This window comes from Pseudomonas sp. 1 R 17 (assembly GCF_900067035.1).
In the GTDB taxonomy this organism is placed as follows: Bacteria; Pseudomonadota; Gammaproteobacteria; order Pseudomonadales; family Pseudomonadaceae; genus Aquipseudomonas; species Aquipseudomonas marginalis.
Genome location: NZ_FKLB01000053.1, coordinates 1 through 53,674, shown reverse-complemented (window position 1 = coordinate 53,674; position 53,674 = coordinate 1). Strand labels below are relative to the sequence as shown.

The window sequence follows — 53,674 nt, the reverse complement described above, 5'->3', positions numbered from 1 at the left end:
GGGAAGCCGGTTCCGAGCAGCAACACCTGGCCCATATCGAAAAAGAATTGCGTAAATACGTCGGCAAGGAACTGGACGAGAGCATCGCCCAGCGCTTCCTGGCGCGCCTGACCTATGTCCACGTCGACTTCATGAAAGCCGATGACTACGTGGCCCTGGCGGAAAAGGCCGGCACCGAACAACGCCTGATTGCCTACTTCGCCACGCCTGCGGCGGTGTACGGTGCGATCTGCGAGAACCTGTCCAAGGTCGGCCTGGCGGAAAACACCCGCGTCGTGCTGGAGAAACCCATCGGTTCGGACCTGGAATCCTCGCGCAAGGTCAACGACGCCGTGGCGCAGTTCTTCCCGGAAAACCGCACCTACCGTATCGACCACTACCTGGGCAAAGAGACCGTCCAGAACCTGATCGCCCTGCGTTTCGCCAACAGTCTGTTCGAAACCCAGTGGAACCAGAACTACATCTCCCACGTGGAAATCACCGTGGCCGAGCAGGTCGGTATCGAAGGCCGTTGGGGCTATTTCGACAAGGCCGGCCAGCTGCGCGACATGATCCAGAACCACCTGCTGCAACTGCTTTGCCTGATCGCCATGGACCCGCCGGCCGACCTGTCCGCCGACAGCATCCGTGACGAGAAGGTCAAGGTGCTCAAGGCCCTGGCGCCGATCAGCCCGGATGGCCTTACCACTCAAGTGGTGCGTGGCCAGTACATCGCCGGCTACAGCGCCGGCAAGCCGGTGCCCGGTTACCTGGAAGAAGAGAACTCCAACACCCAGAGCGACACCGAAACCTTCGTCGCCCTGCGCGCCGATATTCGTAACTGGCGTTGGGCCGGGGTGCCGTTCTACCTGCGCACCGGCAAGCGCATGCCGCAGAAGCTGTCGCAGATCGTCATCCATTTCAAGGAACCGTCCCACTACATCTTCGCCCCCGAACAGCGCCTGCAGATCAGCAACAAGCTGATCATCCGCCTGCAGCCGGACGAAGGTATTTCCCTGCGCGTGATGACCAAGGAGCAGGGCCTGGACAAGGGCATGCAACTGCGCAGCGGGCCACTGCAATTGAATTTTTCCGACACCTATCGCAGCGCGCGCATCCCCGATGCCTACGAGCGTTTGCTGCTGGAAGTGATGCGCGGCAATCAGAACCTGTTTGTTCGCAAAGATGAAATCGAAGCCGCGTGGAAGTGGTGTGACCAGTTGATCGCCGGGTGGAAAAAATCCGGTGATGCGCCCAAGCCGTATGCGGCGGGGTCCTGGGGGCCGATGAGCTCGATTGCACTGATCACGCGGGATGGGAGGTCTTGGTATGGCGATATCTGAATTGAAACTGCCTCGGGGCGTGACTGCCCACGAGTACCGCACGCCTGTGCTGCTGGCGGACGGCCTGGCCAACGACGTGGCCGAACAACTGCGCGCGGCCATCAGTGCCCGTGGCGAAGCGACCCTGGTGGTGTCCGGTGGCCGCAGCCCCGTGGCGTTTTTCCAGAACCTGGCCAAGCAAGGCCTGGACTGGTCCAAGGTCACCATCACCCTGGCCGATGAGCGCTGGGTGCCGGTGGAACACGCCGACAGCAATGCCGGCCTGTTGAAGCAGCACCTGTTGCAAGGCCCGGCGGCCAAGGCCAGGTTCCTCAGCCTGTACAGCGCCGCCGCCAACCTTGAAGACGCTGCCGAGCAGGCCGATCGCCTGCTGGCCGAGTTGCCGGCCATTGATGTGCTGGTGCTGGGCATGGGCGATGACGGCCACACCGCATCGCTGTTTCCCAACAGCCCGAACCTCGCCGCTGCACTGCAGGCCGACGGTACCCGCCGTTGCTGGCCGATGCTGGCGCCGACCGTGCCGCACCAGCGCCTGACCATGAGTCGCGCATTGCTGGCCACGGCCCACTACACCGCGCTGTCGATTTCCGGCAGTTCGAAATTGACCACCTTGAGCGCCGCGCTGGCCAGTGACGACGTCGCTGCCATGCCGATTCGCGCGTTTTTGCAACCTACTTTAGAGATTTACTGGTGCCCATGAGCCAAGGATCAGCCGCTATGAAAAGCCCTCAACCGACCGTGTCCATGGCGGATAAAGTTGCCCTGATCGACAGCCTCTGCGCCAAGGCGCGGATCCTGCCGGTGATCACCATTGCCCGCGAGCAGGACATCCTGCCGCTGGCCGATGCCCTGGCAGCCGGTGGTTTGACCGCATTGGAAGTGACCTTGCGTTCCGAGTTCGGCCTCAAGGCCATTCAGGTGCTGCGTGAGCAGCGGCCTGAACTGTGCACCGGCGCCGGCACCGTACTCGACCGCCACATGCTTGAAGCGGCGGAAGTCGCCGGTTCGCAATTTATCGTCACCCCCGGCATCACCCGTGACCTGCTGGAAGCCTCGGTGCACAGCCCGATCCCGCTGCTGCCAGGCATCAGCAACGCCTCCGGCATCATGGAAGGCTACGGCCTGGGCTACCGTCGCTTCAAGCTGTTCCCGGCCGAAGTCAGCGGTGGTGTCGCCGCGATCAAGGCCTTGGGCGGCCCGTTCGGCGAAGTGAAATTCTGCCCGACCGGCGGCGTCGGCCCGGCCAATATCAAAAGCTACATGGCGTTGAAAAACGTGATGTGCGTGGGCGGCAGCTGGATGCTTGACCCGGAGTGGGTCAAGAACGGCGACTGGGCCCGCATCCAGGAAGTCACCGCGCAGGCGCTGGCGCTGCTGGATTGATCTGATTCATCGAATCGTTGTTGCTGTGCTTAACGGCATTTTTGCGGTGCACTTGGTCGGTGTACCGCTTTTTTTTGCCGGTAAAAACCTGAGGCCCACTTTTAATCTCTGCTTAGCTCGGTAATGGCATTGACCAGGACATTGATGTCCTCCGCCGACGTCACCAACCCCGGTGTCACGCGGATACAGGTACCAAACGCCGCACCGGTGCGCGTAGTAGTGAACAGCCCATAGTCCTTGAGCATGCGATCCACCATCACCTGCTGATCCCACCCGCTGAACTTGAACGCCGTAATCCCGCAATACAGCCGTGGATCATCCGGCGTCAGCACCTCGATCCCCGGCAACGGTCGCACCTGTCTCACCCATAAATCCCGCAGGTAATTGATCCGCGCGCCCTTGGCCGCCGCGCCACCCAGCGCGCGATGTTCTTGCAGTACCAGCGGCAAGGTCATCAGTGCCGGAAAGTTCGGCGTGCTGTACGACGTACGTGCCCGCACGTCGGTGGCGGGGTAGTGGAACTCGCCCATGTCCGGATCAATATCTGCCAGGCGTTCGGGGGCGATATAGAGGAACCCCAGGGTCAGCGGCGCGCCGATCCATTTGTGCAGGTTGAAGCCGGCGAACGCAATGCCCAGTTCGGCGAGGTTGAACTCGATCTGGCCCAGTGCATGGGCGCCGTCGAGGATCACGTCGATGGCATGCTCACGCGCGGCCTTGGCGATGGCCTCTACGGGCATCACCAGGCCGGTGCGGTGGGTCACATGGGTCAGTGCCATGAGCTTCAGGCGCGGGTATTGGGCGAACGCATCGCGATAGGTCTGCAACAGGCTGTCGAAACTGGCCGGGTGGGTGTGGGACAGTTCTATCACCTCCACACCGCGAACCCCCGCCAACCAGCGCATCGCACCTTTGACCGTGTCGTACTCCAGGTCGCTGATCAGCACCTGATCGCCGGGTTGCAGGCGGTTGTAGTTGCGGATCAGCGACTGCAAGGCTTCGGTGGCGTTGCGGGTAAAGGCGACTGCCTCGGGGTCGACGTCGATCAGGCCCGCCAGTTGGCGACGGAGCTCGACGTTTTCACCTTGCTCGAAGCGCTGGCGCACATACAGCGAGTTGCAGCGGTTGATAAACGCCACATGCTCCAGGTACTGCGCCTGCACTTCGCGGCTCATACGCCCGAAGTAGCCGTTCTCCAGGTTGATCGGGCCGGGCTCCAGCGCATAGCGCTGGGCGATGGCCTGCCAGTGAGGTTCGTTGTCAGCATTCCTTGGCATGGCGAGTCTCTTAATGGCGGGGGGCGGGTTTGCCGTGTTTAACGCGCAGCGGTTCCAACAATTCAGACAAGCCGTTGTGGTCGATTTCCTGCATCAATGCCAGCAACCCACCCAGTTCGCCGTGGGGAAAGCCTTCGCGGGCGAACCAGTTCAGGTAGGGACCCGGCAGGTCGGCGATGATCCGGCCCTTGTATTTGCCGAAGGGCATTTCGCGGGTGATCAGCAGTTCGAGTTTTTCGGGATTCATGGGCTTCGTGTTGAGTGAGGCGAGGTCTTCGAAAATACAGGCATTCTGCATGAAGGCCAAATGACAGATCATGCAAATAACGTACATACAGATGGTTCAAATATTTTTAAGTGATTGAAAATAAACATAAAAGTAATTTTTCAAAACCTGGCACGAGCGCTGCAATCATTAAGGCAACCCTTCTTCACCTGCCTAAGGAATTGAAAAATGACTGACATCAACAAAGAATCGATCTCCGTACTGAACGACCTGATCGAGACCAGTATCGACGGCCAGAAAGGCTTCAAGGAATGCGCAGAAGACATCAAGCATCCGGAACTCAAGGCGCTGTTTGCCAAGCGCTCCGCTGACTGCGCTACCGCCGCCGCCGAATTGAAGACCGCCGTGCGTGCCCTGGGCGGTGATCCGGAAGACTCCGGCAGCGTAGCCGGCGCCCTGCACCGTGGCTGGGTCGACGTGAAGTCGATGGTGACCGGTAAGGACGAAGAGGCTGTGCTGAACGAAGCCGAGCGCGGCGAAGATCACGCACTGAAGGCTTATAAAGAAGCCATCGAGAAGATCAACAAGCACAACCTGCTGGGCATTCGTGATCTGGTTGAGCGTCAGTACCACGGCGTGCAACGCAATCACGACCAGGTAAAAGCCCTGCGTAACCAGGCTCGCGCTCAGTCGTAAGCGCTCCTAAGCGCTGCTGTGTAAGACATGTGGGAGGGGGCTTGCTCCCGATAGCGGTGGGTCAGTCGATATTTCAATGACTGACACACCGCCATCGGGGGCAGCCCCCTCCCACATTTGCAGGGTGTTGGCCTTGAAAACCGTACTCAGCCGATGCTGATCGGCGGCAACTCGGTCAAGGTCACGACCTGCTGCTTGCGTGGTGCAAGAATTTCCGCCTCGCCATCCACGACCAGCTCATCGCGCTGGTTGAACACACGGGTGGCAATGCGTACGCGAAACTTCGGCAGCTTCTCGAGGATTTCCAGGCGCACGGTCAGGGTATCGCCGATTTTCACCGGCTTCTGGAAGCTCATCTGCTGGCCGATATAGATAGTGCCCGGCCCGGGCAGCTCACACGCAACGGCCGCGCTGATCAGGGCGCCGCTGAACATACCGTGGGCGATACGCTCCTTGAACATGGTCGCCTTGGCGTATTCGGCATCCAGGTGTACCGGGTTGTGGTCGCCGGACATGGCGGCAAACAGCTGGATATCACGCTCTTCGACGGTCTTGCTGTAGCTGGCGGTCTGGCCGACTTCAAGGGCTTCGTACGGGGTGTTGGTTACCTGGGTCATCTAAAGGTGCATCCTGTGGCTAATCGGTAATTTAACTATCTGATTTTAAACGTAAATTTATTCGCAGTGGGCCGGCCTGCGCAAGGTCAGGGCCTGGTCGAGCCACGTCAGCACATCGGCGGTGACTTCGTCGCGATTGGTTTCGTTGAACACTTCGTGACGCGCCTGCGGGTAGATATTCAGTTGCAGGTGCTGGCTGCCGGCCTCACGCAGGGCATGGGCCAGGCTTTTGAGACGCTTGCCCTCACTGACCGGATCACATTCGCCGCCCATCACCAGGATCGGCAGGCCCGGATCGATCTGGGCGAGATTGGACGCTTTGCTGATTTGCTGCAAGCCGCCGAGCAGATCGATCCATAGTTGGTTGGTACAGCGGAAGCCGCAGAGTGGATCGTTGATGTATTTGTCGACTTCGTTCGGGTCACGGCTGAGCCAGTCGAACGCGGTGCGAGTGGGCTTGAATGCCTTGTTGAACGAGCCGAACGACAGGAACTCGATCAACGCACTGCGCCCGCGCACACCCTGGCGCAGGCGTTCGGCGCGAGCGATCAGCCGTGCGGCGCGGTACAGCGCCACGGGCTGGAAATTCGAACCGCTGAGAATCGCTCCATGCAGGCTGGCGCTGTGGTGCAGCAGGTAGGCCTGGGCGATATAGCTGCCCATGCTGTGGCCCAGCAAAATGATCGGCAGCCCCGGCTGCTGCTGGCCGATGTGCTGGTTGAGGCTGGCCAGGTCGCCGACCACTTTGTTCCAGCCATCCTTTTCGGCATACAGGCCCAGCGTACCTTCGTCGGCGGTGCGGCCGTGGCCACGCTGGTCCGGCGCATACACGCCATAGCCTGCACTGCACAAGGCTTCGGCCAGCCGCGCATAGCGCCCGCTGTGCTCCGCCATGCCGTGGGACAGCATGACCACCGCCTTGGCCGGGCCGTCGGGCATCCAATGATTGACGTACAGGCGGCTGCGGTCATTCGCGGTCAGCCAGAAGGTGCTGTGGTTCATGGGGTTCCCTTTCTCAAGGTCTGCTCAAGGTCTGCTCGACGTTGTTGCAGTGTATAGCTCATCTGTCAGGCGACGGGGTATCTGCCTGCGCATCAGGGACAAGATTCATACAATCAATGACGCAATTTGCTGTATTTGCCTGTTTGGCCATAGCTGCTAACGTCCCCCAAGCTCCGCTTTCTATAAAAGCGGCCAGACACCTTCAGGTAAGGGGACAAGAATAATGCAACCTGATTTCTGGAATGACAAACGCGCGGCGGGCGTTCCCAATGACATCGACCTGTCGGCCTACAAGTCGGTAATCGAAGTCTTCGAGCGCTCGTGCAAGGCCTTTGCCGACCGTCCGGCATTCAGCAACATGGGCGTCACCCTGACCTACGCCGAGCTTGAGCGCCAGAGTGCGGCGTTCGCCGGCTACCTGCAGCAGCACACCGACCTCAAGCCCGGCGAGCGCATCGCCGTGCAGATGCCCAACGTGCTGCACTACCCGATCGCCGTGTTCGGCGCACTGCGCGCCGGGCTGATCGTGGTCAACACCAACCCGCTCTACACCCCGCGCGAGATGCGCCACCAGTTCAAGGACGCCGGCGTGCGTGCCCTGGTCTACCTCAACCTGTTCGGTTCGCGGGTGCAGGACGTGTGCACCGACACCGAGATCGACTACCTGATCGAAGCCAGGATGGGCGACTTCATGCCCGCTGCCAGAGGCTGGCTGGTCAACACCGTGGTCGACAAGGTCAAGAAGATGGTCCCGGCCTACCACCTGCCGCGTGCGGTGTCGTTCAAGCGCGCCCTGCGCATGGGCGCGGGCCTCGGCGTGACGCGCCATCCGGTGAACCTGGACGATATTGCCGTGCTGCAATACACCGGCGGCACCACCGGCCTGGCCAAGGGCGCGATGCTCACCCATGGCAACCTGGTGGCGAACATGCAACAGGCGCGCGCGTGCATGTCCCAGGTGGGCGACGACGGCCACCCGCTGATCAAGGAAGGGCAGGAGGTGATGATCGCGCCGCTGCCGCTGTACCATATCTATGCCTTCACCGCGAACTGCATGTGCATGATGGTCTCGGGTAACCACAACGTACTGATCACCAACCCCAGGGACATCGGTGGGTTTATCAAGGAGCTGAAAAAGTGGCGCTTTACCGGGCTGCTGGGGCTCAACACGCTGTTTGTGGCGTTGATGGACCACCCGGAGTTCAAGAACCTGGATTTCTCCCACCTCAAGCTCACCAACTCCGGCGGTACGGCCCTGATCAAGGCTACGGCCGAACGCTGGGAGCAGATCACCGGCTGCTCGATCGGCGAGGGCTATGGCCTGACGGAAACTTCGCCGGTGGCCAGCACCAACCCCTACGGCAAGAAATCACGCCTGGGGACCGTGGGCATCCCGGTGCCCGCCACGGCGATGAAGGTAATTGATGACGAAGGCACCGAGCTGCCCCTGGGCGAGCGCGGTGAGTTGTGCATCAAGGGCCCGCAGGTGATGAAGGGCTACTGGCAGCAACCGGCGGCCACTGCTGAGGCCCTGGACGCCGAAGGCTGGCTGAAGACCGGTGACATCGCGGTGATCGACGAAGATGGGTTTGTGCGCATTGTCGACCGCAAGAAGGATTTGATCATCGTCTCGGGTTTCAATGTATACCCCAACGAAATCGAGGACGTGGTGATGGCCCATCCGGCCGTGGCCAACTGCGCGGTGATCGGCGTGCCGGACGAGCGCACGGGGGAGGCGGTGAAGCTGTTCGTGGTGGCGCGTGCAGAAGGGGTGAGCCTTGAGGAGTTGAAGGCGTACTGCAAGACCAACTTCACGGGTTACAAGGTGCCCAAGCACATTGTGTTGCGCGACTCGTTACCGATGACGCCGGTAGGGAAGATCCTGCGCAGGGAACTACGCGACATCGCCTGATGTGAGATGCGGTAAAAATGTGGGAGGGGCGGTGCGACGATTCGACTTGCCCCCTCCCACATTTGTCGTGCGTCGTCCTGAAGGCCTTATTCCAGAGCCTTTCATCAAGGTATTTCACTTCTGTTTAAAGTGTGACCAAATATTGTAGGACAGTCGTGATTATGACTGCGGGGCCCTCTTTAGGCTCTAGTCGGCCCTTGGCAAAGCTGCTACTCTCGGCGCGCTTTGTGACGTCTAGGCCTGCTTGAAAGCGCCAGATTCACCAAAAAAAACATACACCAATAATAATCGCATCAAATGCGATGATGAATTCGCGTCGCTGAGGAGTGGGCTTCCATGCACGAAGACTTTTGGAAGGATAAGTACCCCGCCGGGATTGCTGCAGAAATCAATCCAGACGAGTATCCGAATATTCAGGCGGTATTGAAGCAGTCCTGCCAGCGCTTCGCCAACAAACCGGCCTTCAGCAACCTGGGCAAGACGATCACCTACGGTGAATTGTACGAACTGTCCGGCGCCTTCGCCGCGTACCTGCAACAGCATACCGACTTGAAGCCCGGCGATCGCATTGCCGTGCAGTTGCCCAATGTCCTGCAATACCCGGTCGCCGTGTTCGGTGCCATCCGTGCCGGCCTGATCGTGGTCAACACCAACCCGCTGTACACCGCGCGGGAAATGGAACACCAATTCAATGATTCCGGCGCCAAGGCGCTGGTCTGCCTGGCCAACATGGCCCACCTGGCGGAAAAGGTCGTGCCCAAGACCGCCGTCAAGCATGTGATCGTCACCGAAGTCGCCGACCTGTTGCCGCCGCTCAAGCGCCTGCTGATCAACAGCGTCATCAAGTACGTGAAGAAAATGGTCCCGGCCTATCACTTGCCCAAGGCGATCAAGTTCAACGACGTACTCGCCAAGGGCCAGGGGCAAGCGGTCAACGAAGTCTGCCCGGCCAGCGGCGATGTGGCCGTATTGCAATACACCGGTGGCACCACCGGCGTGGCCAAGGGCGCGATGCTCACCCACCGCAACCTGGTCGCCAACATGTTGCAATGCAAGGCGCTGATGGGCTCCAACCTCAATGAAGGTTGCGAGATCCTGATCACGCCGCTGCCGCTGTACCACATCTATGCATTCACCTTTCATTGCATGGCGATGATGCTGATCGGCAACCACAACATCCTGATCAGCAACCCGCGCGACCTGCCGGCGATGGTCAAGGAACTGTCGAAGTGGAAGTTCAGCGGCTTTGTCGGCCTGAACACTCTGTTCGTGGCGCTGTGCAACAACGAAGCCTTCCGCAAGCTGGACTTCTCCGCGCTGAAAGTCACCCTGTCGGGCGGCATGGCCCTGCAACTGGCGGCGGCCGAGCGTTGGAAAGCCGTGACCGGTTGCGGCATCTGCGAAGGCTACGGCATGACCGAAACCAGCCCGGTGGCCACGGTGAACCCGATCCAGCATATCCAGATCGGTACCATCGGCATTCCGGTGCCGTCGACCCTGTGCAAGGTCATCACCGACGACGGCGTCGAGCTGGCCCTGGGTGAAGTCGGCGAACTGTGCGTCAAGGGCCCGCAGGTGATGAAGGGCTACTGGCAGCGCGAAGACGCCACCGCCGAGATGCTCGACAGCGAAGGCTGGCTGAAGACCGGCGACATCGCGATCATCCAGCCGGATGGCTACATGCGCATCGTCGATCGCAAGAAAGACATGATCCTGGTCTCCGGTTTCAACGTGTATCCCAACGAGCTGGAAGACGTGCTGGCGGGCCTGCCGGGCGTGCTGCAGTGCGCGGCCATCGGTGTGCCGGATGAAAAGTCCGGCGAACACATCAAGCTCTTCATCGTGGTCAAGCCGGGCGCCACCCTGACCAAGGAGCAGGTCATGGAGCATATGCGCGCCAATGTCACCGGCTACAAAGTGCCAAAGGCCGTGGAGTTCCGCGATGCGTTGCCGACCACCAACGTGGGCAAGATCCTGCGCCGCGAATTGCGCGATGAAGAGTTGAAGAAACTCGGTCTTAAAAAGTAATCCGATCCAAATGTGGGAGGGGCTTGTCCCCTCCCACATTTTTTTGACCGCGTTCTTACACGGCGAACTGCGCGAAGCTGACACCCGCACCCGCCGGCCGCACATCCTTCAAGAACGAATCCTTATCCGCGCTCAGCTCCAGGGTAATCTCCGGCTTGCGCTTGCCTGCGTTGCGCACCACCAGTCCCTCGAGCTTTTCACGCAGGAACACGGTCGGCACCTTCAGGTGCAGCAGCTGGTCGGTCTCGGCGTTGTGCATCAACAGGTGAATCCACTCGTACTGGCCGACGGCAATACGCCCCACCGGCAGATCGAACCACCAGATGTTGCGTTTGCGGTCCAGGTCGGTGAAGTGGCAGTTATTGACGCCGAGTACGGCACCGCCCAGTTCCTGGTTTCTGCGGGCGATGGCCTGTGCTTTATTGAGTTTCATAACCTTCCTACGGGATCTGTTATTCAGCGTTGGAGCCTGAATGTGCCGGGCATTCTCGTGGGTTGGCTGCAAAACATAAAGCCAAACCTGTCGTTGGCGATGAAATGTTCACCGAAAAATAATTGAAACTCTGCCGAACGGCCTTGGGTCAATCTCTACGTAATGACCAAAACCCTTTGATTGTTCTTTCGGAGAAATACCATGGGCAGCACAGCGGATAAGGCAAAAGGTTTGAAAGACGAAGCCGTCGGTAACATCAAGCAAGGCGTCGGCAAAGTCACCGGCAACGACAAACTGCGCGCTGAAGGCGTCGTGCAGGAAAAGAAAGGCCAGGTTGAAAAAGCCGTGGGCGACACCAAGGACGCGGTGAAAAAAGCGACCAAGTAAGACTGCCATCGTGCAGCCCGACGGCCATCCACGGATGGCCGTTTTTATGTCACATGCAGTGATTAAAGTTTCGAAATTGTTTCAAGGTCGCCAAATAGGCTACCTTGATGTAGAAAACGGCCCCTGAGTCGCCCACGACCCCCTTTTTGCGGCGAAAGGAGACGCTATGATTTTTCCGGTTCTCGATGGTCTCAAGCTCCACACAGTGCTGGTGCGCACCGTCAAGGAATTCGTCGATGACGAGATGTCCACCTACGCCTCGGCACTGGCCTACCAGATGCTGTTTTCGTTATTTCCCTTCCTGCTGTTCCTTATCGCCCTGATCGGTTTCCTGCACCTGCCGGACTTTTTCACCTGGCTGCGCCTGCAATCGGAGCTGGTGTTGCCGCCCCAGGCCCTGGAGCAGGTCAACCCGGTGATCGACCAGTTGCAGCAATCCAAGGGTGGCCTGCTCTCGGTGGGTATCGTGATTGCCCTCTGGACCGCCTCCGCTGGCGTGCGCCTGATGATGAGCGCCATGAACGCCGCGTACGACGTCGTGGAAGGCCGGCCGATCTGGAAGCGTTTCCCGCTGTCGGTTTTCTACACCATCGGCATCGCCGGCATGCTGCTGGCCGCCGCCGCGCTGATGGTGCTCGGCCCACAGGTGATGGAATGGCTGGCCGGCCAGATCGGCATGCAGGAATTCGTGGTGACCTTGTGGACCATCGTGCGATGGCCGCTGATCGTGATCCTGCTGATGTTTGCCGTGGCCCTCATGTATTACGTGATGCCGGACGTCGAGCAGAAGTTTCGCTTTATTACCCCGGGTTCGGTGCTCGCGGTGGTGGTGTGGATCGTCGCCTCCCTCGGTTTTGGCTACTACGTCAAAACCTTCGCCGACTACAACGCCATGTATGGCAGCATCGGTGCGATCATCGTGTTGCTCCTGTACTTCTACATTTCCGCCGCCGTGCTGTTGCTGGGGGCGGAGATGAATGCCGTGATCGAGCACATGTCGGCCGAAGGCAAGGAGCCAGGCGCAAAGGATTTCGATGAGCCCGCGCCCGCGCACGAAAAACAACATGTCTCCGGCCTCGGCCGCGACCACTCCAAACCCACTACCGATGAAGTCTGATCGATGATCCGTGAAATCCTGAAAATGGGCGATGAACGCCTGCTGCGTATCGCCCCGCCGGTACCGCCGGAAATGTTCGACAGCCCCGAGCTGTGGCAATTGATCGACGACATGTTCCAGACCATGGAGCACGTGGGCGGCGTCGGCCTGGCCGCGCCGCAGATTGGCGTCGACCTGCAACTGGTGATCTTTGGGTTCGAAGCCAGCGAGCGCTACCCGGATGCCCCGCCGGTGCCGCAGACCATCCTGATCAACCCGTTGATCACGCCGCTCAGCCCGGTGCGGGAAGAAGGCTATGAAGGCTGCCTGTCGGTGCCCGGACTGCGTGGTGCGGTGGACCGTTACCAGCAGATTCGCTACGAGGGGTTTGATCCGAAGGGCGAGCCGATCGTACGTTTTGCCGATGGCTTCCACGCGCGGGTGGTGCAGCATGAATGCGATCACCTGATCGGCCGGCTGTACCCCTCGCGCATTACCGACTTCAGCAAGTTCGGCTTTATTGAAGTGATGTTTCCCGACATGGACCCAACCGCTGACGAGTAATCGCCGACCCGTTGAGAACAAAATGTGGGCGGGACCAGGTTATTTGGCCGGTTTGACGAACCGCAACGTCATCCGGTCTGACTCGCCAATCGCCACATATTTTGCCTTGTCCTGCTCCCCCAATTTCAACGTCGGCGGCAACGTCCACACGCCGGCGGGATAATCCTTGGTGTCCTTCGGGTTGGCGTTGACCTCGCTCTGGCCTGCCAGCTTGAACCCCGCGTCGGTGGCCAGTTTCACCACCTGGGCGGTGGTCAGGTAACCGCTGTCCTTGATCGCCTCCAGCTCGGCCCCGTCCTTGGCCCGGTGATCTTCCACACCCAGCACGCCACCCGGTTTCAACACCGTGTAGAACGCGTGGAACGTGGCCTCGGCGGTATCGGCCAGCACCCAGTTATGCACATTGCGGAACGTCAGCACGGCGTCCGCCGAAGCAGGTTTGCCGAACACCGGTGCCTTGGGGGCGAACTCGACCACGTCTGCCTTGGCATAGCGCGTAGGGTCGGCGGCGAATTTGTTTTTCAGGTTCTCTTCGGACGTGCGTGCATAGGCGCTGCTGCTCGGCGCTTGTACGGCGGCGATGTAATGCCCGTGCTCCTTGAGCAACGGTGCCAGCAGTTCGCTGTACCAACCGCCCCCTGGGGTAATTTCGATCACGGTCTGCCTGGCGCGCAGGCCAAAGAATTCCAAGGTCTGCTGCGGGTGGCGATAGCCGTCGCGGGCGCTGTTGGCCGGGTCGCGCCAGTTGCCGGCCAACACGCTGGCGTATTGCTGGGCGCTGATCGGTGCGTCGGCGGCCTGGCTGAACGTGGGAACGAGGAGGGCGGTAAGGGACAGCGCTGCAAAGGTCGCTTTCATGATCATCCGAAAAGTGGGCCACTGTGTCGCCGAGGCTAGCATGGGGCCCATGCGGGGCGATCACACATTATCCGAGGACGACCTCACTAAACGATCTAAGCCCATCGCGATCATCGGTTTGTTACGTTTGTAGCGCACCAGTCGCTCGCTGAGGGATTGCGGCAATAGCGTGTCCTGGGTGAAACCCATGCGCTGATACAAACCCTCCAGGTCCGGATGGCACAACAACCACAGCGTGCCTTGCACCTCGGCCGCCGCCGCGGCTATCAATCGCCCCGCCAACCCCTGGCCGCGATACGCCGGGTCGACAAACACGCCGGTCAACCACTGTCCGCCGATCACGGGTGTCAGGCACAGACCGGCGACAATCTCGCTGTCGCGCGCTACCCACAAACGCCCGCCCTTGAGTGCCTTCATCGGTGAGTCATGACGGCGATAAAACTTGTTCAGCAGCGGCCATAGCGGCTCAGCCAGGGGGGCGATGTGCAGTTCGGGCATGGTGTTTGGGCAACATAATCAAGGGCCGGGGATTATAAGCGCCTTCTGTGCGGCAATAGGTGGTATACCCAGTGTTACATCCCCTGTAAGTGGAGCATGCATCATGGCCAAAGGTATGGATTCAAAGAAAGCCGCGAAGAAGAAACCGGCAAAGACCGCCGACGAAAAACGCGCCGACAAGAAAGCCAAGAAAACCGAGACAGGCCTGTTCGGTCACTGAGTTAATGATCATTCCCACGCACCCGCGTGGGAATGCCGCCAGGGACGCTCGGCGTCCCACCTGTGACTTAGATCGCCGCCAGGGTTTCCTTCACTGCCTGCGCCTGCGGGTCAGTGGTCTTCGCCGCTACCTGCTGCTCTTGCTGCTGCTTCAAACGTTCGGCCACTTGCTTGGAAATGGCGTCCTGCTTTTCCTGTGACATGTTCTGCACATCCGCCTCGGTCAACCCTTGTTCCTTGAGCAATTGCTCACGGATACGCTCGGCCGGGGTTTTGCTCATGTAATCGGTGAAGTCTGTGCGGGCGGAGCTGGTGGCGGGGACATCCGTCGTCACCGTGGTGGCCGCTGTGCTGGCCTGCAACTGCACGCGGGTCTTGGCGAAAGCTTCGTCGATGCGATCGCCCGCCTTGTCCAGATCCTTCTGCGCGGCCGGCAGGGTCACGCTTTGCTGCGCCGCTTGCAGGGCGCCGCTGTACAGCGTGCTGGCGGCGGCGTTGGCAGGGTCCATGTCGGGACGCGTGATCTTTTGAAGGGTCGACACGGCTTGGGGGTTGTTGTTAACCAGCATGATCGGTCACCTGGGAAAATGTTCGGTGCCATAGCGGGAGCAAATAACATGCCGGGTCCGATAACCCCGGTTTGACTGGATTTGGCCTGGCCGCCGCGGCAAACATTGTCCCGCAGGCGGCCAACCGTTGCCGTCAATGGGCGATATTTTCCAAGGCCAGGTTGCGCGTACGCGGGCCGAACCAACTGATGGTGATCATCACGATCAGCATGCTGCTGGCAATAAACGCCAACACACCGGGTGTGCCCAGGTGTTCGAGGATAAAACCGATCAACAGGCTGCTGAACACCGTCGACAAGCGGCTGAACGAATAGCAGAACCCCACCGCCCGCGCGCGGATATTGGTCGGGAACAGCTCGCTCTGGTAGGAGTGGTAACTGAAGCTCAGCCAGGCGTTGCAGAAGGTGATCATCACCCCGCAGATTACCAGCCCCACCGCCGTGGTTTGCAGGGCGAACAGGCTGCCGAAGATCACCGCACCCATGGCGGAGCCGACGATCTGCCATTTGTTTTCGAAGCGGTTGGCCACCTTCACAAACAGCAACGGCCCCAGCGGGTAGGCGAGGGTGATGATAAAGGCGTACAGCAAGCTGTGGGTCACGCTGACACCCTGGCCCGAAAGCAGCGCCGGCAACCAGTTGCCGAAACCAAAGAAGCCGATGGCCTGGAACACATGGAACACAATCAGCATCAACGCGCGGCGGCGGTATGGCGGTTGCCAGATGTCGGCAAAACGGCCGCTGCCTTGCACGCTGACGGTTTCGGGTTCGGGTTCATCCAGGGGTTTGCCATGGTCTTTCCGGCAGCGTGCCTCCAGGGTGTCCATGATCCTGCCGGCTTCTTCGAAGCGGCCTTTCTGCGCCAGCCAGCGCGGTGATTCCGGCAGGCGCTTGCGCAGTTGCCAGATAAACAGCGCAAACACCGCACTGCTCAGCACCACCCAGCGCCAGCCCGACACCCCGAACGGCGCCTGGGGCACCAGCCACCATGACATCAATGCCACGGCCGGCACCGACAGGAACTGGATGAAAAACGCAAAGGCGAACGCCGAACTGCGCATGCGCTTGGGCACCAGTTCCGATAGGTAGGCGTCGATGGTCACCAGCTCGATGCCCAGGCCGATGCCCACCAGGAAACGCATGCCGATGATGCCCAGCGCGGACGTCTGAATGCCCATCAACACCGTAGCGACGGTGTACCAGATCAAGGCAAAGGTGAAGATCGCCCGGCGCCCGAAGCGGTCGGCGATGGGGCTGAGCAGGCTGGCGCCGAGGAACAGGCCGAGGAAGGTCGCCGAGGCGAACGCCGCCTGGTCGGAGAAGCCAAACACGCCCTCGCTGCCGGTGTGGAAAATCCCGTCACTGATCAGGCCGGGGCTGATGTAGGCGGTCTGGAACAAGTCATACAGCTCGAAAAAACCGCCGATCGACAGCAGCGCCACCAGGCGCCAGACCGTGGCGACGGCGGGCAGGCGGTCGATACGCGCGCTGATATGGGCGGCGCGGATCGGGTCGATGCCGTCTGTAGCAGGGAGTGCAGGCATGGCGGGAAAAACTCAGTCAGTGATGGGGATATCGAAGGTCTGAAATGCATCGTCCAGCGGATGGTAACCCAACACCCGTGTGGTTTCGCTCAGGTCCAGGCGCTTGAAGCGGTTATTGGAAATGCCATGGGCGATCAGGTGTTTCACGCCCTCGGCCTCCACTGCACGCTGCAGCAGCTGCACGGCATCCCGCGGGCTGAGCCAGGCGCTGAGGTCGCGGGCGTTGTTCAGGTCGTGGGTTTCAACGAATTCGAACGCGCCGATGCGCAGGGCAATCGTCGACAGCGGGGTTTTCGCCGCGTAGTAGCCACACAGCGCTTCGCCGTAGCATTTGCTCACGCCATACAGGTTGGCCGGCATCACCTGCATGCCTGGGCTGATCTGCCGGTCTACAGGGTAGCCTTCGATGGTTTGCGCGCTGCTGGCGAACACCAGGCGCTGTACACCCGCCGCCACGGCGGCTTCGAACAGGTAGGTGGTGGCGAGGATATTGTTCGGCAGCAATTCGTCGAACGTGGCGCTGGCGTAGGGGATGCCCGACAGGTGCACGATCACATCGATGCCTTCGAGCAAGCTGGCGAGGCTGGCTTTGTCGCTGAGGTCGGCGTGCACGAAGCGGTGTTCGCCCAGGTCGAAATCAGGCGCGATGCGGTCGGTGAGGGTGAAACGGTAGCGGTCTCTCGAGGCTTCGAAAAACGTCTTGCCGATTCTGCCGCAGGCGCCGGTGAGCAGTACGTTGAGTCCTTTCACGGGCATGTCCTTAGTTATGCCCGTCGAGGGCGAATAGCTGGAAGCCCTGGTGCTGGCCGAGGCGCTGGTAGTAGGCGGCAATGGCGGCGTAGGCCGGGCGCGCCATGGGCGTCATCTGCCAGCGGTGCACCGAGAGGCCGATCAGGATGTCGGCGAGGGTGAATTCATCGCCGGCAACAAAGGCCCCGGTTTTGCTCAGTTGTTGCTCGAGGATGCCCATCTTGTCGTTCCATCGTTGCACGGCGGCTTCAATCTGCGCCGCGTCCAGGCCGTCCGGGTTATTGCGTACCAGGGCGGTGAAGGCATCGCCCCAGGCACGGTTGAGCTCGACGGCCTGCCAGTCGATCCACTGCTCGACCCGGGCCCGTGGGGCGGGCTCGATGGGCAGCAGGTCGTGGCGCTGGTAAAGCCCCACCAGGTAGCGGCAGATGGTATTGGACTCCCACAGCACGCCGTGGTCGTCGATCAGCACGGGTATCTGGGCATTGGGGTTCAGGGCGAGGAATTCGGCGGACTGGGTGGGCTGGAAGCCGATGCCCCAGTCTTCGCGCACGTAGTCGATGCCCAGTTCCTGGCAGGTCCAGAGCACTTTGCGCACGTTGATGGAGGACGTGCGACCCAGGATTTTCAGTGAATGTGCCATGGTGCTTTCCTTGCGATGGAGAACAGCCAATCTAGCAGGAGGGAGAAGCTACGGCGATGCCTCCGAGCGGGCGGGGTTAAAATGTGGGACTACGTGCTCTCGCGAACCTGCAACTCAAACCCCATATCCACCACTGGCTTGGCGATCCTGTTGCCCGCCATGATCGTCAACAAATGCTCCGCCGCCCGCCGCCCGATCGCTTCCCTGGGGGTACTGATGCTGCTCAGGCGCGGCACCATGAAGGACGACGCCGGCAAGTCGTTGAAACCCAGCACCGCGACACGTTCTGGCACTTTGATGCCATGGCGCATGGCTTCCAGCAGCGCGCCCTGTGCCAGGTCGTCGTTGCCGAAGAAGATCGCATCCACATCCGGATGGGCGGCCAGCAGTTGCAGGAACAGTTCGCCGCCCAGGCCCACCGAGGAAGGGCGTGGTGTCAGCAGTTCCAGCGCCGGGTCGTACAGGCCCGCCTGTTGCAGCGCACGGCGAAAGCCTTCGCCACGCAGCAGGGTGCGTTGGTCCAGTTGCGCGCCGATATACGCCAGGCGCTTGCGCCCACGGGAGATCAAATGTGCGGCCGCGGTTTCACCCGCCGCCAGCTGCGAGAAGCCCACGCAGTTCACGCCGGCATTGGGGTCCAGGTCCATCATGTACACACACGGCACATTGCTGGCCTCGACCATCCGTCGGGCGCTTTCGGTGCGATCGAAGCCGGTCAGCAGCAACCCGCGTGGCTGATAGGCCATGTAGTTGCGCAGCAGGTTTTCCTCTTCGTCGCGCGAATAGTGGGAGTTGCCGATCAGCACTTCAAAGCCCTTGGGCCGCAGCACCTGGTGGATGGCTTCGAGGGTTTCGATAAACAGCAGGTTGGACAACGACGGCACCAGGACTACCACCGAATGGCTCTGGGCCGAAGCCAGGGCACGGGCGGCGGGGTTGACCACGTAGTTGAGTTCGGCAGCGGCGTGCTGGACTTTTTCCACCAGTTCGATGGCCACGGTGCTGATGCCGCGCAACGCGCGGGAGGCGGTAATCGGGCTGACGCCGGCCAGGCGGGCAACTTCGTTGAGGGTAGGGCGACCGGTGGTGCGGGTATTTTTATCGTTCTTGGAGGTCATCAGGCGGCTTGCCAAACAAAAATCGAGGCACTAAGGTAGCGCTGTCTCCAAAAGGCTGCAAATTATTGAACTATGGGTTGCCTGATCCGGTTCAAATGATTGGAGCGGATGCACGCGTCACTCCATAAAAATGACAAGACGGCGCGGGAAAAGCCTGTTTTTGCACTCGCCTCACGGCGTGCAAAGGTAGCGCTATCTGCGTCTTGAGGTGTTTCATGAGTCAACCTGTTACCGCCCTGGTCATCATGGGTGTTGCCGGCTGTGGCAAAACCAGCGTCAGCGAGGCCCTGTGCCGCCTGAACGGTGCCACCGCCATTGAAGGCGACAGCTTTCACCCCGCCGCGAACATCGAAAAGATGAGCGCCGGCCACCCCCTCAACGACGACGACCGCGCCGGTTGGCTCGACATCCTGTGCGATGAACTGCGCCGTTCGCTCAAAGCCGGTGAACATCCGGTACTCACCTGCTCCGCGCTGAAAAAGAAATACCGCGACCACCTGCGCGAAGCCGCGCCGGGCCTGGGTTTTGTATTCCTGGAGTTGACCCGCGAAGTCGCCGCCGACCGCGTGTCCCATCGCCCCGGCCATTTCATGCCGGCCAGCCTCATCGACAGCCAGTTCGCCACCCTTGAATCGCCCAAGGGCGAGCCGCTGACCCTGGCCCTCAACGCCAGCGAAGACAGTGTCGAGGAGTTGGCCAGGCAGACCAACGCCTGGTGGCTGACACACGGTTTTGAACCATCCAACTGATTTTTTGCCGGAAAAGATAGCGCTATCCCCGGCAGGAAATTCAACACCCGCTTTAATAACAACAACAAACAGGAGAGACCCCCCATGTTTGGCATGTCCCACGAGTCGTACCTGCTGTTAGATGCAGTCGTTACCATCATCGGGCTGATCGTCTTGATCACCCGCTTCAAGGTTCACCCATTTATTGCGCTGATCATCGCGGCCGGCTTCCTTGGCCTGACCTCGGGCATGCCGGTGGACAAGATCATCAAGGCGTTCCAGGACGGTTTCGGCGGGGTGCTTGGCTTTGTCGGCATCATCCTCGCGCTGGGCACCATGCTCGGCAAGATGATGGCCGAATCCGGCGGTGCCGATCAGATCGCCCAGACCCTGATCCGCGCCTTTGGCAAGGACAAGGTCCAGTGGGCCATGATGTTCGCCGCATTCCTGGTGGGCATTCCGTTGTTCTTCGAGATCGGCTTTGTACTGCTGATCCCGCTGGTGTTTATCGTTGCGCGCCGCACCGGCGTGTCGCTGATCAAGATCGGCATCCCGCTGCTCGCCGGCCTCTCGGCAGTCCACGGCCTGGTGCCGCCGCACCCGGGCCCGCTGCTGGCCATCGGTGTGTTTGGCGCCGACATCGGCAAGACCATCCTGTACGGCCTGATCGTCGCGCTGCCGACGGCCATCATCGCTGGCCCGATCTTCGGTACGTTTATCGCCAAGTACATTCCGGGCAACCCGTCCCAGGAACTGGTCGATCAACTGGCCCGCGAGCCTGAGAACAAAAACCTGCCGAGCTTCAGTATCACCCTGGTCACCGTGCTGCTGCCGGTGTTCCTGATGCTGCTCAAAACCTTCGCCGACATCGCCTTTGCCGAAGGCAACGTGGTGCGCAACTGGATGGACATGATCGGTCACCCGATCACCGCCTTGCTGCTGGCGTTGCTGCTGTCGCTGTACACCTTTGGCAGCCGCCAGGGCATCCATTCCAAGCAGATCCTCAAGCTGCTCGACGCCAGCCTTGCGCCGACCGCCGCGATCATCCTGATCATCGGTGCCGGTGGTGGCTTCAAGCAGATGCTGGTGACCAGCGGCGTGGGTGACGTGATCGGCCACATGGCGGTAAACGCACAGATCAACCCGATCCTGCTGGCGTGGCTGGTGGCGGCGGTGATTCGTGTGGCGACCGGTTCGGCCACCGTGGCGACCATTACCGGCGCGGGCATCGTAGTGCCGGTGGTGGGGATGATTCCCGGAGTTAACCGTGAGCTGCTGGTGTTGGCGACGGGGGCGGGTTCGTTGATCCTGTCGCACGTCAACGATGCGGGGTTCTGGCTGGTGAAGCAGTACTTCAACATGACCGTGGCCGAGACCTTCAAGACCTGGACGGCGATGGAAACCATCCTGTCCGTTGTGGCACTGATCTTTATCATGTTGCTGTCGTTGGTGGTCTAACAGACACGCTACAAGACAAGGGTGAAAACCCAATCAACTGTGGGAGGGGGCAAGCCCCTCCCACAGTTTGACCACATTTGTTCAGGTGGATCGGGTCAGGCTTTAGCGACCAGCCCATCCGCCCGGAACATCCCGCGAATCCCGCGCACCGCCTGGCGAATCCGGTCCTGGTTCTCGATCAGCGCGAAGCGCACATGATCATCCCCATACTCGCCAAACCCAATCCCCGGCGACACACAGACCTTCGCTTCCAGCAGCAGCTTCTTGGCGAATTCCAGTGAACCCATGGCGGCATACGCCTCGGGAATCTTCGCCCAGACGTACATCGACGCCTTGGGGTTCTCCACCATCCAGCCCAGCTCATGCAGGCCCTTGACCAGCACATTGCGGCGCTGGCGGTACTGCTCGGCGATATCCTTCACGCACTGTTGGTCGCCTTCCAGTGCGGCGATCGCCGCCACTTGCAGCGGGGTGAAGGTGCCATAGTCGTGGTAGCTCTTGATCCGCGCCAGGGCATTGACCAGTTCCGGGTTGCCCACCATGAAACCGATGCGCCAGCCGGCCATGTTGTAGCTCTTGGACAGGGTGAAAAACTCCACCGCAATGTCCTTGGCGCCCGGCACCTGCATGATCGACGGGGCTTTCCAGCCGTCGTAGACGATGTCGGCGTAGGCCAGGTCATGCACCACCAGCACGTCGTACTGCTTGGCCAGGGCGATCACCCGTTCGAAGAAATCCAGCTCCACGCACTGCGCGGTCGGGTTGGACGGGAAGCCGAGGATCATCATCTTCGGCTTGGGGATCGACCCACGGATCGCCCGTTCCAGCTCGGCGAAGAAGTCCACGCCAGGCACCAGCGGCACCGAACGCACCTGGGCGCCGGCAATCACGGCACCGTAGATATGAATCGGATAACTCGGGTTGGGCACCAGCACCGTGTCGCCCTGGTCCAGGGTGGCCAGCATCAGATGCGCCAGGCCTTCCTTGGAACCGATGGTCACGATGGCTTCGGTCTCGGGGTCGATGTCGACTGCGTAGCGATCCTTGTACCAGCGCGAAATTGCCCGGCGCAGACGTGGAATGCCTTTGGAGGTGGAATAGCCGTGGGTGTCTTCACGCTGGGCGACGGTAACCATCTTCTCCACGATATGGGGAGGCGTGGCGCCGTCGGGGTTACCCATGCTCAAGTCGATGATGTCTTCGCCGCGCCGACGCGCAGCCATCTTCAGCTCGGCAGTGATATTGAAAACGTAAGGGGGGAGTCGATCTATGCGCGCAAAGCGGCGCGGCGAACCAAGGTCTGCCATTGTTGCCTCGAGAGTACGTAAGCGCCCGGAACCGTCCGAGCGACGTCGGCCACTGCGGTGGCCTGCGGGGCAGACAATACGGTCGATGATGGCCAGTTGTCCAGATGTGTCGGGAAATTTTCTGCATGGAGTACTGCAAGGATATGCCCCTATACTCGATACGGGTTTGTTCCCTCATAAGAAGGAGACTGTTCAGATGGACCAGCAGACAAAACAACCGTTAGAGCCACGCATGGAAGACGGCAAGGCCCTGGTGATCGCCGGGGTGCAAGGGCGTTATTCGAAGGCTACCGTGGGGGATATCCCCAAGTTGTGGAGTGTGTTCGACGAAAGCGTAAAACACATCAAGAAACGCGTCGGCGGAGTGACCTACGGCGTTTGCCATAACCCCAGCCACGGTGAATTCGATTACATGGCCGGAGTGGAAGTACCGTCCAAAAGCGATGTGCCGAGCAACTTCGAGTGCGTCGAACTGCCTGCGCACCACTACGCCGTGTTCCCGCACTATGGCCCGGTGCAGGCACTGGAGCAGACCTACGAGCGCATCATGTTCGAGTGGTTGCCGCACTCGGGCTACAAGGTGGCGGGGGCGGATTTCGAGCGCTATAGCGCGGATTTTGATGGGCGCAAGGGGACGGGGACGGTGGAGGTCTGGTTGCCCGTGGAACACAAGTAACCCACTGGCTGAACGCTTGTCTCGCCGCAACCACAGGACGTTCAGCCACCAAAGCTGAGTTGATAGCCCTGCGCAGATTGACGTATGGCTTTCGCTACATCAGGGGCCAACCGGCAGTAATCGTCTTCGCGCTTGAGCACGGCTTCCAGGGTTTGAAGGAGTGCCTGAATGCGCGCTTCGGGATTTTCAATTTCGCAGGTTCTTGCAAATTCCAGGATGCCCAGGCGTGCAGCAAACAATGATTTGTTGCCGGACAGGTCAAGTGCCAGTGAGTCCTCAGGGAGATAGGCGGTGGTGTTCACAATGTCGTATACCGGTGCCAGCCGGGTATCCGATTTCAGCGGGTCGCTATAGAGCACGCCGAAGTTCTTCAAGTGAGCGTCGCCATTACCCACTATGCAGCTCAGTGCCACGCTGTCGAACAATTGATCGAGCGAGCTGCGTTGATGTTCTGGGGCGCAGAACACGCGTACGGCCTTGGCGATCGCTGCGTAACTCTTGGTGTACTTCTGCTCCGCAGAGAGACCCATCAAGGTGGTCATGTCTTCGAAACCCAGCGGGTTGAGCTGCTCGTCCCGATCAAAGCGCCGCATGATGAACAGCTTATGATTCTGCGACAGGTAAAAAGGTGGCACCGGCAAGCCTGCATCCCGGGCGATGGACATGCACAGGTACTCATTGATGGCCAACCCCGGAAACTCATCGCGCCCGCTTTTGATAATCAGGTCGTTGGTTTTCGACGTGAATTTCTGCGCGGATGCCTGCGGTTTTTCCGGCACCAGTACTTTGGGCTGCACGCCAGAAATACCTGCTCGCAGGATGTAGCGATCCACCAGTTCCAGGAACAGATCCTCCGCGCCGTCCCAGGCGAGAATTTCGTTGAGGTTTTCTCCGCTGGAGGGAGGGCTGTTGCGCAGGATCAGGTCGTTTACTTGATCCGAAGACACGAACACCCTACCAATCGGTGCACTGCTGCCCGAGAGTGCCAGCAACAACATCGGATCGACCTTGACCGTCTTGGCGAGGCGATTGCGCAATTGCTCCAGAACGTAGCCTTCCGGCAGGTTCATCTGGAAGATGGGGTGAAGTTCTCGGCGGCGATATTCTTCGGCGCGAACGGGCATCGTCAGGCTGACTGCGGTTTGTGCCCGCAGGTTTTCGCCGTAGCGGAACAAATAGTCGTTGGCACTCATCAACACGCTGCCGCTTTTACCTTGAGGGGTATGAACGCGTAAATGGGGGCTAATCATTGAACAAGTCCTCCAGTTCCTCCAGGGTCGGCATGGTCACAGGCACTAATTTGAATTCGCTGCCCAAGGCGGCGATCACTCGGGCATAGGCATTCATTGAGACCGAGAGGCTGCCTTGTTCGACTTCTATCAGCTTCTGCCGGGTAACCCCTGCAAGTTTCGCCAGATCCGCTTGTTTATAGCCACGGTTAAGTCGCATGGCGCGAATTTGGCTGCCCAGTCGCTGAGTGATAACCGAAGTATCCATGTCATATATTCATTACTTTTTAATTGGAAGTTATGTATACGTTACATTTAAAGTAAGTCAAGACCGCTTCGACCCAACACCCACCTCAACCTCCGCTCATACCCACCCCGCCCCTTATACGCCTCCCCGCTGTCCACCCATCCTGCGCCCAGATACAACCCCATCGCCGCCACATTGTGCGTGTCCACCGACAACTCCAGCGCCTTGATCTGCGGCCACGCCTGCAATGCCGCCGCCGGCAAGGCTTGCAAACAGGCCTTGCCGAATCCACGCCCTTGCTGCTGCCGATCCACCTGCAACGCATGCAGCGTTGCGCTGTGTTCATCGGCCCAGTGGGGCAGGCAGGGCGGGCGTTTAAGCAGGAGGAAGGCTACCGGACTGTCGTCGGCCAGCAGGGCAAAGCCTTTGACGCCGGGGCTGGGCTTGGCCAGGAGCGAATTGAGGGCGCAATACATGTCGCCGCAAAACGGCAGCTGTTCAGGGTGAACTTCGATGGCGCTGACATGCTGTTGTTGCACGGTATTCAGCGTTTCGTAGGCGACAAGGCGGGTTTGCATCGGCGTGTCCGAACAGCGGCAAGGAAGGGCGCAGTCTATCGGGTTTGTGCTGGACGACATTATTTTTCAACGGGCTGTCGATTTGCCCGAGGGCCGTTCGACTAAGGGTGTCTTCCGTGATTTTCCAACCCGAAGGAGTATCGCCATGAGTACCGCTATCAACACCCTGATCGAGCAATGGAAGCAAGCCGTGCTTTCCCGGAATATCGATAAGATTGTCAGCTATTACGCCGACGATATCGTCTCGTTCGACGCCGTGACCGCCCTGCAGTTCAAAGGCAAGGCGGCCTACCGTGCGCACTGGGAGACCTGCATGGAGCACTGCCCCGGCCCGGGCATTTTCGAGTTCCACGAACTGCGTATCGTCGAGTCCCAGGACAGCGCATTCGCCCACTGGCTCGCCCACTGCGGCGGCGCCGGGCCGGACGGTAAAGTGAAGGCCTGCTGGATGCGGGTGACCGCCGGCTACCAACGCTTCAACGGTGACTGGAAGGTGGTGCATGAGCACTGGTCGGCGCCGTTCGACATGGCAAGTGGCACGGCATTGTTCGACCTGAAACCTTGAGCGCCGCGAACTATAGTCAATAGTCCGAAGACGGAGACGCACATGAAATACCTCTGCCTGATCTACAGCAAGGAGCAGGTGCTGCACACCTCGCCGGACAGCCCCGCAGACCCGGAGTGTCTTGCCTATGCGCAGTCCATCCAAAAAAGTGGCCGTATGCTCGCCGCCGAGCCGCTGGAGTCGGTAACCACCGCCACCACGGTGCGCATGCGCAATGGCAAGGTGTCGATCACCGACGGGCCGTTTGCCGAAACCAAGGAACAGCTCGCCGGGTTCTACCTGATCGAGGCGCGCGACTTGAATGAAGCGATCCAGGTGGCCGGTGGCATTCCGGCCGCCCGGGTCGGCAGTGTGGAAGTGCGCCCCGTTCGCCAATTGAATCTCTGAGCACAACAACCATAAGACTTGAGGAGGTTTAGCCATGCCTACGCAACCTGCCGAATTTGAACTGTCCATCAGCCGCGTGATCGATGCGCCGCGCAGCCGGGTGTTCCGCGCCTGGACCGAACCCGCGTTGTTGCAACAATGGTGGGGCCCCCATGGCATGACCACCCCCGAGTGCGAAATGAACCTGTGGGTCGGAGGGCTGTTTCGCACCCTGATGCGCGCGCCGGATGGCAGCGAGTACCCGACCCAAGGCGTGTTCCTGGAGATTGTCGCCCCTCGGCGCCTGGTGTTTACCGACGCCTATACGCCGGGCTGGATCCCTTCGGGCAAACCGTTCATGACCGCCGAAGTGACGCTGCAGGAAGTCGAGGGTAGCAAGACCCTCTACACCGCTCGCGCCATGCACTGGAGCGCCGAAGACAAGCAGGCCCACGAAGCCATGGGCTTTCACGACGGCTGGGGTCAGAGCCTGGACCGCCTGGTGACGCTGGTGACCCAGGGCATGCGCGATTGACGCCTCCCATCGAGGCGATCTACCGCAGTGAGTCCCGGCGCGTCCTCGCCACCCTGATCCGCCTGCTGGGGGATTTCGACCTCGCCGAAGAAGCCTTGCACGAGGCGTTCTTCGTCGCGGTCGAGCGCTGGCCGCAAGAGGGCGTGCCGGACAACCCACGGGCCTGGCTGGTGTCGACCGGACGCTTCAAGGCCATCGACCGTTTACGCCGACAGGCCCGCTTTACCCCGTTATTGCAGGCGCAGGCCGACGCCCTGGAAGCCGCTGACTGGAGCGTTGAGGACGTGGAAGACGACCGCCTGCGCCTGATCTTCACCTGCTGCCACCCAGCGTTGGCGGCCGACGCCCAGGCGGCGCTGACCTTGCGTGAGATCTGCGACCTCACCACCGAAGAAATCGCCCGCGCCTTTCTGGCCACCCCGACCACCATCGCCCAACGCATCGTGCGGGCCAAGGGCAAGATTCGCGAGGCCAAAATCCCTTATCAAGTGCCGTCACTTGCCGAGCTGCCCGAGCGCCTGGACAGCGTGCTGCGCGTGATTTACCTGGTGTTCAACGAAGGCTATTCGGCGTCCATGGGCGCGGACCTCACGCGCGAGGACCTGACCCGCGAAGCGATTCGCCTCGGCCGCCTGCTGCTGGAGTTGCTGCCGGAGCCGGAAGTGATGGGCCTGCTGGCGCTGATGCTGTTGCACGAGTCCCGCCGCGCGGCGCGCACCTCGGCCAGCGGCGAGTTGGTGTTGTTGGATGAGCAGGATCGTTCGCGGTGGGATGGGGGCTTGATGGCTGAAGGTTGCGCGCTGGTGGAACGGGCACTGACGCAGCGGGGTTTTGGCCCGTATTGCCTGCAGGCGGCGATTGCGGCGGTACATGCCGAGGCACCCAGCGCCGGGGAAACGGATTGGCTGCAGATTATCGGGCTCTACGATGTGTTGCTCAGTGCCGCGCCGTCGCCGGTGATCGAGTTGAACCGCGCCGTGGCGGTGGCCATGGGCGAAGGGCCGCTGGCAGGGTTGCAGTTGGTGGAAGGCATTCTGGCGCGCGGGGAGTTGCTGGATTACCACCTGGCGCATTCGGCGCGGGGCGAGTTTTGCCGGCAGTTGGGGCGGGTGGAAGAGGCCCGGGCAGCCTACGAAAAAGCCTTGTCGCTGACCCAGCAGATCCCGGAAAAACGCTTCCTCAAACACCGCCTGGCCGAACTCAATCTCCCCAAGCAATGAAGATCAAAAATGTGGGAGGGGGCTTGCCCCCGATGAGCATGGGTATCTACACAACTTCCAGTGAATACGGAATCTATGGCAATTAGGCTTCTGTGGTGAGCGGGCTTGCCCCGCGCTGGGTTGCGAAGCAGCCCCAAAACCTTCACCTCGATTGATTCTGGCACTCTGCGGTGACCTTATTGGGGCCGCTTCGCAGCCCAGCGCGGGGCAAGCCCGCTCACCACAGAGTTATGTGTCAGCCTTTAAGAGTTGTGTAGATACCTATGCCCCGATAGCAGGGTGTCAGTCGCTGCATTAGGTGACTGACCGACCGTCATCGGGGGCCCCACACATTAATCTCAATTGTCTGAAAAAAATCACTCCAACATCTTCCCCAGCAACCAACTCCCTGCCGGCCCCGGCGGATGATGCCGTGACCACAGTGCATCCACCGCCACCGAGCGCGGCCAACCGCGTGCCTTGAGTTCGACCAACTGCCCCCCACCAAAGCGCTCCACCAGCCAGCGCGGAATCGGTGCCCAGCCAAACCCCAACTGGGCCATCTCCAACAGCATCAGGTAACTGGGGGCCGACCACACACGGCCATTGGCGCGGGTTTCGTTCGGGTTGATGATGCTGGCCAGACGCAATTCGCGGTGCTGTTGCAGGGTGTGCGCGGTGAGGGTACCGACGCCCGCCAGCGGATGTCTGGGTGACACGAACAGGGCAATTTCCGTGCGCTCGTCCACGGGGGCGCGGGTCAGGTCTGGCGGATACTCTTCCTGGTGTTCAATAAACGCAATCTGCGCGCGGCCGCTTTGGACCAGGGCGATCAGGTCTTCGCACTCGGCGATCAGGCATTCCAGCTCCAGGTCCGGGTAGCGCTGTTCAAAGGCGCTGAGGGCGACTTCGAAACGGTCGGACTGGTAGGTATCGGACATGGCGACACTCAGCTTCGGCTCCAACCCCTGGGCCAACTGGCTCGCCGCCAATTCCAGCCGGCTGCTGGCCTCCAGCACCTGCTCGGCGCGTTGCAGCAACACATGGCCCGCCGGCGTCAGCGTCGGCTTGCGGCTGCTGCGATCGAACAGCACCACATCCAGGTCAATCTCCAGGCTCGCCACGGCCGCGCTGACGGTGGACTGGCTCTTGCCGAGCTTGCGCGCTGCCGCCGAAAACGAGCCTTGGGTGGCCGCCTGCACAAACGCCTGCAGCACTTCGTTAGAAGCCATGACTATCGCCTTGATCGATGGTTATTGGTTATGAAGTATCGAGTCAAAGGCTAATGATGACAACCATCGTCACTCACGGAGCCGGCTCATGAACCCTACCAAGTCGATTACTGAACGCGTTTGCCAGGCCATTGGTTTCGAAGCCCTGGCATTGTTGATCTGCACCCCGTTGCTGGCGTGGATCATGGACAAGCCTGCCTTGGAGATGGGCATGGTCACCCTGGCGATCAGCCTGTTGGCGCTGGCCTGGAACGTGATTTTCAACGGCCTGTTCGACCGCCTCAAGGCGCGCCTGCAACTGGCCAGCAACGGCTGGACCCGCGTGCTGCATGCCTTGATGTTTGAAGGTGGGTTGATCCTGGTGTGTGTGCCGCTGATTGCCGCCTGGCTGAACATCAGCTTGGTGCAGGCGTTTATCCTCGACATAGGCGTACTGCTGTTTTTCCTGCCGTACACCTATGTGTATCACTGGGGGTATGACGTACTGCGTGACAAGCTCCTACAGAAACATGCCGCCCGACGCCTCGATACGTTGGCCGGTGATCCAGGCACTACCGTCGGCGAGCAGGCTGGCAATCGCGCCGCCGATATCGTCCGGTAACCCGGCGCGGCCCAAGGCGGTATTGCTGGCGACCATGGCGTTGAGGTTGGCGTTGTCGCGCACGGCACCACCGCCGAAGTCGGTTTCAATGGCGCCGGGGGCCAGGATGTTGACGCTGATGCCACGGCCGCCCAGCTCTTTGGCCTGGTAGCGGGTCAGCACTTCCATCGCGCCTTTCATGGCGGCGTAAGCGGCGTAGCCGGGCAGGCTGAAGCGCGCCAGGCCACTGGAAATATTGACGATGCGCCCGCCGTCGCGGATCAACGGCAACAGCTGTTGGGTCAGGAAAAACGGACCCTTGAATTGGATCGCCACCAATTGATCGAACTGCGCTTCGGTGGTCTCGGCGAAGCTGGCGTGAATGCCGATACCGGCGTTGTTGATCAGAAAATCGAAGCGGTCCTGTGCGAAAACGTCCTTGAGTACGCCAGCAACCTCACCGACGAAATCAGCGAACGTCGCGCTCTGGCTCACGTCCAGTTTCAGCATCGCGGCACGGCCGCCCAGTTGTTCGATCTGTGCGACCAATGCCTGCGCTTCATCGGCCTTGCTGTGGTAAGTGCCAATGATGTCGACGCCTTGTGCCGCCAGGTGCAGGGCGGTGTTTTTGCCCAGGCCACGGCTGGCCCCGGTGATCACTGCGATTTTACGGGTCATGGTGATGTCCTCGGTGATTGAGTGTGGGAAGCAGTGTATTTGTCCGGTCGTAACGTGATAAACAGCGCTATGCCGGAATCACTGGCCGAATAAGGCGAACAATCCCCATGAATAAACTGGAGCTGTTGCGCACCTTCGTGCGCGTCACCGAGCTGTCGAGTTTCACCGGCGCCGGCGAGAGCCTGGGCCTGCCGCGCTCCACGGTGTCGGAACATGTGCAGGCGCTGGAAGAACTGCTCGGCGCCCGCCTGTTACAGCGCACCACGCGCAAGGTGCAGGCCACCCAGGATGGCCGCGTGCTGTATGAGCGCAGCAAGGATTTGCTCGCGCACATGGAGGAGTTGGAGGGGCTGTTTCGCCAGGACGAAGCGCAACTGGCCGGGCGGATTCGGGTGGACATGCCCAACATGATGGCGCGGGACTTGATCCTGCCGCGTCTGCCGCAATTCATGGACGCGCATCCGCTGATCGAACTGGAGATCAGCACCACCGACCGCCAGGTCGACCTGCTCGCCGAAGGCTTCGATTGCGTGCTGCGCGTGGGCGCGCAGCCGGACCAGAGCGTGGTGGCGCGGCTGCTGTGCAGCATGCCGATGATCAACTGCGCGAGTGCCACCTACCTGCAACGCTACGGCGTGCCCCGGACACTGGCCGACCTGGCCGACCATCACCTGGTGCATTACGTGCGGCCGTTGGGTTCACGTTCGGCGGGGTTTGAATACGTGCAGGGCAACAAGGTGCTGCGCGTCCCCATGGCCGGTCGGGTCACGGTCAACAGCACCGATGGCTACAAGTCGGCCTGCCTGGGCGGTTTCGGGATTATTCAGGTGCCGGCCCTGGGCATGGGTGACGAATTGGCCAGCGGGGAGCTGGTGGCGGTCCTGCCGGACTATCCCGCACCACCGCTGGATGTGTCCCTGCTCTACGCCGGTCAGCGGCATCTACCCCTGCGGGTGCGGGTGTTCATGGATTGGCTGGCGACCATTCTGCATTCGCAGCTTTAACGCCGCGCCGACAGCTGTTGCGGCGCCAGGAAGGCGTCGTGGAAGTAATCGCGAAATGCCTGCATTGCCGGGGTAAAGGCGCGTTCGCGGTGCCAGGCCAGGCCGACGCTCATGGGCGTGACGGGGTCGGTGACGGTCAGGGTCTCGATGCGCTTGCCTTCCAGCGACCAGGGCCGGTGCACCAGGTCCGACAGGATCGCCACGCCGCTGCCATTGGCAACCATGCTGCGCACCGCCTCCACCGAGCTGGTGCGCAGCCGCACCTTGGGCGTTTGCCCGGCCTGTTCCCAATAGCGCATGGCGCTGTGTTCGGCTTCATCGACGGTGAGCAGGATGTACGGCTCCTGCGCCACATCCGCCAGGCTCACCGCACCGCGTTCGCACAATGGGTGATGGCTGGGCAGCCATAAACGACGTTCCGAGTTGAACAGGATTTCCGAGACGATCGCCGGGTGAGTGAGGTTCGCGGTGAGGACCACGGCCATGTCGAACTGGCCATCGAGCAGGCCCTGTTCGATGGCCTGGCGCTCCTGCTCGAACACCTCCAGGGTCACATCCGGGTGCCAGTGCTCCATGCGCTGCAGGTGGTGGGGCAGGAAGTAACCCAGCACCGTGTAGCTGGCCGCCAGGCGCAGCACGCCGCTGGCGCGGTAGTCGGGCAACGGGCTGTTCAGCGCATCGTCGACACTGCGCACAATCACGTAGGCGCGGTTGAGAAAATGCCGCCCGGCATCGGTCAGGTTCATGCCCTGGGCCGAGCGCACAAACAGTTGCACGCCGAGCAGGGCTTCCAGCTCCTTGATCGCCGTGGTCACCGCAGACTGGGAGATGTTCAGGTGAATCGCCGCCTGGGAAATCTGGCCGATTTCGGCGGTGGCCACGAAGTAGCGGATTTGGCGCAAGGTCAGGGACATGGCTTTATCTGATTTTCAGAAGATAGGCTATCTGATAATAGATCTTCCCAAGGGGTCAAGCCGCAGCCTACTTTCGAGCATCACCTTTTGGCGGAGCGTCCCCGATGCAGGCAGTGGATTTCAATTCAGACATGGGCGAAGGCTTCGGTCCCTGGACCATCGGCGACGGCGTCGACGCGGAGCTGATGGCCTATATCAGCTCGGCCAATATCGCCACCGGCTTCCATGCCGGCGACCCCGGCACCATGCGCCGCACCGTCGCGCGTGCCAAGCAATTGGGGGTGGCCATCGGTGCGCATCCGGGCTTTCGCGACCTTGTGGGCTTCGGTCGTCGGCATATCCATGCACCGGCCCAGGAACTGGTGGACGACATGCTCTATCAACTGGGTGCCCTGCGCGAAATCGCCCGCGCCCAGGGCATGACCCTGCAACACATCAAGCCTCATGGCGCGCTCTACATGCACCTGGCCCGCGACGAAGAAGCCGCGCGCCTGCTGGTACAGAACCTGCAAATCATCGAGCCGACGCTGTTGCTGTACTGCATGCCCAACTCGGTGATCTGGCGCGTGGCCAAGGAGCTCGGGCAACCGGTGGTGCGCGAATTCTATGCCGACCGTGAGTACGATCTCACCGGCTCCATTGTGTTTACCCGCAACGTACGTGCGCTGGATCCGGCCACGGTCGCGGCCCGTGTCCTACGGGCGTGTCAGATGGGGCTGGTGCGTACCGTAGAAGGCGAAGACCTGTTTATTGAATTCGACTCCATCTGCCTGCACAGCGACACCCCCGGCGCGCTGGAGTTGGTGGAGGCCACCCGTGAAGCGTTGGACCAGGCCGGTATCACAGTCAAAACCCCCTAATAAGATCGCACATTTACTTTTTTGCCTGCCTTTCTATAACGATTCCAAGAGGAACAGACATGGCTGAAACGTCCCCCATCCGCTACAGCTTCGGCGGTGATGAACACCTGTTCGCCGAAGTCAGCGAGAGCATGTCCCTTGAAGCTTTTTTCAAGGGCATGGCCGTGACCCGTGCCGTGGAGCGCCTGGCGCTGGAGGGCGTGCTGGATGTGTGCCTGGCCAATGCCTCGTTCCAGATTCGCTTCGACCCCGACCGCATCGCCCCCCATGTGCTGCTCGACGCCGTGCAAAGCGCCGAAGCCCAGGCCGTGGCCGAACGCACCTTGCACACACGCATTATCGAAATCCCGGTGCTCTATAACGACCCCTGGACCCATGAAACCCTGATGCGGTTTCGCGACCGTCATCAAGACCCCAGCGCCACCGACCTGGAATACGCCGCACGCATCAATGGCCTGGCCGATGTCGAAGCGTTTATCGCCGCCCACAGCGGTGCGCCGTGGTTTGTCTCGATGGTGGGTTTTGTCGCGGGCTTGCCGTTCATGTTCCAGATGGTCGAGCGCGAGCGGCAGTTGCAGGTGCCCAAGTACCTGCGCCCGCGCACCGACACGCCGAAGCTGACCCTCGGCCATGGCGGTTGCTTCGGCTGCATCTACTCGGTGCGCGGCGCCGGCGGCTACCAGATGTTCGGCGTGACCCCGGCACCGATCTACGACCCGGCGCAGCAGCTGGGTTACCTCAAGGCGCATATGGTGTTTTTCCGGCCGGGTGACATCGTGCAATTCAAACCCATCGACCGGGACGCCTACGACCTGGCCGTTGCCGAGGTGGAGGCAGGACGTTTCGACCTGCGCATTCGCCCGGTGGAATTTTCCCTCGATGCGTTTCTCGCCGACCCCATCGGCTATCCGAAAACCCTGCAGGAGGCGCTGGCATGATCAAGGTCCTCAAACCCGGCCTCGCCACCTCTGTGCAGGACCTGGGCCGCGAAGGCTATTACCACCTGGGCATTCCGCCATCGGGTGCTTTGGACCAATACGCCTTGAGTGCAGCCAACCATCTGGTGGGCAACCCGGTGGGCGCGGCCGGCCTGGAATGCACTTTGATCGGGCCGGAATTGGAGTTTCAACGCGATACCCTGGTCGCGCTCAGCGGTGCGTTGATGTCGCCGCGCCTGGACGGTGAAGTGGTGCATCAGGACACCGCCTTTGAGGTGCGTGCCGGGCAGGTGCTGCGTTTCGAATTTCCCAAGGCCGGTGCCCGCACTTACCTCGCCGTCGCCGGTGGCATTGACGTGCCGTTGGTGCTTGGCAGCCGTTCCACCTACACCCTCGGCGCCCTTGGTGGTTTCCACGGGCGACGCTTGCAGGCAGGCGATGAGCTGCCCATCGGCGAAGCCAGCGGTCTCGGGCGGGCAGGCAACAGTTTGCCGATGGCATTGCGCCGCTCGGTGGGCGGCGATGTCACCTTGCGCGTGGTGCCAGGACTGTATTACGAGCGATTGACCGCGGGCGCCAAGAGCAGCTTTTTTGCCGAACCGTGGACGGTCGGCTCCGAGGCGGACCGCATCGGCTATCGCTTCAAGGGCGGCAGTGCGCTGAGCTTTCAACCGCGTGAGCAGCCGTTCGGCGCGGGGTCGGATCCGTCGAATATCGTCGACAGTTGCTACCCGATTGGCTCGATACAGGTACCGGCGGGGCTGGAGCCGATTGTGCTGCACCGCGATGCGGTATCCGGCGGTGGCTACGCGATGATTGGCACGGTGATCAGTGCCGACCTGGACTTGATCGGGCAGATGCAGCCTAACCAGCGGGCGGGGTTTGTGGCGGTGACGTTGGAGCAGGCACTGGAGGCGCGGCGGGTGTACAAAAAACGGCTCAAGGCCATGGCGGGGCTCTTCAACAACTGACACGGCACACATCCAAATGTGGGAGGGGGCTTGCTCCCTCCCACATTTTCAATCTGAGGTTGGTCAGAAGAGTTTGGTGAACAGCCAGTAGAGGCTGCCGGACAGCAGAATCGCCGCCGGCAAGGTGAGCACCCACGCCATCAGCAAATTGCGGATGGTCCGCATCTGCAACCCACCCCCATTGGCCACCATGGTCCCCGCCACCCCCGACGACAACACATGGGTGGTCGACACCGGCAGCCCGAACATATCCGCTGCGCCAATGGTCAGCATCGCCACGGTCTCGGCCGAGGCGCCCTGGGCGTAAGTCAGGTGGGTCTTGCCGATCTTCTCGCCCACGGTGACCACGATGCGCTTCCAACCGACCATAGTGCCAAGCCCCAGGGCGATGGCCACGACAATCTTCACCCACAGCGGAATAAAGCGCGTGGCATCGTCGATCTGTTGCTTGAACAGTTGCAGCTTGCCTTGGGTGTCAGCGTCGAAATTGCCGACCTTGCCTTTGTCCATCAGGCGAATGGTTTCGCTGCTCAGGTACATATCGTTACGCACGTTGCCCACGGCTTCGGCGGGGACTTTGGCCAGGGAACCGTAGCCTTTGACCTGGTCACCGATCTGGCCGGCGAGGGCGGCGAGGGCCGGAATCAACTCGGGCGTGGCTTCCTTGGTACGCATGTAGGTCGACAGCACCGGCCGAGGGTCACCCGCCAACGCCAGCGGCGCTGTTTTCATCAGCGCCACCTGGGTCACTTCGGCGACTGCGGCGAACTGCAACGATTGTTCGGCCGGCATGGCGCGGTTCAGCGCATAGGCCATGGGCAGGGTACCCACCAGGATCAGCATGATCAGGCCCATGCCTTTTTGCCCATCGTTGGAGCCGTGGGCAAAGGACACGCCGGTGCAGGTGGCGATCAGCATGCCGCGAATCCACCAGGGCGGCGGGGTGTCGCCCTTGGGGGCCTTGTACAACGCACGGTTTTTCACAAAGGCGCGCAGGGCCAGCAACAGCAAGGCGGCGAAGGCGAAGCCGATCAGCGGCGAGAGCAGCAGCGCATAACCGATCTTGATCGCCTGGCTCCAATCCACACCGCTGGTGCCGTCACGCCCGTGCATCAAGGCATTGGCCACGCCGACGCCGATGATCGAACCGATCAGGGTGTGGGACGACGAGGCCGGCAAACCCAGCCACCAGGTGCCGAGGTTCCATAGGATCGCGGCGATCAGCAACGCGAAGATCATCGCGAAGCCGGCCGATGAACCCACCTGCAGAATCAGCTCCACCGGCAGCAAGGCAATGATGCCGAACGCCACCGCGCCGCTGGACAGCAGCACACCGAGGAAATTGAAGAAGCCCGACCACACCACCGCAAACTGCGGCGGCAGCGAGTTGGTGTAGATCACCGTCGCCACCGCGTTGGCTGTATCGTGGAAACCGTTGACGAACTCGAAACCCAGGGCAATCAACAGCGCCACACCCAGCAGCAGGAACGGCGTCCACGTGGTGAGCTGGGCGCCCATTTCGTGCATGTCGTGCATGAGGCTGTAGGCGGTAAACAACAGGCCCATGGCAAGCACGGCGAAGAAAACGATCACCGTCACCAGGCCGGGTTTCTTGTCCAGGCGCGGTTTTGAATCGACGGAGGATGAGTGCGTTGAGGCAGTCAGGGAAGGGGTGGCCATGCCGGGCATCCGTGTGGGGAGGATGCCGTTCATATTCATTGCAGAATGTTACAGCGATGCTGCCGCAGGTCATTGTTTAGGTAATTGGATCTGCCACTGGTCTACAAAACACCGTAGTACTCATGTGGGAGGGGCGGTGCGACGATTCGACAGTTGATTGCATTTCAATTTGAAAACTTGCGAAACGCCCAGCGTCCGGCGATCAGCGTGAAGGTCGCGACCAATGCCACCAGGATCCAGAACCCCTCGGGGTCCTGTGAAAGGGGCACACCGCCCACGTTCATGCCGAAAAAACCGGCGATGATGTTGATCGGCAACGCCAGCACCGTCACCACGGTAAGGGTGAACAGCGTGCGGCTGCTCTGCTCGTTGAGGTTGGCGGCGATCTCTTCCTGCAGCAGCTTGATCCGTTCGCCCAGCGCCGTCAGGTCGTTGATGATCAGCGCAAACTCCTCGGTGGATTTGCGCAACTCCTTCACGTCTTCCTTTTGCAGCCATTGCGGCGGGCGGTTGAGCAGGCGCAGCAGCGAACCCGGCTCCAACGCGAGCAGGCGTTGCAGGCGCACCAGCACCCGGCGCGCCGCCCCCAGTTCCGCGCGGTTGGTGGACAGGCGCGAGGACAGCAACTGGTCCTCGATGTGGTCGACGCTGATGCTGGTCTTGCGCACGATCTGGGTCAGCACTTCCCCCTGGTCGCGCAGCAGGTGCACCAGCAGTTCCAGCGGTGAGCGAAAGCGTTCGCCGGCCTTGACCGACGAGCGCAACTTGTCCACCGAGTGCAAAGGTTGCAGGCGTGCGCTGATCAACAGCCGGCTGCGGGCGCAGACCCACAGCGTGGAAATATCCGACGAAACCATGCTGCTGAAGTTGAACACCACGTCGTTGACCACCGCCAGCAAGGCTGAGTCGACGTGTTCGATGCGAGTGGAGCGCGAGCCTTCGTGCAGGGCCTCGAAGAATTCTTCGGGTAAATCCAGGTTGGCCAGCATCCAGCGTTCGCAGGCGGCGTGGGCCAGGTTGAGGTGCAGCCACAGGAACTCTTCCGGGTCGGCGGGTTGCTGCAAGGCCGCGAGGGCAGCAGCCGAATCAATCTGTTCGCCCTTTTCACCGGGACGAAAACGAAAACCGTAAAGCAAGCCAAACAGGTCGGAGTCCTGGTGGCTGTGGTCGAGGCTGTGGTTCATGGAGACTCGCAGAGAAAGCGCCTGTAGGACGTTTCACAGGTTCGCGTGGGCGAATCATTGCAAGGAGGTATGACAGTTATATGACGTTTTAACGGTGCGCATAAAAAAACGCGCCACCCGGAGGTGGCGCGTTTTTTCTAGGTTCAACTCAAGTGTCTTGCTTGTTTTCCAGCACCGCGCCGGTCTTGGCGTCGAGCTTCACTTCAAAGCGCTTGCCAGCGGTGTCGGTCAGGTCGACTTCGTAGACCAGTACCCCGTTTTTGTGGTCAAGCTCGGTGTCGGTGATGCTGCTACCGGCGTGTGTGGCCACGGCGGCGGCATTGAGTTTCTCAAACGGCATCACGGCGCCGGACTTGAGCAGGCCTTCAATGTGGTCCGGGCGAACATCGGCCTGGGCCAGGCCGGCGGTCAGGGTCAGGGCGGTGGCGGCGAACAGGGCAGTCAGGGTTTTCATGGGGTGTGTCCTTCTCTGGTGAGCTGTTTAAGTGGCGCCAGATTAACCGGCGCAACTTAACTCATCCTTAATGGCGCACTGACACCAATGCCCGACTCACTCAGTACTTATAGTCGTTCAGCAGGTCTTGCACGCTGGACGACGGCCAGCGCTTGTAGAACTTCAACAGTTCGGCGGCGCGGTTGGTGAAGATGCCGTCGACGCCGGCCTTCATCACTTTGTCGAAGTCGACCGGCTCATCCACGGTGTAGACGTGCACCAGCAGGCCCTTGTCGTGGGTCAGCTTGTTCATTTCAGGCTTCACCAGGTCGGTGTAGCTCTGGTCGCCGTGGTCGGTCAGCTCAGCCGATGGGCCGGTACCGATGGCGCCGAGGCTCTTGGCTTCGTCGACCCACTTTTCGAACTCGGCGGCGTCTTTTGGCTCTTGCTTGGCGTAGTAGGCGGCCTTGGTCGGTTCGCCGGACTCGGCGAAGGTCTGCGTGGATTTCGGCTCGATGCTGCCTGGGCCAACCCACAACAGCAGGATCTTCGGCGTGTTCGGCATTTCTTTCTGCAGCTCTTTCAAGCTGTCTTTTTCAAACGTCTGCAGCACCACACGGCCCTTGCCCTGGCCGACGCCGGTGTTGCTCTTGCCCAGCTTGGAGCCGGCGGAGCTCAACCAGCCTTTATCCAGCAGCTTGTTTTTCAGGTCGGCTTCGATGCCCGGGAATTGCTTGGGCTCCTTGGTTTCGATGTACAGGCCGGGTTTGTGCTGCGGGTTGCCTTCGGCGATCTTGATGATGTCGTCCAGGCTCAGGATCTTCAGGCCAACGAAGCCTGGACGCGCACGATCCGGGTAGGCGGCGTTGAACCAGCTGCCGGCGTCGAGGGTTTGCAGTTCTTTCCAGGTGAACTCATTGGCCGGGGCGTCCTTGCGCTCAGGGAACTTGGTGGCCACGTCGGTGGTGCGCTGCAGGTTGTTGTCGTGCAGGGCGAACAGCACGCCGTCCTTGCTGCGCTGCAGGTCCAGTTCCAGGTAGTCGGCACCCAGGTCGCGCGCGACTTTGTAGGCGGCGGCGGTGGATTCCGGCGCGTCGTAGGACGCGCCACGGTGAGCGATCACGGCGGGGTAGGGAATGCCTTCGTTTGTCGCCAGTTCAGCCGGGCTGATCGGTTCGGCAGCCTGTGCCTGGCCGAGGCCAAGCGCCAGTGCGAGCAGCAGGGCGCTCTTGGAAAACGTGACAGGCATATGCGAAGTCCTTTCGTGGAGGTAGCTTTGAGAAGGCCTCCTTTTTAACAATTGATTGCGAAAGGCGCTATCACCAAACCGACATTAACGTGCGCACGTGCCAATTTTCTCGGTTTTTTTGCGCGGCATTGCAGTACTCTTGCTCGCAGCCGCCCCGCCAGAGGACGGTATTTTCTGCCACGCGTGTAAACCATCTTTCCAGTCCCTGTGGGACTTTTCAGTGAGGTTTACCATGCGCATCACCTCCGAGCTTATCTGCCAGGCCGCCGACCAACTCCGCGGTTTTGTTGGCCTCAACCGCAAGACCGGCCAGTACATCGTGCGTTTCAGCGAAGATTCCTTCGGCATGGACGTGGCCGACGACGGCATTATCCCCACCGCTGAATTTGTCTGGCTGCCGGCCCCCGAGCAGACCATGACCCTGTCCCGCGAGCGTATCCAGTTGCTGCTCGACCAGAATATCGACGACCGCATCAACATCAGCGAGCCGTTGCGCGTGTATATGAAACGGGTGGAAATTCCACAGATCAGTGCGCTGCGCAGTCTGGTGAGCTAGACGGCATAGGCGGTAAGCGAGCGTTCTGTGGCAGGCCGGCTTGTTGTGGTGAGCGGGCTTGCCCCGCGCTGGGGCGCGAAGCGGCCCCTGAACCAGACGCTGCGGTTAGTCAGGAGAACCGCGTCAACTGAATTGGGGCTGCTTCGCAGCCCAGCGCGGGGCAAGCCCGCTCACCACAACCGGCCCACTCACCACAACAAACCCGCTCACCACAACAGGCCTGCTCACCACAACAGGCCTGCTCACCACAGCAGGCCTGCTCGCCACAGAGACTCAGCTGATATGAAGGTTACTGGCCTTGGAATGTGTAGGCCCGTTCCACCTTGCACACCCGTGTCTGAAACGCCGAGTACCAGATGGAGCGTCCTTGTTCACGCACTGCCCGATGCTCAGCCTGCTGCTTCCAGGCCAGGATCGCGGCCTCGCTGCTCCAATACGACACGGTAATCCCCAGGCCATCCTCCCGCGCCGATTCCACCCCGAGAAACCCCGGTTGATCGCGAGCCAACTCCAGCATGCGGGCGGCGGCCTGGCCGTAGCCTTGATCGCCGTCGGTGCGCAATGAGCTGAAGATCACTGCGTAGTAGGGTGGGGCGGGAGTCTTGGCGATCATGCGCACTGCTCCTGGCACGCCTTGAGCCAGGCAATCGCCAAAGGCGGCGTGATGCCCTTGAGGGCGGCGCGTTCAGGCTGGAACAGGGTGGCGACGAAAAATGGATGGTCGAGCAACTCCACCGCGCGTAGATCGCCGGCTGCGTCATGCCCGCTGGGAATCATCTCGCGCTCGAGCAGGGCATCGGCGAATTCGGGGTTGATGCCGTAGCGGCAGCGGTAACCTTCCTCGATTTCAAGACGGCCGTAGGCCTCGGCGATGCGCGTGTAGGGTGTCAAGCGCAGGCTGTCGGTGGCTTCAACCAGTGCGCAGCTCAGGGGGGTGATCACTGCGCGTTCAGCGCCCGGCGCCAGCTCGCCATGTTCGGCATCGGCCCAGCCCAGCACGTTGCGGGCGTATTCCAGCACTGCATGTTGAAAACCACCGCATGTGCCGAGGAAAGGTCGCCGCTGTTCGCGGGCAAAACGGATCGCCCGCAAGGCGCCGTCGGTGTCGCGGTAGGGGCTGGCGGGCACGCACCAGAATCCGTCGAAGCCGTGCAGTGCTGTGGTGGGCGTGAGGGTGTCGGTGTCGAGCCATTGCAGATGAACCTGCAAACCGAGGGTTTCGGCGGCCCGTTGCAGCGCGACGGGAATGGCCTGGTGCGCGATGACATCGGGGTTGTAATCGCCGATCAGGGCGAGGTGCAGGGTGGTGGCTTTCATCGTGTGCGTCCCATGGCTTGTGGTGTCCTGACGTGCACTATAGATTGGCGCGCACGCAATCAATATTGGCGTTTACCCACATGCTCAATGCAGCCACGCACTATCAAATCGATTACCCCGACCTGTCGCTGATCCTCGCCCTGGTGCGTGGCGGCACCCTGGCGCGCGCGGCGGCGTTATTGCGGGTGGATGTGTCCACGGTGTTCCGCGCGGTGCGACGGCTGGAGGCCGCATTGGGCCAGACGCTGTTTGAAAAAAGCCGCGCCGGCTACCTGCCCACCAGCCTCGCCAATAGCCTGGCGCAGCAGGCCGAACGTGCCGAACAAGCGCTGGAGGCGGCGCGCATCGGCGTGGAGCAGGGCGGCGAGGTGATCAGCGGCACGGTGCGCCTGACCTGTACCGACTCGGTGCTGCAAGGGTTGTTGCTGCCGGCGCTGGCGCAGTTCATGCCGGACTACCCGGCGCTGACCCTGGAGCTGAGCACGTCAAATGATTTCGCCAACCTCAGCCGCCGCGATGCCGACATCGCCCTGCGCCTGACCAGGACTCCGCCGGCGCATCTGGTCGGCCGTTGCCTGGGGGCCGTGGCGTATCAGGTGTGTGCCAGCCCCACGTATGCGCACCAACACGCCGCACGCTCACTGGCGGACCTGGCCTGGATCGCGCCGGACGACTTCCTGCCCGACCACCCCACGGTGACCTGGCGCCGCGAACACCTGCCCGGTGTACGCCCCAGCTATCGCTGCAACAGCATGTTGTCGGTGACCGAACTGGTGCGGGCAGGGTTGGGCGTGGCGGCGCTGCCGGACTTTCTGCTGGATGACGGCCTGCAACCCCTGGGCCCCGCGTTGGCTGGGCACGACACCGCGTTATGGCTGCTGACGCGCCCCGATTGCCGCGCATTGCGCTCGGTGGTGACGCTGTTTGATGAGTTGGGCCGGCATGTGCAGATGAAACCCTGACTCACCGCGATCGGGAGTCAGCCCCCTCCCACATGGCATTCGCGTTGTTATTGAGGTTTTCGCACATAGTGCTCATGCATTTCGCACGTCAGGGTTTCGATGTGTTCGGTCAGTTGCTTGGTCATTTCCGTCAGCCGGGTGTTTTGCTCCAGCAATTCGAGCAACTGTCTGGTGGTTTGCGCGGCCTGGGCCTGGCGTTCGGTATTGGCGATGGCCAGGGCTTCACGGTGTTGCGCGTCGGCGTCGGACTGGGCTTTGTCGCGGGCGGCCTGGCGCGTCTGGGCCAGCAGGATCAGCGGCGCGGCATAGGCGGATTGCAGGCTGAAGGCCAGGTTGAGGAGGATGAACGGGTACACGTCGAAGTGGGTGATGCCGGTTACGTTCAGCACCACCCACAAGATCACGATCGCGGTTTGCGCACCGAGGAAGGTCGGTGTACCAAAGAAGCGCGCAAAGGCCTCGGCCTTGAGGGCAAAGGTATCGTTGCCGAAGGTCGGCGCCAGGTGGGCGTGGCGGCGGTGAAAACGCAGGTGATCGACGGGGGCGGTTTCGGGCTTGTCGGGGGTCATGGTGGGCTCGGGTCATCAACGTTAAGACAGTGAATCACTATAGTCCTGGCGACCTGTCTTACACATGAATAACCCGTGGCCTACTTAGTGGACACCCCGCTCATTGGCAAACGCACTCACCGCGTGCACCGCCTCGCTGGTACCTTCGCGAATCTGCAGGATCACCGTACCGGCCTGGTTTGCCAACTCCACGCCCAGGGCAGCACGGTCGCGGGTTGCGTCCATGCTGTCGATGGCTTGGCGGGTTTCAGCCTGGATCACCGCGATCATGCTGGATATTTCTGTGGTGGACCCGCTGGTGCGCGCCGCCAACTGCCGCACTTCATCGGCCACCACGGCAAAACCACGGCCTTGTTCACCCGCGCGCGCCGCTTCGATAGCGGCATTGAGTGCCAACAGGTTGGTTTGTTCGGCAATGCCGCGAATGGTGTTGACGATGGTGGTGATCTGCTGCGAACGCTCGCCCAGCTTGGCGATCAGTTGCGAGGAGTTGTCGATGTCCGAGGAGATTTCACGCATGCCGCTGGCTGTTTTCTGGATCACGTCGGCACCCTTTTCCGCCATGTTCTGGGTGTGCAGGGACAAGTGATAGGCCTGGGCGGCACTCTGTGCGTCAGCGGCGTGTTGTTGCACGCGCGCGGTGATATCCGAGGCGAATTTCACCACTTTGCACAGGCGTCCGCTGGCGTCGTACACCGGGTTGTAGCTGGCTTCGAGCCAAACGGGCCGGCCGTTTTTATCCACGCGCTCGAACTGGCCGCTGAACAATTCACCCTGGTTCAGGCGTCGCCAGAACTCGCTGTAGGCTGAGCTCGCGGCGGTCTGCGGGGTGCAGAACAGACGATGATGCTGGCCCTGGATCTGCGCCAGGCTGTAGCCCATGCGTTGCAGGAAGTTGGCGTTGGCGGTGATGATCGTGCCGTCGAGGTTGAACTCGATGACGGCCATGGCCCGGCCGATGGCTTCCAACTTGGCGTTGGCCTCGCTTTCGGCCTGCAGGCGCGGGGTAACGTCCAGGGCGTACTTCACCACTTTGATCACACGGCCCGCGTTATCACGTACCGGGGTGTAGCTGGCTTCCAGCCACACCGACTGACCATTGCCGCCCACCCGTTCAAAGGTACCTGATTGGAACTGACCCTTTTGCAGGTTGGCCCAAAGTTGCTGGTACTCGGCGCTACGGGCGAAGGCGGGCGTGCAGAACATCCGGTGGGATTGGCCTTCGATCTGCTCGGCGCGGTAGCCCAGGGTACTGAGGAAGTTGTCATTGGCCCGCAGCACGAGGCCTTGCGGATCGAATTCGATCACCGCCATGGAGCGTTCGATGGCGTCCAGCAGGCTGGCCTGGTGAGCCACGGTGTGTTGCAGGGTATCGATGGTTTTCTTATGGGCGTTGAATAACATGTTCGGGGGCTCGGGCAAGCACGCGTCTGGGAGTATCCATGTATAGGCGCCTGCCTCCGTAAGGCATTTGCCCTACGGTTGACCTGCTCATTGTCAGCTCCCTTGTGCTGACAGCGGGGGGTGGAACAACGGGTTAAGAGTCATCAGCCTGACAAGAAGTTCGCCCCATGGGCAGGACCATTTTTGGGTAGGCGACCAATGGAGGCATTACGCCATCTCCCGCGGCGTTGCACGGAAGATCAAGACCAGGTGTCGTAGGACAACGTCAGGCGGAGCAGGCTATCCGGTCGTCGTTGACACTGACTCGATTACGCCCGGTGTCCTTGGCGGCATAAAGTGCTCGGTCCGCCGCGTTCAGCCACATGGCTGCGTCGGTGAAGCGCGGCTGGAAGTCCGCCAGGCCGATGCTCAGGCTGACGCGCAATTCCGGTATGTGCGGGGTGCGGTAGTTGCCGAATGTTTCGCGCATCTGCTCCATGATCTGCGCTGCTTGCTCCAGAGGCATTTGCGGAAGAATCACACAGAACTCATCGCCACCATAACGTCCGGCCAGGTCGTTTTCCCGCAGGTTGCGCCGCAGTTCCAGGCTCAGTTGCCGCAGCACCGTGTCGCCGACGATATGGCCATGGGTATCGTTGATCTGCTTGAAGTGGTCAATATCGATCAATGCGATGGTGGCGTGGCTTTGCTGCTGCTGGCACTTGTGGAACTTGAGGTGCAGCAGGTCTTTCCACGAGCCGTGGTTGAGCAGGCCGGTGAGGCTGTCGGTGCGGCTCAGGGCACTGAGGGCGCGTTTATGTTCCGAGAGCTTGATCGCCAGTTGATAACAGACCATGCCGATGGCCATGGGGTAGAGGGTCAGCATCGGCAGGCAGGAGTAGACCTGAAGCAGGCTGACGTCGGGGTTGAACTGGATACCGAACAGCGCCCATGCCACGCCGATCCCCAGCACCTGGGCGAGCAGGCCACGCAGGAACAGGCGCCGGCCGCCGGCGGCGACGTTGTTCATGGTCATCATCGACAGGATGGTCACCGCTGTCAGCGGCGTGAACTGTGTGGCCGCCGCCCAGAACCCGCCGAGTACCGAGTCATACAGGAAGTTGCGCTGTTCAGCCTGGTAAGGAAACGGTGAACGGGTGGATAGCTGATACGCCAGGTGCGCCCAGGCAAACCCATTGAACAGCAGTAACGCCCAGACCCAGCCCGGCATGGCAAGCGGGTACAGGGCGCCGGTAACGCTGATGCTGCCGACACCCAGGCCGATGATCCTTGGCTGGTAGATACGCCGGGCAAATGAGAGCCCTTTGCCTCGTCTGTTTTCCATAAATTCCTGGTTCAGCTGTTTTTCACATTTACCGCGGCGCGCGGACACCGGATCGACCGTTGATCGCATAAGGCCTGTGAATATTGTCAGTTATTCCCATGGGAATAATCAGTGGCCTTCCAGGCCATTTGCGCAAAACAGAGGGCGAATGCGTCAAAAACGACCAGGAATGTCGCTCCTGCAACGGTTTTTACTCGGGGCAGGGGGCGCTGACTTCGTAGCCGGCCAGGAACAGGTCGATGGCCGACTCAATGACACGCGCCTGGTGAGCGGCATCCAGGGTCGGCTGGCCCAACGTGATCTGCGGCCAGAACGCGAAAGCCTTGAGCAGGCTTTGAATCTGGTGGGCGGCAAACGCCGGATCGGTGCAAGAGAGGCGGCCGTCTTCCTGGGCGGCGCGTACCCACTGGGTAAAACCTTCTTCGCGCTGGCTCAGGCGGGTGACCATGTCTTGCGCACGTTCCGGCGAGTGGATGGTGGCGGCGATGGCTACCCGGGCCAGATCGAGGAAATTGGTGTCCGACATCATCTTCATCTTGGCTTCCAGCAAACCACGCAGTTGTTCGCGCAGGGGGCGCTCGCTGGTGTAGCTGACGTCGAGTTGGGCGACGCTGCTGGCCCAGAGCTGGTGAAGGATTTCGGCGAACAGTTCTTCCTTGCTGGGGAAATGGTTATACACCGTGCGCTTGGAAACCCCAGCGGTGGCGGCGACCTTGTCCATGCTGGTGACCTCGAAGCCGTTATCGCGAAACTCAGCGATGGCCGCTGCCACGATGGCTTGGCGTTTGCGGTCGGTGAGGCGTTGAGGGGCAGTCATGGGTGGCGTTCGGCTCTTGAGGGTAAATTACACTGGGTAGTTTACTTGCTGCGGATTTTGTTGCAATCTTGAAACTACACTGTTCAGTGTAACTTATGCGCGGACCGTAGGAGTCACTCTGTAATGGCCACCATCTCAACCCGCCTCAAGTCTTCACCTGCGGCGCCCAAGCCTGCCGATCTGGACCTGGGGCGCTTCAGCAACGAGGCCCCCGTGCAGCACGGTGGCTTTGGCAAGACCTTGCGTATCTTCTGGAACATGCTGTTTAACAAACCACGCAGCACGCGCCCGGTGGGGCAGATCCCGGTGCAACCGCTGACCCGCGAGCAATTGTTGGCGGCGCCTGATCACAGCGTGTTCCGCCTGGGGCATTCCACCGTATTGCTGAAAATGCGCGGCAAGTTCTGGCTGACCGACCCGGTGTTCGCCGAGCGTGCCTCGCCATTCAGTTGGGCTGGCCCCAAGCGTTTCCACCAGCCGCCTATCCGTCTTGAAGAGCTGCCGCCCCTGGAGGCGGTGATTCTTTCCCACAACCACTACGATCATCTTGACCATAAGGCTGTCGTCCAACTGGCCGACAAGACCCGTTACTTTCTCGCGCCGCTGGGCGTGGGCGACATCCTGGTCAAGTGGGGTGTCGACGCCAGCAAGGTGCGGCAGCTGGATTGGTGGCAAGGCACCGAGGTGGATGGCATTCGCTTTGTCGCCACGCCGGCGCAGCACTTTTCCGGGCGCGGCCTGTTTGATGCCAATCAGACCCTTTGGTGTTCCTGGGTGATGATCGACGGCACGCGCCGTATCTTTTTCAGCGGTGACACCGGCTACTTCGATGGCTTTAAACGCATCGGCGAACAGTACGGCCCGTTCGATCTGACGTTGATGGAAACCGGTGCTTACAACGTCGACTGGCCCCATGTACACATGCAGCCGGAGCAAACCCTGCAAGCGCATATCGACCTCAGGGGCCGTTGGCTGCTGCCGATCCACAACGGCACTTTCGACCTGGCGTTCCATGCCTGGCACGAACCTTTCGACCGCATCATGGCGCTGGCGTGGGAGCGCAATGTGTCGATTACCACACCGCCGATGGGCCAGGCGTTCAGCTTGAACCAGCCGGAGCGTGGGTATGCATGGTGGCTGGAAGTGGAAACCCAAGGTGCACAAGAGCACCTTGTGGGCTGAGGGCGCAGAGGCGCCGAAAAAGGAGTTTTCAAGCTGTTTCGGGTCTGCGACAGGCGCCGGCGAAGGATGCGATGATCCCTGGAAAGTGTTTTCAGGGGAGGCGTACCGATGGACAGCATACGCAGATGGTTTTTGCGAGCAGATGCGGTTTGCCAGGTTGGCCAGCCGTTGTCTGCGCTCTTGGGCATGACCGACTCGGCATCTCCATGCCGCCGTCCTTCCCCCGATCAAGTGCCCCCCCGCAGTATCGAGTTTGATGTCGATCCCCCCCCTCAAACCCACCCCAAGGGTGGCGTCCTGATCCCCGGGTATAACGTACCGGCAATTCCCATCAGACCCATGCCTGACCCCTCGTTGACGCTGATTGCCCTGAGCGGTATCGACCCAGAGGGCCCAGTGATGGTGGAGGTGCCCCTGGTGCAGAACAATAGCCGCTTTGCCGCCATGCAAGCGTTGGCCGGCAGGCGCGTGGGGTATGCCGACCGATATGGACGTGGCGATGGGCATGAACCGATTCGACACCGTGCGCCCTTCATGCGTGCGCTGGACGTACTGCGCCGGGCCGGGGCGCAACTGATACCCGTGCCGGCGCAACGTATCGACGGCACCCTCACGTTCAAACTGCACACCCATAATGAAATCGATGAAATCGTGAATGAATACCGGCTGGATGCCCTGGTGTCGGACAGTCAAAGTGCTGCATTCCATAGTGCGTGCTGGAGTGGTTACCCGAGGTTTGGCGAGGCTCTCGATGGTGGCGCGACGTTGTGGTTCTACGGTGCGCGATGGTCGAAGGAATCGTTGGCCGCGCTGGCGCTGGGTTATCGCAATGCCAGGGAGGGAAGCCATGGCCTATAGAATTCATATCCTCGGTGCTGCGGGGGCGGGCACTACCACCCTGGGCAGGGCCTTGGCGGAGAGTCTGAACGTCGCTTACTTCGACACCGACTATTTCTACTGGCAGCAAACCGACGCCCCCTTCACCATTGCCCGGCCCAAGGATGAACGCATCCGCCTGCTGCAGGAGCAGACTGTCGGCCTGGAAGGCTGGGTGCTGTCCGGTTCACTGTGCGGCTGGGGCGACCCGATGATCGCGCAGTTCACCCACGTGGTGTTCCTGCGCCTCGACCCGCAAGTACGCCTGCACCGTCTGCGCATGAGGGAGGTGCAACGCTACGGTGATGAAATCCTGGAAGGTGGCAGTCGCCACGAGAACAGCGTCGCCTTCCTGGCCTGGGCCGCTCGTTACGACAGCGGCAACCACAGCCTACGCAGCCTGCGTCGGCATGAAACCTGGTTGGCGGCACTGACCTGTCCGGTGATCCGCTTGGACTCTACGCACCATTCGGCTGGGGCGTTGGTGAATCAATTGATGCCGCTGTTGAGCCCATCAGCCGCGAAATAATGTTTTGTGCAGCGGGTTCGGCTGGGGCGGTCTCAAACCGCCGCACACTCATGCCCCACCCCGGCGCAAACCCCGGGAAAAACACCAGCCCTTGCGCCTCCAACCGAAACGCCAATGCCAGGCGGGTTTCATCACCCACATCGCCCTGGCTTTCAAACTGTTGGATGGCATCCACCGTCACACCCGCCTGGCGGGCCAGCTCGTCGCGGCTCCAGCCCAGCATCGCGCGGGCCTGTACGCTGTGTTTGGCGGTGAATTGGTGCAGGACGATCTGCTGTTCTACGAAAGAGCTCATTGCCAGAGAGGACATGGGGTTTCTCCAGGATTCGACGGGGGAGGGCAAACTATACTGTGTTTTTGTACAGTTGTTTTGACCGCTCATCAACTGGATGCTTATCGACCCACTATTCCAACCCCGGCGCCTCACGAATGATCAGGTGATCGAGGTTCTCGATATTCGCGCTGAACACCCCGAAGGTCTGATCGGGGTTTTTCTTGCTGGGCACTTGTTTCAGCTCCGGTGTCACCCCGTAGAAGAAACAATACAACGCCCGCTCACTGTCCGCCGCCGCCCTGATCTGCTCCAGGAACGCCTTGCGCTTGCGGTAGTTCTCGATGAGCTTTTTGCTCAGGTAGACGTTGACCGAGTAGGGCTTTTTGTCGAGCCACACCTTCTTTTCGAAGTCGATGCGAAAGCTGCTGGTGTAGTCCTTGATCGCTTTGACCTTGCCCCAGTAGATCAGGCCCTTGTTGTCTTGCAGGTATTCGATCTTCTTGAAAAACGCCGCGTAAGTCGCGGTGTGCTCGCCGATTTTCAGCGGCATGCTTTTCAGCTTTTCCTTGTCGTCGATGTTCGACACAAAACACTCCACCGGGTGGGCAAACACGCTGGTTTTTTCCGGGGTGGTGTCGCTGGCGCTGACAGATTCGTCGCTGCGGGGTGAAGGTGTTTTCGCTGAATCTTGTGGGACCAGCCCCTCGGTGCCGACCTCCGCGGTTTTACGCTCGTACGTACGACGTGTCAGCACAAACTCCGATGGGAAATTATCCTCACGCTCATCGTCGTTTTCGCCTGCTGCACCCTTGTGGAGACTGGCATAGCGGCAGCCGTCGATATGCCGGGTGCTCGGCGTGTTTTTGAAGTGCGGGGTGCGTTGGTAGTTGACGTTCCTGGCGTTGAACGTGCTCAGCACATTGCCTGCTTCGAAGGCGGCGCGACAGGCATCGTTGGGGCAGAGGAAACTGTCCTTGTCGGAATCGAAGGTGTTGGTTTCGTCGAAATTCAGGTCTCGTACGTCATAGATCGACAGCTTGTCATCGAGACTCAGGCTGTAGGCCGTGTCGAATTTCATGGGGCTCGGGTCCGTGAGAGGTTTCGCTATTAATAGCGGGAACCCGCGTAAATATCAGCAAGAACCTGCAACCCGCCGTCCGCTGCGAGGGAACAAGTCCAGCTCAACCCCAAGCACCCCATGCTAGTCGCGACACTCAAGCCTAAACCGCTCAACTGTGGGAGCTGTCGAGCCCCAGCGAGGCGGCGATGGGATCGACTCGGTGTTCCCGGTGGATCCCACCCACCCGCATCACCGCTGCAACTTGGCCCGCTTTTTCTTCTTCGCATGAAAATGCCGAAAATGTGCATCCTGCGCCGCCGCCAGCAACTCCCGATCCCCTCGCGTATCGCCCCAGGCCCTGAGCCGATACTCCCCCAGGTCCCCGTACACCGCCTCAAGCCGCAGCACCTTATTCTCACACCGGCAGTTATTCCCGGTGAGCTTGCCGGTCAACACCCCGTCGACCACCTCAAGCTCAGTGCCAATCAACTTGATCCCAAGCCGATCGGCAAACGGCTGCAGCACCAACGCCGGCGACGCCGAACACAGCGTCACCACCGCCCCCGAGCCCAACTCCTGCTCCACCGACAACACCCCAGCCGGGCGCATCAACCGTGCCCAATTGCGCTGGCAATACTCCTCGGCCTTCTGCTGCACCCACTTCTTCTCCACCCCGGTCATAAAGGTGCGGATCAACTGCGCCTTCAACTCATCCCGGCTGATCTGCCGCACCAAAAAGCGCAGCCCAGGCACCGCCAGCTTGACCATCCGGCCATAAAACTCGCCGGTGCCAAAGGCAAACTTGAGGAAGGGCACGAAACTGTCGTGGTGGGTCAGGGTGCCGTCGAAGTCAAAGACGGAGAGTACTTTGGCGTCAGCGGGGCCGGCTTCGAGCATGTCTGGGTTCACGGGTTGGCCTCGGTCCTATCTAGTATTTTTGAGCGTGCATCAGGTGTGACAGCAGGAGTCTACTCCCGTGCCAATCTTCCGACCTTGGCGTAAAGCCCCTCGGTGAAAGCCGCCCGGTCACTCGACCGGTGACAACGCTGATGGCAATTGGGGCACAAGGCTACAGCATTGGTGATGCGATCCGAACCCTTCTGGGCCAGGTGCTTGACGTGATGTACTTCAAGAAATGGCAAACCGTCGACCTCAAACGGCGCGTTAGCGCCGCAGCCTTCGCAGATGCCCTCGGCCTCTTTCAGTACCCAGGCGCGGACCTTTGGGTCGCGAACAAAAGCGGTGCTGACGGTCGAGACCTTCTGCGGCTGGGCAATGCCGTCCGGTAGCGTAGTGAAAGGTTGCTGCTGCAGTTTGGACGCGCGGCGGATAAGCGTTTGCTCGTCTGCTGTTTGGGCGGCGTCTTCGGATTCGAATACACCCTGCGCGGCCAGCGCTTGGCGGATGCGTTGTTCGACGCCTGAGCCTACGTTCTTCGCAGGCTTATAGCCCTCGATGCGGTCCCAGCCCATACGCACAAGCACGGTGGAGATATTTTGCATACGGAACTCGATAGAGCCCTTTGCACGGCCTGCCACCGGGCCTTCGCGCAGGAGGCGGTTTTCGAGGGCTTTGTTGAACGGTTGGCCGCTCTTTTCCCAGGCCAACATCTTCAGGTACGCCTCGACCGCAGCTGCCAGCTCCGCGTCGCTCCAGTCCGTTTTGTCTTTCGTAATATCCATACAGCCGCCGAGGGTGGAAAACCCTCGGACGATACTGAGTAGCCATTATTGCGTCTACGAAATTTCCTACGATCTAGAAGGATTTAGCGGTCAGCTACTTTGGTAAATTCTCTGCTTTGTACGGAGAGTCTTTAGTGAGCTAGCATAAAAAAGCCCCGAACAAGTCAGGGCTTCTTGGTGTTGCTGTGCTAAGGAATCAATCCCAGCTCAGCGCACCGCCGGTCTGATACTCGATCACACGGGTTTCGAAGAAGTTTTTCTCTTTCTTCAAATCCATGATCTCACTCATCCACGGGAACGGGTTAGTCGTCCCCGGATACTCTTCCTTCAACCCAATTTGCGACAGGCGACGGTTAGCGATGAACTTCAAATAGTCTTCCATCATCGCGGCGTTCATACCGAGCACCCCGCGCGGCATGGTATCCCGCGCATATTCAATCTCCAGCTGAGTCCCCTGCAGGATCATCTGGGTCGCTTCTTCCTTCATCTCGGCATCCCACAGGTGTGGGTTTTCGATTTTGATCTGGTTGATCACGTCGATACCGAAGTTCAGGTGCATCGACTCGTCGCGCAGGATGTACTGGAACTGCTCGGCCACGCCGGTCATTTTGTTGCGGCGGCCCATGGACAGGATCTGGGTGAAGCCGCAATAGAAGAAGATGCCTTCCAGGACGCAGTAGTAGGCGACCAGGTTGCGCAGCAGCTCTTTATCAGTCTCGACGGTGCCGGTTTCGAACTTCGGATCGGAGATGGAGCGGGTGTATTTCAGGCCCCAGGCTGCCTTCTTAGCCACCGATGGAATCTCGTGGTACATGTTGAAGATCTCGCCTTCATCCATGGCCAACGATTCGATGCAGTACTGGTAGGCGTGGGTGTGGATCGCTTCTTCGAAGGCCTGGCGCAGGATGTACTGGCGGCACTCCGGGTTGGTGATCAGGCGGTACACGGCCAGGACCAGGTTATTGGCGACCAGGGAGTCGGCGGTGGAGAAGAAGCCGAGGTTGCGCATGACGATGCGGCGTTCGTCGTCGGTCAGGCCTTCGGGGTTTTTCCACAGGGCGATGTCGGCGGTCATGTTGACCTCTTGCGGCATCCAGTGGTTGGCGCAGCCGTCGAGGTACTTCTGCCAGGCCCAGTCGTACTTGAAGGGCACGAGTTGGTTGAGGTCGGCGCGGCAGTTGATCATGCGCTTTTCGTCAACGGCGACGCGGGCGGAGGCGCCTTCGAGTTCGGCGAGGCCTTCGGCGACGTCGAGTTTGTCCAAGGCGGCCTTGGCGCGCACGATGGCGGCGGAGTCACTGGCGGTGACGGCGCGTGCTTCGATGGCGGCAGCGGCACCGGCACCGTCGAGGCGGTCCATGTTGGCTTCG

General features: G+C 60.8%; 59 protein-coding genes and 2 pseudogenes (1 of these 61 cut by a window edge). 26 read left to right on the top strand and 35 right to left on the bottom strand.

Annotated features, from left to right (window positions below; genetic code table 11):
• The 3 genes in view from zwf to BFP99_RS18365 are tightly spaced (at most 17 nt apart) and all read left to right on the top strand, a layout consistent with a single transcriptional unit that may run on beyond the window.
• On the top strand, positions 1-1,322 hold the 3' portion of the coding sequence (gene zwf, locus BFP99_RS18375; protein WP_027605596.1) for a glucose-6-phosphate dehydrogenase. The gene continues 145 nt to the left of window position 1, outside the view; only the last 1,322 of its 1,467 coding nucleotides appear in the window; the start codon falls outside the window, past its left edge; it ends in the stop codon at positions 1,320-1,322.
• A complete protein-coding gene (pgl, locus tag BFP99_RS18370; protein ID WP_027605597.1) occupies positions 1,309-2,022 on the top strand; it encodes a 6-phosphogluconolactonase in 714 nt (237 codons plus the stop codon). The genes zwf and pgl overlap by 14 nt, the downstream gene beginning before the upstream one ends.
• A 17-nt stretch (positions 2,023-2,039) precedes the next feature.
• A complete protein-coding gene (locus tag BFP99_RS18365) occupies positions 2,040-2,705 on the top strand; it encodes a bifunctional 4-hydroxy-2-oxoglutarate aldolase/2-dehydro-3-deoxy-phosphogluconate aldolase (RefSeq protein ID WP_026067364.1) in 666 nt (221 codons plus the stop codon).
• Positions 2,706-2,806: 101 nt separating this feature from the next.
• Here BFP99_RS18365 and BFP99_RS18360 read toward each other — a convergent pair whose 3' ends face one another.
• On the bottom strand, positions 2,807-3,982 hold the full coding sequence (locus BFP99_RS18360) for an aminotransferase class V-fold PLP-dependent enzyme (RefSeq protein ID WP_065947864.1): 1,176 nt from the start codon (positions 3,980-3,982) through the stop codon (positions 2,807-2,809).
• A 10-nt stretch (positions 3,983-3,992) separates the two neighbouring features.
• A complete protein-coding gene (locus tag BFP99_RS18355) occupies positions 3,993-4,229 on the bottom strand; it encodes a DUF3820 family protein (RefSeq protein WP_017139191.1) in 237 nt (78 codons plus the stop codon).
• Between the two features lie 207 nt (positions 4,230-4,436).
• Here BFP99_RS18355 and BFP99_RS18350 point away from each other — a divergent pair, with 207 nt between their 5' ends.
• Positions 4,437-4,904 (top strand): ferritin-like domain-containing protein, encoded by a 468-nt coding sequence (locus tag BFP99_RS18350; RefSeq protein WP_032891010.1) that lies wholly within the window; start codon positions 4,437-4,439, stop codon positions 4,902-4,904.
• Positions 4,905-5,050: 146 nt separating this feature from the next.
• Here BFP99_RS18350 and BFP99_RS18345 read toward each other — a convergent pair whose 3' ends face one another.
• Positions 5,051-5,521, bottom strand: a complete 471-nt coding sequence (locus tag BFP99_RS18345) for a MaoC family dehydratase (RefSeq protein ID WP_003175719.1) — start codon at positions 5,519-5,521, stop codon at positions 5,051-5,053.
• A gap of 57 nt (positions 5,522-5,578) precedes the next feature.
• Complete coding sequence (locus BFP99_RS18340) at positions 5,579-6,523, bottom strand: alpha/beta hydrolase (protein WP_065925284.1); 945 nt, start codon at positions 6,521-6,523, stop codon at positions 5,579-5,581.
• Positions 6,524-6,746: 223 nt separating this feature from the next.
• Here BFP99_RS18340 and fadD2 point away from each other — a divergent pair, with 223 nt between their 5' ends.
• Both fadD2 and fadD1 read left to right on the top strand, forming a co-directional pair.
• The gene (gene fadD2, locus BFP99_RS18335) at positions 6,747-8,435 is read left to right on the top strand and encodes a long-chain-fatty-acid--CoA ligase FadD2 (RefSeq protein ID WP_065925283.1); all 1,689 of its coding nucleotides are present in this window, start codon (positions 6,747-6,749) and stop codon (positions 8,433-8,435) included.
• 336 nt (positions 8,436-8,771) lie between these two features.
• A complete protein-coding gene (fadD1, locus tag BFP99_RS18330; RefSeq protein WP_027605602.1) occupies positions 8,772-10,463 on the top strand; it encodes a long-chain-fatty-acid--CoA ligase FadD1 in 1,692 nt (563 codons plus the stop codon).
• 55 nt (positions 10,464-10,518) lie between these two features.
• Here the strand turns inward: fadD1 and BFP99_RS18325 are convergent, their stop codons facing one another.
• Complete coding sequence (locus BFP99_RS18325) at positions 10,519-10,896, bottom strand: hypothetical protein (protein ID WP_027605603.1); 378 nt, start codon at positions 10,894-10,896, stop codon at positions 10,519-10,521.
• A gap of 201 nt (positions 10,897-11,097) precedes the next feature.
• On the opposite strand from BFP99_RS18325, the gene BFP99_RS18320 reads away from it, so the two are divergent.
• The 3 genes from BFP99_RS18320 (at position 11,098) to def (ending at position 12,943) form a co-directional block, all read left to right on the top strand.
• Positions 11,098-11,283, top strand: coding sequence for a CsbD family protein (locus tag BFP99_RS18320; protein ID WP_016973106.1), 186 nt, complete (start codon positions 11,098-11,100; stop codon positions 11,281-11,283).
• Between the two features lie 166 nt (positions 11,284-11,449).
• Positions 11,450-12,400, top strand: coding sequence for a YihY/virulence factor BrkB family protein (locus tag BFP99_RS18315; protein ID WP_027605604.1), 951 nt, complete (start codon positions 11,450-11,452; stop codon positions 12,398-12,400).
• A gap of 3 nt (positions 12,401-12,403) precedes the next feature.
• A complete protein-coding gene (gene def / locus BFP99_RS18310) occupies positions 12,404-12,943 on the top strand; it encodes a peptide deformylase (RefSeq protein WP_065925282.1) in 540 nt (179 codons plus the stop codon).
• A 39-nt stretch (positions 12,944-12,982) separates the two neighbouring features.
• Here the strand turns inward: def and BFP99_RS18305 are convergent, their stop codons facing one another.
• From BFP99_RS18305 to BFP99_RS18275, 7 genes are all read right to left on the bottom strand, one after another.
• Positions 12,983-13,801, bottom strand: coding sequence for a class I SAM-dependent methyltransferase (locus BFP99_RS18305; RefSeq protein WP_065947939.1), 819 nt, complete (start codon positions 13,799-13,801; stop codon positions 12,983-12,985).
• A gap of 60 nt (positions 13,802-13,861) precedes the next feature.
• Positions 13,862-14,299 carry a GNAT family N-acetyltransferase gene (locus BFP99_RS18300; protein WP_065925281.1) on the bottom strand — a complete coding sequence of 146 codons (438 nt, stop codon included), beginning with the start codon at positions 14,297-14,299 and terminating at the stop codon, positions 13,862-13,864.
• Between the two features lie 287 nt (positions 14,300-14,586).
• The gene (locus BFP99_RS18295) at positions 14,587-15,087 is read right to left on the bottom strand and encodes a hypothetical protein (RefSeq protein ID WP_065925280.1); all 501 of its coding nucleotides are present in this window, start codon (positions 15,085-15,087) and stop codon (positions 14,587-14,589) included.
• 133 nt (positions 15,088-15,220) lie between these two features.
• A complete protein-coding gene (locus BFP99_RS18290) occupies positions 15,221-16,630 on the bottom strand; it encodes an MFS transporter (RefSeq protein WP_065947863.1) in 1,410 nt (469 codons plus the stop codon).
• A 12-nt stretch (positions 16,631-16,642) separates the two neighbouring features.
• Positions 16,643-17,380: an NAD-dependent epimerase/dehydratase family protein gene (locus BFP99_RS18285; protein ID WP_065947862.1), complete on the bottom strand. Its 738-nt coding sequence runs from the start codon at positions 17,378-17,380 to the stop codon at positions 16,643-16,645.
• Positions 17,381-17,390: 10 nt separating this feature from the next.
• Positions 17,391-18,023, bottom strand: coding sequence for a glutathione S-transferase family protein (locus tag BFP99_RS18280; protein ID WP_065947861.1), 633 nt, complete (start codon positions 18,021-18,023; stop codon positions 17,391-17,393).
• 89 nt (positions 18,024-18,112) lie between these two features.
• Positions 18,113-19,144: a LacI family DNA-binding transcriptional regulator gene (locus BFP99_RS18275; RefSeq protein WP_176719700.1), complete on the bottom strand. Its 1,032-nt coding sequence runs from the start codon at positions 19,142-19,144 to the stop codon at positions 18,113-18,115.
• Between the two features lie 212 nt (positions 19,145-19,356).
• Between BFP99_RS18275 and BFP99_RS18270 the strand changes: the two genes are divergently transcribed.
• Both BFP99_RS18270 and BFP99_RS18265 read left to right on the top strand, forming a co-directional pair.
• The gene (locus BFP99_RS18270; RefSeq protein ID WP_027605613.1) at positions 19,357-19,890 is read left to right on the top strand and encodes a gluconokinase; all 534 of its coding nucleotides are present in this window, start codon (positions 19,357-19,359) and stop codon (positions 19,888-19,890) included.
• Positions 19,891-19,974: 84 nt separating this feature from the next.
• Positions 19,975-21,327 (top strand): GntP family permease, encoded by a 1,353-nt coding sequence (locus BFP99_RS18265; RefSeq protein WP_027605614.1) that lies wholly within the window; start codon positions 19,975-19,977, stop codon positions 21,325-21,327.
• Positions 21,328-21,422: 95 nt separating this feature from the next.
• Here the strand turns inward: BFP99_RS18265 and alaC are convergent, their stop codons facing one another.
• On the bottom strand, positions 21,423-22,634 hold the full coding sequence (gene alaC, locus BFP99_RS18260) for an alanine transaminase (protein ID WP_065947859.1): 1,212 nt from the start codon (positions 22,632-22,634) through the stop codon (positions 21,423-21,425).
• 196 nt (positions 22,635-22,830) lie between these two features.
• Between alaC and BFP99_RS18255 the strand changes: the two genes are divergently transcribed.
• Entirely contained in the window at positions 22,831-23,310 is a 480-nt protein-coding gene (locus tag BFP99_RS18255; RefSeq protein ID WP_065947858.1) for a GyrI-like domain-containing protein, read from the top strand.
• Positions 23,311-23,351: 41 nt separating this feature from the next.
• Here the strand turns inward: BFP99_RS18255 and BFP99_RS18250 are convergent, their stop codons facing one another.
• The 3 genes from BFP99_RS18250 to BFP99_RS18240 are packed head-to-tail and all read right to left on the bottom strand — an operon-like array spanning position 23,352 to position 25,364.
• Positions 23,352-24,560, bottom strand: a complete 1,209-nt coding sequence (locus BFP99_RS18250; RefSeq protein ID WP_065947857.1) for a type II toxin-antitoxin system HipA family toxin — start codon at positions 24,558-24,560, stop codon at positions 23,352-23,354.
• A complete protein-coding gene (locus BFP99_RS18245) occupies positions 24,553-24,807 on the bottom strand; it encodes a helix-turn-helix domain-containing protein (protein ID WP_065925271.1) in 255 nt (84 codons plus the stop codon). The genes BFP99_RS18250 and BFP99_RS18245 overlap by 8 nt, the downstream gene beginning before the upstream one ends.
• Before the next feature lie 47 nt (positions 24,808-24,854).
• Positions 24,855-25,364 (bottom strand): GNAT family N-acetyltransferase, encoded by a 510-nt coding sequence (locus tag BFP99_RS18240; protein WP_065925270.1) that lies wholly within the window; start codon positions 25,362-25,364, stop codon positions 24,855-24,857.
• 145 nt (positions 25,365-25,509) lie between these two features.
• On the opposite strand from BFP99_RS18240, the gene BFP99_RS18235 reads away from it, so the two are divergent.
• The 4 genes from BFP99_RS18235 to BFP99_RS18220 are packed head-to-tail and all read left to right on the top strand — an operon-like array spanning position 25,510 to position 28,050.
• On the top strand, positions 25,510-25,929 hold the full coding sequence (locus BFP99_RS18235; RefSeq protein WP_065947856.1) for a YybH family protein: 420 nt from the start codon (positions 25,510-25,512) through the stop codon (positions 25,927-25,929).
• A 42-nt stretch (positions 25,930-25,971) separates the two neighbouring features.
• On the top strand, positions 25,972-26,316 hold the full coding sequence (locus tag BFP99_RS18230; RefSeq protein ID WP_065947855.1) for a YciI family protein: 345 nt from the start codon (positions 25,972-25,974) through the stop codon (positions 26,314-26,316).
• A gap of 34 nt (positions 26,317-26,350) precedes the next feature.
• A complete protein-coding gene (locus tag BFP99_RS18225) occupies positions 26,351-26,830 on the top strand; it encodes an SRPBCC family protein (RefSeq protein WP_065925267.1) in 480 nt (159 codons plus the stop codon).
• Complete coding sequence (locus BFP99_RS18220) at positions 26,827-28,050, top strand: RNA polymerase sigma factor (RefSeq protein ID WP_065947854.1); 1,224 nt, start codon at positions 26,827-26,829, stop codon at positions 28,048-28,050. Before BFP99_RS18225 ends, BFP99_RS18220 begins: the two co-directional genes overlap by 4 nt.
• A gap of 356 nt (positions 28,051-28,406) precedes the next feature.
• Here BFP99_RS18220 and BFP99_RS18215 read toward each other — a convergent pair whose 3' ends face one another.
• Positions 28,407-29,261, bottom strand: coding sequence for a LysR family transcriptional regulator (locus BFP99_RS18215; protein ID WP_065947853.1), 855 nt, complete (start codon positions 29,259-29,261; stop codon positions 28,407-28,409).
• A gap of 88 nt (positions 29,262-29,349) precedes the next feature.
• Here BFP99_RS18215 and BFP99_RS18210 point away from each other — a divergent pair, with 88 nt between their 5' ends.
• On the top strand, positions 29,350-29,862 hold the full coding sequence (locus BFP99_RS18210; RefSeq protein ID WP_043293516.1) for a multidrug/biocide efflux PACE transporter: 513 nt from the start codon (positions 29,350-29,352) through the stop codon (positions 29,860-29,862).
• Here BFP99_RS18210 and BFP99_RS18205 read toward each other — a convergent pair.
• Positions 29,761-30,519 carry an SDR family NAD(P)-dependent oxidoreductase gene (locus BFP99_RS18205; protein ID WP_065925264.1) on the bottom strand — a complete coding sequence of 253 codons (759 nt, stop codon included), beginning with the start codon at positions 30,517-30,519 and terminating at the stop codon, positions 29,761-29,763. The two genes, BFP99_RS18210 and BFP99_RS18205, sit on opposite strands and share 102 nt — an antisense overlap.
• 107 nt (positions 30,520-30,626) lie before the next feature.
• Between BFP99_RS18205 and BFP99_RS18200 the strand changes: the two genes are divergently transcribed.
• Positions 30,627-31,523: a LysR family transcriptional regulator gene (locus tag BFP99_RS18200; RefSeq protein ID WP_065939118.1), complete on the top strand. Its 897-nt coding sequence runs from the start codon at positions 30,627-30,629 to the stop codon at positions 31,521-31,523.
• Here BFP99_RS18200 and BFP99_RS18195 read toward each other — a convergent pair.
• Positions 31,520-32,437, bottom strand: a complete 918-nt coding sequence (locus tag BFP99_RS18195; RefSeq protein WP_027605626.1) for a LysR family transcriptional regulator — start codon at positions 32,435-32,437, stop codon at positions 31,520-31,522. The genes BFP99_RS18200 and BFP99_RS18195 overlap by 4 nt on opposite strands.
• A 104-nt stretch (positions 32,438-32,541) precedes the next feature.
• On the opposite strand from BFP99_RS18195, the gene BFP99_RS18190 reads away from it, so the two are divergent.
• From BFP99_RS18190 to BFP99_RS18180, 3 genes are read left to right on the top strand one after another with little or no spacing between them, the layout of a single operon-like run.
• Positions 32,542-33,297 carry a 5-oxoprolinase subunit PxpA gene (locus BFP99_RS18190; RefSeq protein WP_065947852.1) on the top strand — a complete coding sequence of 252 codons (756 nt, stop codon included), beginning with the start codon at positions 32,542-32,544 and terminating at the stop codon, positions 33,295-33,297.
• 59 nt (positions 33,298-33,356) lie between these two features.
• Complete coding sequence (locus BFP99_RS18185; RefSeq protein WP_065947851.1) at positions 33,357-34,235, top strand: 5-oxoprolinase subunit B family protein; 879 nt, start codon at positions 33,357-33,359, stop codon at positions 34,233-34,235.
• Entirely contained in the window at positions 34,232-35,206 is a 975-nt protein-coding gene (locus BFP99_RS18180) for a 5-oxoprolinase subunit C family protein (protein ID WP_065947850.1), read from the top strand. The genes BFP99_RS18185 and BFP99_RS18180 overlap by 4 nt, the downstream gene beginning before the upstream one ends.
• 63 nt (positions 35,207-35,269) lie before the next feature.
• Here the strand turns inward: BFP99_RS18180 and BFP99_RS18175 are convergent, their stop codons facing one another.
• From BFP99_RS18175 to BFP99_RS18160, 4 genes are all read right to left on the bottom strand, one after another.
• A complete protein-coding gene (locus tag BFP99_RS18175; protein ID WP_065925286.1) occupies positions 35,270-36,886 on the bottom strand; it encodes an inorganic phosphate transporter in 1,617 nt (538 codons plus the stop codon).
• A 164-nt stretch (positions 36,887-37,050) separates the two neighbouring features.
• Entirely contained in the window at positions 37,051-38,070 is a 1,020-nt protein-coding gene (locus tag BFP99_RS18170; RefSeq protein WP_065925259.1) for a transporter, read from the bottom strand.
• 148 nt (positions 38,071-38,218) lie between these two features.
• Positions 38,219-38,524 (bottom strand): PepSY domain-containing protein, encoded by a 306-nt coding sequence (locus BFP99_RS18165; protein ID WP_065925258.1) that lies wholly within the window; start codon positions 38,522-38,524, stop codon positions 38,219-38,221.
• A 100-nt stretch (positions 38,525-38,624) separates the two neighbouring features.
• Positions 38,625-39,752, bottom strand: a complete 1,128-nt coding sequence (locus tag BFP99_RS18160; protein WP_065925257.1) for a glycerophosphodiester phosphodiesterase family protein — start codon at positions 39,750-39,752, stop codon at positions 38,625-38,627.
• A 232-nt stretch (positions 39,753-39,984) separates the two neighbouring features.
• On the opposite strand from BFP99_RS18160, the gene BFP99_RS18155 reads away from it, so the two are divergent.
• Entirely contained in the window at positions 39,985-40,308 is a 324-nt protein-coding gene (locus tag BFP99_RS18155) for a DUF2025 family protein (RefSeq protein WP_065925256.1), read from the top strand.
• A 289-nt stretch (positions 40,309-40,597) separates the two neighbouring features.
• Here the strand turns inward: BFP99_RS18155 and BFP99_RS18150 are convergent, their stop codons facing one another.
• Both BFP99_RS18150 and BFP99_RS18145 read right to left on the bottom strand, forming a co-directional pair.
• Positions 40,598-40,921 (bottom strand): antibiotic biosynthesis monooxygenase family protein, encoded by a 324-nt coding sequence (locus BFP99_RS18150; protein ID WP_065947849.1) that lies wholly within the window; start codon positions 40,919-40,921, stop codon positions 40,598-40,600.
• Positions 40,918-41,625: a CTP synthase C-terminal region-related (seleno)protein gene (locus tag BFP99_RS18145; RefSeq protein ID WP_065925255.1), complete on the bottom strand. Its 708-nt coding sequence runs from the start codon at positions 41,623-41,625 to the stop codon at positions 40,918-40,920. The genes BFP99_RS18150 and BFP99_RS18145 overlap by 4 nt, the downstream gene beginning before the upstream one ends.
• Positions 41,626-41,705: 80 nt before the next feature.
• Between BFP99_RS18145 and BFP99_RS18140 the strand changes: the two genes are divergently transcribed.
• The gene (locus tag BFP99_RS18140; RefSeq protein WP_065947848.1) at positions 41,706-42,587 is read left to right on the top strand and encodes a LysR family transcriptional regulator; all 882 of its coding nucleotides are present in this window, start codon (positions 41,706-41,708) and stop codon (positions 42,585-42,587) included.
• Between the two features lie 47 nt (positions 42,588-42,634).
• Here BFP99_RS18140 and BFP99_RS18135 read toward each other — a convergent pair whose 3' ends face one another.
• The 5 genes and pseudogenes from BFP99_RS18135 to BFP99_RS18120 all read right to left on the bottom strand — a co-directional run bounded on the left by BFP99_RS18135 (position 42,635) and on the right by BFP99_RS18120 (position 46,701).
• On the bottom strand, positions 42,635-43,156 hold the full coding sequence (locus tag BFP99_RS18135) for a DUF1003 domain-containing protein (protein WP_065925253.1): 522 nt from the start codon (positions 43,154-43,156) through the stop codon (positions 42,635-42,637).
• Between the two features lie 84 nt (positions 43,157-43,240).
• Positions 43,241-43,678, bottom strand: a pseudogene (locus tag BFP99_RS34130) (methyl-accepting chemotaxis protein); the annotation flags it as partial.
• Between the two features lie 111 nt (positions 43,679-43,789).
• Positions 43,790-44,560, bottom strand: a pseudogene (locus tag BFP99_RS34125) (PAS domain-containing protein); the annotation flags it as partial.
• 265 nt (positions 44,561-44,825) lie between these two features.
• The gene (locus BFP99_RS18125; protein ID WP_065925251.1) at positions 44,826-45,884 is read right to left on the bottom strand and encodes a diguanylate cyclase; all 1,059 of its coding nucleotides are present in this window, start codon (positions 45,882-45,884) and stop codon (positions 44,826-44,828) included.
• A gap of 190 nt (positions 45,885-46,074) precedes the next feature.
• Positions 46,075-46,701 carry a TetR/AcrR family transcriptional regulator gene (locus BFP99_RS18120; protein WP_065925250.1) on the bottom strand — a complete coding sequence of 209 codons (627 nt, stop codon included), beginning with the start codon at positions 46,699-46,701 and terminating at the stop codon, positions 46,075-46,077.
• Between the two features lie 123 nt (positions 46,702-46,824).
• Here BFP99_RS18120 and BFP99_RS18115 point away from each other — a divergent pair, with 123 nt between their 5' ends.
• From BFP99_RS18115 to BFP99_RS18105, 3 genes are all read left to right on the top strand, one after another.
• Complete coding sequence (locus tag BFP99_RS18115; RefSeq protein WP_027605642.1) at positions 46,825-47,883, top strand: MBL fold metallo-hydrolase; 1,059 nt, start codon at positions 46,825-46,827, stop codon at positions 47,881-47,883.
• Between the two features lie 339 nt (positions 47,884-48,222).
• Positions 48,223-48,741: a hypothetical protein gene (locus BFP99_RS18110; protein WP_065925249.1), complete on the top strand. Its 519-nt coding sequence runs from the start codon at positions 48,223-48,225 to the stop codon at positions 48,739-48,741.
• A complete protein-coding gene (locus tag BFP99_RS18105; protein ID WP_065925248.1) occupies positions 48,731-49,288 on the top strand; it encodes an AAA family ATPase in 558 nt (185 codons plus the stop codon). The genes BFP99_RS18110 and BFP99_RS18105 overlap by 11 nt, the downstream gene beginning before the upstream one ends.
• Here the strand turns inward: BFP99_RS18105 and BFP99_RS18100 are convergent.
• From BFP99_RS18100 to BFP99_RS18080, 5 genes are all read right to left on the bottom strand, one after another.
• The gene (locus BFP99_RS18100) at positions 49,218-49,598 is read right to left on the bottom strand and encodes a helix-turn-helix domain-containing protein (RefSeq protein WP_074847504.1); all 381 of its coding nucleotides are present in this window, start codon (positions 49,596-49,598) and stop codon (positions 49,218-49,220) included. The two genes, BFP99_RS18105 and BFP99_RS18100, sit on opposite strands and share 71 nt — an antisense overlap.
• 94 nt (positions 49,599-49,692) lie before the next feature.
• Positions 49,693-50,640: a hypothetical protein gene (locus BFP99_RS18095; protein ID WP_065947846.1), complete on the bottom strand. Its 948-nt coding sequence runs from the start codon at positions 50,638-50,640 to the stop codon at positions 49,693-49,695.
• A gap of 231 nt (positions 50,641-50,871) precedes the next feature.
• Positions 50,872-51,519, bottom strand: coding sequence for an HAD-IB family hydrolase (locus tag BFP99_RS18090; RefSeq protein WP_065947845.1), 648 nt, complete (start codon positions 51,517-51,519; stop codon positions 50,872-50,874).
• Positions 51,520-51,590: 71 nt separating this feature from the next.
• Positions 51,591-52,304, bottom strand: a complete 714-nt coding sequence (locus tag BFP99_RS18085; RefSeq protein WP_065947844.1) for an HNH endonuclease — start codon at positions 52,302-52,304, stop codon at positions 51,591-51,593.
• 196 nt (positions 52,305-52,500) lie between these two features.
• Positions 52,501-53,664 (bottom strand): ribonucleotide-diphosphate reductase subunit beta, encoded by a 1,164-nt coding sequence (locus BFP99_RS18080; RefSeq protein WP_176719699.1) that lies wholly within the window; start codon positions 53,662-53,664, stop codon positions 52,501-52,503.
• Between the last annotated feature and the right edge of the window lie 10 nt (positions 53,665-53,674).

Excerpts from the sequence above, each read along its gene's own strand:
- BFP99_RS18280 (WP_065947861.1), bottom strand. The coding sequence starts at position 18,023 with ATGGCACATTCACTGAAAATCCTGGGTCGCACGTCCTCCATCAACGTG.
- BFP99_RS18190 (WP_065947852.1), top strand. The coding sequence starts at position 32,542 with ATGCAGGCAGTGGATTTCAATTCAGACATGGGCGAAGGCTTCGGTCCC.
- BFP99_RS18345 (WP_003175719.1), bottom strand. The coding sequence starts at position 5,521 with ATGACCCAGGTAACCAACACCCCGTACGAAGCCCTTGAAGTCGGCCAG.
- pgl (WP_027605597.1), top strand. The coding sequence starts at position 1,309 with ATGGCGATATCTGAATTGAAACTGCCTCGGGGCGTGACTGCCCACGAG.
- BFP99_RS18165 (WP_065925258.1), bottom strand. The coding sequence starts at position 38,524 with ATGAAAACCCTGACTGCCCTGTTCGCCGCCACCGCCCTGACCCTGACC.
- BFP99_RS18115 (WP_027605642.1), top strand. The coding sequence starts at position 46,825 with ATGGCCACCATCTCAACCCGCCTCAAGTCTTCACCTGCGGCGCCCAAG.
- BFP99_RS18110 (WP_065925249.1), top strand. The coding sequence starts at position 48,223 with ATGCCTGACCCCTCGTTGACGCTGATTGCCCTGAGCGGTATCGACCCA.
- BFP99_RS18325 (WP_027605603.1), bottom strand. The coding sequence starts at position 10,896 with ATGAAACTCAATAAAGCACAGGCCATCGCCCGCAGAAACCAGGAACTG.
- BFP99_RS18095 (WP_065947846.1), bottom strand. The coding sequence starts at position 50,640 with ATGAAATTCGACACGGCCTACAGCCTGAGTCTCGATGACAAGCTGTCG.
- BFP99_RS18250 (WP_065947857.1), bottom strand. The coding sequence starts at position 24,560 with ATGATTAGCCCCCATTTACGCGTTCATACCCCTCAAGGTAAAAGCGGC.
- BFP99_RS18255 (WP_065947858.1), top strand. The coding sequence starts at position 22,831 with ATGGACCAGCAGACAAAACAACCGTTAGAGCCACGCATGGAAGACGGC.
- BFP99_RS18295 (WP_065925280.1), bottom strand. The coding sequence starts at position 15,087 with ATGCTGGTTAACAACAACCCCCAAGCCGTGTCGACCCTTCAAAAGATC.
- BFP99_RS18270 (WP_027605613.1), top strand. The coding sequence starts at position 19,357 with ATGAGTCAACCTGTTACCGCCCTGGTCATCATGGGTGTTGCCGGCTGT.
- BFP99_RS18340 (WP_065925284.1), bottom strand. The coding sequence starts at position 6,523 with ATGAACCACAGCACCTTCTGGCTGACCGCGAATGACCGCAGCCGCCTG.
- BFP99_RS18200 (WP_065939118.1), top strand. The coding sequence starts at position 30,627 with ATGAATAAACTGGAGCTGTTGCGCACCTTCGTGCGCGTCACCGAGCTG.
- BFP99_RS18365 (WP_026067364.1), top strand. The coding sequence starts at position 2,040 with ATGAAAAGCCCTCAACCGACCGTGTCCATGGCGGATAAAGTTGCCCTG.
- BFP99_RS18090 (WP_065947845.1), bottom strand. The coding sequence starts at position 51,519 with ATGCTCGAAGCCGGCCCCGCTGACGCCAAAGTACTCTCCGTCTTTGAC.
- BFP99_RS18175 (WP_065925286.1), bottom strand. The coding sequence starts at position 36,886 with ATGGCCACCCCTTCCCTGACTGCCTCAACGCACTCATCCTCCGTCGAT.
- BFP99_RS18125 (WP_065925251.1), bottom strand. The coding sequence starts at position 45,884 with ATGGAAAACAGACGAGGCAAAGGGCTCTCATTTGCCCGGCGTATCTAC.
- BFP99_RS18210 (WP_043293516.1), top strand. The coding sequence starts at position 29,350 with ATGAACCCTACCAAGTCGATTACTGAACGCGTTTGCCAGGCCATTGGT.
- BFP99_RS18235 (WP_065947856.1), top strand. The coding sequence starts at position 25,510 with ATGAGTACCGCTATCAACACCCTGATCGAGCAATGGAAGCAAGCCGTG.
- BFP99_RS18290 (WP_065947863.1), bottom strand. The coding sequence starts at position 16,630 with ATGCCTGCACTCCCTGCTACAGACGGCATCGACCCGATCCGCGCCGCC.
- BFP99_RS18085 (WP_065947844.1), bottom strand. The coding sequence starts at position 52,304 with ATGGATATTACGAAAGACAAAACGGACTGGAGCGACGCGGAGCTGGCA.
- alaC (WP_065947859.1), bottom strand. The coding sequence starts at position 22,634 with ATGGCAGACCTTGGTTCGCCGCGCCGCTTTGCGCGCATAGATCGACTC.
- BFP99_RS18205 (WP_065925264.1), bottom strand. The coding sequence starts at position 30,519 with ATGACCCGTAAAATCGCAGTGATCACCGGGGCCAGCCGTGGCCTGGGC.
- def (WP_065925282.1), top strand. The coding sequence starts at position 12,404 with ATGATCCGTGAAATCCTGAAAATGGGCGATGAACGCCTGCTGCGTATC.
- BFP99_RS18080 (WP_176719699.1), bottom strand. The coding sequence starts at position 53,664 with ATGGACCGCCTCGACGGTGCCGGTGCCGCTGCCGCCATCGAAGCACGC.
- BFP99_RS18100 (WP_074847504.1), bottom strand. The coding sequence starts at position 49,598 with ATGTCCTCTCTGGCAATGAGCTCTTTCGTAGAACAGCAGATCGTCCTG.
- BFP99_RS18140 (WP_065947848.1), top strand. The coding sequence starts at position 41,706 with ATGCTCAATGCAGCCACGCACTATCAAATCGATTACCCCGACCTGTCG.
- BFP99_RS18150 (WP_065947849.1), bottom strand. The coding sequence starts at position 40,921 with ATGATCGCCAAGACTCCCGCCCCACCCTACTACGCAGTGATCTTCAGC.
- BFP99_RS18225 (WP_065925267.1), top strand. The coding sequence starts at position 26,351 with ATGCCTACGCAACCTGCCGAATTTGAACTGTCCATCAGCCGCGTGATC.
- BFP99_RS18305 (WP_065947939.1), bottom strand. The coding sequence starts at position 13,801 with ATGAAAGCGACCTTTGCAGCGCTGTCCCTTACCGCCCTCCTCGTTCCC.
- BFP99_RS18240 (WP_065925270.1), bottom strand. The coding sequence starts at position 25,364 with ATGCAAACCCGCCTTGTCGCCTACGAAACGCTGAATACCGTGCAACAA.
- BFP99_RS18120 (WP_065925250.1), bottom strand. The coding sequence starts at position 46,701 with ATGACTGCCCCTCAACGCCTCACCGACCGCAAACGCCAAGCCATCGTG.
- BFP99_RS18355 (WP_017139191.1), bottom strand. The coding sequence starts at position 4,229 with ATGAATCCCGAAAAACTCGAACTGCTGATCACCCGCGAAATGCCCTTC.
- BFP99_RS18105 (WP_065925248.1), top strand. The coding sequence starts at position 48,731 with ATGGCCTATAGAATTCATATCCTCGGTGCTGCGGGGGCGGGCACTACC.
- fadD1 (WP_027605602.1), top strand. The coding sequence starts at position 8,772 with ATGCACGAAGACTTTTGGAAGGATAAGTACCCCGCCGGGATTGCTGCA.
- BFP99_RS18245 (WP_065925271.1), bottom strand. The coding sequence starts at position 24,807 with ATGGATACTTCGGTTATCACTCAGCGACTGGGCAGCCAAATTCGCGCC.
- BFP99_RS18145 (WP_065925255.1), bottom strand. The coding sequence starts at position 41,625 with ATGAAAGCCACCACCCTGCACCTCGCCCTGATCGGCGATTACAACCCC.
- BFP99_RS18320 (WP_016973106.1), top strand. The coding sequence starts at position 11,098 with ATGGGCAGCACAGCGGATAAGGCAAAAGGTTTGAAAGACGAAGCCGTC.
- fadD2 (WP_065925283.1), top strand. The coding sequence starts at position 6,747 with ATGCAACCTGATTTCTGGAATGACAAACGCGCGGCGGGCGTTCCCAAT.
- BFP99_RS18185 (WP_065947851.1), top strand. The coding sequence starts at position 33,357 with ATGGCTGAAACGTCCCCCATCCGCTACAGCTTCGGCGGTGATGAACAC.
- BFP99_RS18180 (WP_065947850.1), top strand. The coding sequence starts at position 34,232 with ATGATCAAGGTCCTCAAACCCGGCCTCGCCACCTCTGTGCAGGACCTG.
- BFP99_RS18350 (WP_032891010.1), top strand. The coding sequence starts at position 4,437 with ATGACTGACATCAACAAAGAATCGATCTCCGTACTGAACGACCTGATC.
- BFP99_RS18160 (WP_065925257.1), bottom strand. The coding sequence starts at position 39,752 with ATGCCTGTCACGTTTTCCAAGAGCGCCCTGCTGCTCGCACTGGCGCTT.
- BFP99_RS18265 (WP_027605614.1), top strand. The coding sequence starts at position 19,975 with ATGTTTGGCATGTCCCACGAGTCGTACCTGCTGTTAGATGCAGTCGTT.
- BFP99_RS18300 (WP_065925281.1), bottom strand. The coding sequence starts at position 14,299 with ATGCCCGAACTGCACATCGCCCCCCTGGCTGAGCCGCTATGGCCGCTG.
- BFP99_RS18360 (WP_065947864.1), bottom strand. The coding sequence starts at position 3,982 with ATGCCAAGGAATGCTGACAACGAACCTCACTGGCAGGCCATCGCCCAG.
- BFP99_RS18230 (WP_065947855.1), top strand. The coding sequence starts at position 25,972 with ATGAAATACCTCTGCCTGATCTACAGCAAGGAGCAGGTGCTGCACACC.
- BFP99_RS18315 (WP_027605604.1), top strand. The coding sequence starts at position 11,450 with ATGATTTTTCCGGTTCTCGATGGTCTCAAGCTCCACACAGTGCTGGTG.
- BFP99_RS18215 (WP_065947853.1), bottom strand. The coding sequence starts at position 29,261 with ATGGCTTCTAACGAAGTGCTGCAGGCGTTTGTGCAGGCGGCCACCCAA.
- BFP99_RS18155 (WP_065925256.1), top strand. The coding sequence starts at position 39,985 with ATGCGCATCACCTCCGAGCTTATCTGCCAGGCCGCCGACCAACTCCGC.
- BFP99_RS18170 (WP_065925259.1), bottom strand. The coding sequence starts at position 38,070 with ATGAACCACAGCCTCGACCACAGCCACCAGGACTCCGACCTGTTTGGC.
- BFP99_RS18195 (WP_027605626.1), bottom strand. The coding sequence starts at position 32,437 with ATGTCCCTGACCTTGCGCCAAATCCGCTACTTCGTGGCCACCGCCGAA.
- BFP99_RS18135 (WP_065925253.1), bottom strand. The coding sequence starts at position 43,156 with ATGACCCCCGACAAGCCCGAAACCGCCCCCGTCGATCACCTGCGTTTT.